54 protein-coding genes (2 of these 54 running past the window's edge) are annotated in these 56,161 nt (G+C 63.7%); 23 read left to right on the top strand and 31 right to left on the bottom strand.

Features of this window, described 5'->3' with window-relative positions:
- On the top strand, nt 1–272 hold the 3' end of the coding sequence (locus ACERI1_RS11300; RefSeq protein WP_373618265.1) for a hypothetical protein. 1,390 nt of this gene lie to the left of the window's left edge; 272 of the gene's 1,662 nt are visible here — the last part of the coding sequence; the start codon falls outside the window, past its left edge; it ends in the stop codon at nt 270–272.
- A gap of 72 nt (nt 273–344) precedes the next feature.
- Here the strand turns inward: ACERI1_RS11300 and carB are convergent, their stop codons facing one another.
- The 8 genes from carB to ACERI1_RS11260 all read right to left on the bottom strand — a co-directional run bounded on the left by carB (nt 345) and on the right by ACERI1_RS11260 (nt 9,690).
- Nucleotides 345–3,521 (bottom strand): carbamoyl-phosphate synthase large subunit, encoded by a 3,177-nt coding sequence (gene carB / locus ACERI1_RS11295; RefSeq protein WP_373618264.1) that lies wholly within the window; start codon nt 3,519–3,521, stop codon nt 345–347.
- A 252-nt stretch (nt 3,522–3,773) separates the two neighbouring features.
- Nucleotides 3,774–4,310 carry a DUF5815 family protein gene (locus tag ACERI1_RS11290; protein ID WP_373618263.1) on the bottom strand — a complete coding sequence of 179 codons (537 nt, stop codon included), beginning with the start codon at nt 4,308–4,310 and terminating at the stop codon, nt 3,774–3,776.
- A 101-nt stretch (nt 4,311–4,411) separates the two neighbouring features.
- Nucleotides 4,412–5,284 (bottom strand): ABC transporter permease subunit, encoded by an 873-nt coding sequence (locus ACERI1_RS11285; protein ID WP_373618262.1) that lies wholly within the window; start codon nt 5,282–5,284, stop codon nt 4,412–4,414.
- Nucleotides 5,281–6,198, bottom strand: a complete 918-nt coding sequence (locus ACERI1_RS11280; RefSeq protein ID WP_373618261.1) for an ATP-binding cassette domain-containing protein — start codon at nt 6,196–6,198, stop codon at nt 5,281–5,283. The genes ACERI1_RS11285 and ACERI1_RS11280 overlap by 4 nt, the downstream gene beginning before the upstream one ends.
- A 174-nt stretch (nt 6,199–6,372) precedes the next feature.
- On the bottom strand, nt 6,373–7,263 hold the full coding sequence (locus ACERI1_RS11275; RefSeq protein WP_373618260.1) for an ArsR/SmtB family transcription factor: 891 nt from the start codon (nt 7,261–7,263) through the stop codon (nt 6,373–6,375).
- A gap of 173 nt (nt 7,264–7,436) precedes the next feature.
- On the bottom strand, nt 7,437–7,847 hold the full coding sequence (locus ACERI1_RS11270) for a hypothetical protein (protein WP_373618259.1): 411 nt from the start codon (nt 7,845–7,847) through the stop codon (nt 7,437–7,439).
- A gap of 100 nt (nt 7,848–7,947) precedes the next feature.
- Nucleotides 7,948–8,196: a hypothetical protein gene (locus ACERI1_RS11265; protein WP_373618258.1), complete on the bottom strand. Its 249-nt coding sequence runs from the start codon at nt 8,194–8,196 to the stop codon at nt 7,948–7,950.
- Between the two features lie 255 nt (nt 8,197–8,451).
- The gene (locus tag ACERI1_RS11260) at nt 8,452–9,690 is read right to left on the bottom strand and encodes an NAD(P)/FAD-dependent oxidoreductase (protein ID WP_373618257.1); all 1,239 of its coding nucleotides are present in this window, start codon (nt 9,688–9,690) and stop codon (nt 8,452–8,454) included.
- Nucleotides 9,691–9,987: 297 nt separating this feature from the next.
- Between ACERI1_RS11260 and ACERI1_RS11255 the strand changes: the two genes are divergently transcribed.
- The 3 genes from ACERI1_RS11255 (at nt 9,988) to ACERI1_RS11245 (ending at nt 13,444) form a co-directional block, all read left to right on the top strand.
- Entirely contained in the window at nt 9,988–10,569 is a 582-nt protein-coding gene (locus ACERI1_RS11255; protein ID WP_373618256.1) for a DUF6149 family protein, read from the top strand.
- Between the two features lie 282 nt (nt 10,570–10,851).
- Nucleotides 10,852–12,090 (top strand): polysaccharide deacetylase family protein, encoded by a 1,239-nt coding sequence (locus ACERI1_RS11250; RefSeq protein WP_373618255.1) that lies wholly within the window; start codon nt 10,852–10,854, stop codon nt 12,088–12,090.
- A 76-nt stretch (nt 12,091–12,166) separates the two neighbouring features.
- The gene (locus ACERI1_RS11245) at nt 12,167–13,444 is read left to right on the top strand and encodes an MFS transporter (protein ID WP_373618254.1); all 1,278 of its coding nucleotides are present in this window, start codon (nt 12,167–12,169) and stop codon (nt 13,442–13,444) included.
- 61 nt (nt 13,445–13,505) lie between these two features.
- Here ACERI1_RS11245 and ACERI1_RS11240 read toward each other — a convergent pair whose 3' ends face one another.
- The gene (locus tag ACERI1_RS11240) at nt 13,506–14,828 is read right to left on the bottom strand and encodes an ABC transporter substrate-binding protein (RefSeq protein WP_373618253.1); all 1,323 of its coding nucleotides are present in this window, start codon (nt 14,826–14,828) and stop codon (nt 13,506–13,508) included.
- A 341-nt stretch (nt 14,829–15,169) separates the two neighbouring features.
- Here ACERI1_RS11240 and ACERI1_RS11235 point away from each other — a divergent pair, with 341 nt between their 5' ends.
- The 4 genes from ACERI1_RS11235 (at nt 15,170) to ACERI1_RS11220 (ending at nt 21,332) form a co-directional block, all read left to right on the top strand.
- The gene (locus ACERI1_RS11235) at nt 15,170–18,274 is read left to right on the top strand and encodes a methyl-accepting chemotaxis protein (RefSeq protein ID WP_373618252.1); all 3,105 of its coding nucleotides are present in this window, start codon (nt 15,170–15,172) and stop codon (nt 18,272–18,274) included.
- Between the two features lie 123 nt (nt 18,275–18,397).
- Complete coding sequence (locus tag ACERI1_RS11230; RefSeq protein WP_373618251.1) at nt 18,398–19,276, top strand: homoserine kinase; 879 nt, start codon at nt 18,398–18,400, stop codon at nt 19,274–19,276.
- Nucleotides 19,277–19,353: 77 nt separating this feature from the next.
- Nucleotides 19,354–19,692, top strand: coding sequence for a hypothetical protein (locus ACERI1_RS11225; RefSeq protein ID WP_373618250.1), 339 nt, complete (start codon nt 19,354–19,356; stop codon nt 19,690–19,692).
- Between the two features lie 116 nt (nt 19,693–19,808).
- On the top strand, nt 19,809–21,332 hold the full coding sequence (locus ACERI1_RS11220; protein ID WP_373618249.1) for a hypothetical protein: 1,524 nt from the start codon (nt 19,809–19,811) through the stop codon (nt 21,330–21,332).
- A gap of 93 nt (nt 21,333–21,425) precedes the next feature.
- On the opposite strand, the gene pdxS is transcribed toward ACERI1_RS11220, so the two are convergent.
- Nucleotides 21,426–22,334 carry a pyridoxal 5'-phosphate synthase lyase subunit PdxS gene (pdxS, locus tag ACERI1_RS11215; RefSeq protein WP_373618248.1) on the bottom strand — a complete coding sequence of 303 codons (909 nt, stop codon included), beginning with the start codon at nt 22,332–22,334 and terminating at the stop codon, nt 21,426–21,428.
- Nucleotides 22,335–22,458: 124 nt separating this feature from the next.
- Nucleotides 22,459–23,220, bottom strand: coding sequence for an acetoacetate decarboxylase family protein (locus ACERI1_RS11210; protein WP_373618247.1), 762 nt, complete (start codon nt 23,218–23,220; stop codon nt 22,459–22,461).
- A gap of 99 nt (nt 23,221–23,319) precedes the next feature.
- On the opposite strand from ACERI1_RS11210, the gene ACERI1_RS11205 reads away from it, so the two are divergent.
- The gene (locus ACERI1_RS11205; RefSeq protein ID WP_373618246.1) at nt 23,320–24,033 is read left to right on the top strand and encodes a DUF1405 domain-containing protein; all 714 of its coding nucleotides are present in this window, start codon (nt 23,320–23,322) and stop codon (nt 24,031–24,033) included.
- A gap of 9 nt (nt 24,034–24,042) precedes the next feature.
- Here the strand turns inward: ACERI1_RS11205 and ACERI1_RS11200 are convergent, their stop codons facing one another.
- The 3 genes from ACERI1_RS11200 to ACERI1_RS11190 all read right to left on the bottom strand — a co-directional run bounded on the left by ACERI1_RS11200 (nt 24,043) and on the right by ACERI1_RS11190 (nt 28,241).
- Nucleotides 24,043–24,408, bottom strand: coding sequence for a hypothetical protein (locus ACERI1_RS11200; RefSeq protein WP_373618245.1), 366 nt, complete (start codon nt 24,406–24,408; stop codon nt 24,043–24,045).
- A gap of 203 nt (nt 24,409–24,611) precedes the next feature.
- Entirely contained in the window at nt 24,612–27,266 is a 2,655-nt protein-coding gene (locus ACERI1_RS11195; RefSeq protein ID WP_373618550.1) for a valine--tRNA ligase, read from the bottom strand.
- 276 nt (nt 27,267–27,542) lie between these two features.
- Complete coding sequence (locus ACERI1_RS11190) at nt 27,543–28,241, bottom strand: hypothetical protein (RefSeq protein WP_373618244.1); 699 nt, start codon at nt 28,239–28,241, stop codon at nt 27,543–27,545.
- A gap of 93 nt (nt 28,242–28,334) precedes the next feature.
- On the opposite strand from ACERI1_RS11190, the gene ACERI1_RS11185 reads away from it, so the two are divergent.
- Nucleotides 28,335–30,938, top strand: a complete 2,604-nt coding sequence (locus ACERI1_RS11185; RefSeq protein ID WP_373618243.1) for an RND family transporter — start codon at nt 28,335–28,337, stop codon at nt 30,936–30,938.
- 139 nt (nt 30,939–31,077) lie between these two features.
- Nucleotides 31,078–31,323 (top strand): hypothetical protein, encoded by a 246-nt coding sequence (locus ACERI1_RS11180; protein WP_373618242.1) that lies wholly within the window; start codon nt 31,078–31,080, stop codon nt 31,321–31,323.
- Between the two features lie 39 nt (nt 31,324–31,362).
- Here the strand turns inward: ACERI1_RS11180 and ACERI1_RS11175 are convergent, their stop codons facing one another.
- Entirely contained in the window at nt 31,363–32,262 is a 900-nt protein-coding gene (locus ACERI1_RS11175; protein ID WP_373618241.1) for a DUF6293 family protein, read from the bottom strand.
- A 278-nt stretch (nt 32,263–32,540) separates the two neighbouring features.
- Between ACERI1_RS11175 and ACERI1_RS11170 the strand changes: the two genes are divergently transcribed.
- Nucleotides 32,541–34,184 (top strand): PQQ-binding-like beta-propeller repeat protein, encoded by a 1,644-nt coding sequence (locus ACERI1_RS11170; protein ID WP_373618240.1) that lies wholly within the window; start codon nt 32,541–32,543, stop codon nt 34,182–34,184.
- Between the two features lie 22 nt (nt 34,185–34,206).
- On the opposite strand, the gene ACERI1_RS11165 is transcribed toward ACERI1_RS11170, so the two are convergent.
- The 4 genes from ACERI1_RS11165 to ACERI1_RS11150 all read right to left on the bottom strand — a co-directional run bounded on the left by ACERI1_RS11165 (nt 34,207) and on the right by ACERI1_RS11150 (nt 37,007).
- Complete coding sequence (locus ACERI1_RS11165) at nt 34,207–34,434, bottom strand: hypothetical protein (protein ID WP_373618239.1); 228 nt, start codon at nt 34,432–34,434, stop codon at nt 34,207–34,209.
- 48 nt (nt 34,435–34,482) lie between these two features.
- On the bottom strand, nt 34,483–35,118 hold the full coding sequence (locus ACERI1_RS11160) for a hypothetical protein (protein WP_373618238.1): 636 nt from the start codon (nt 35,116–35,118) through the stop codon (nt 34,483–34,485).
- Nucleotides 35,119–35,250: 132 nt separating this feature from the next.
- Nucleotides 35,251–36,729: a sodium:solute symporter gene (locus ACERI1_RS11155; RefSeq protein ID WP_373618237.1), complete on the bottom strand. Its 1,479-nt coding sequence runs from the start codon at nt 36,727–36,729 to the stop codon at nt 35,251–35,253.
- Entirely contained in the window at nt 36,726–37,007 is a 282-nt protein-coding gene (locus ACERI1_RS11150) for a DUF3311 domain-containing protein (protein ID WP_373618236.1), read from the bottom strand. Before ACERI1_RS11150 ends, ACERI1_RS11155 begins: the two co-directional genes overlap by 4 nt.
- Before the next feature lie 286 nt (nt 37,008–37,293).
- Here ACERI1_RS11150 and ACERI1_RS11145 point away from each other — a divergent pair, with 286 nt between their 5' ends.
- From ACERI1_RS11145 to ACERI1_RS11135, 3 genes are all read left to right on the top strand, one after another.
- Nucleotides 37,294–38,082: an ArsR/SmtB family transcription factor gene (locus ACERI1_RS11145; RefSeq protein ID WP_373618235.1), complete on the top strand. Its 789-nt coding sequence runs from the start codon at nt 37,294–37,296 to the stop codon at nt 38,080–38,082.
- A gap of 342 nt (nt 38,083–38,424) precedes the next feature.
- Entirely contained in the window at nt 38,425–39,819 is a 1,395-nt protein-coding gene (gene dnaG / locus ACERI1_RS11140) for a DNA primase DnaG (RefSeq protein ID WP_373618234.1), read from the top strand.
- A gap of 63 nt (nt 39,820–39,882) precedes the next feature.
- Complete coding sequence (locus ACERI1_RS11135) at nt 39,883–40,068, top strand: hypothetical protein (protein ID WP_373618233.1); 186 nt, start codon at nt 39,883–39,885, stop codon at nt 40,066–40,068.
- A 293-nt stretch (nt 40,069–40,361) separates the two neighbouring features.
- On the opposite strand, the gene ACERI1_RS11130 is transcribed toward ACERI1_RS11135, so the two are convergent.
- On the bottom strand, nt 40,362–41,687 hold the full coding sequence (locus ACERI1_RS11130; RefSeq protein ID WP_373618232.1) for a TIGR00297 family protein: 1,326 nt from the start codon (nt 41,685–41,687) through the stop codon (nt 40,362–40,364).
- Nucleotides 41,688–41,845: 158 nt separating this feature from the next.
- Here ACERI1_RS11130 and ACERI1_RS11125 point away from each other — a divergent pair, with 158 nt between their 5' ends.
- Nucleotides 41,846–42,451 carry an undecaprenyl diphosphate synthase family protein gene (locus ACERI1_RS11125; RefSeq protein ID WP_373618231.1) on the top strand — a complete coding sequence of 202 codons (606 nt, stop codon included), beginning with the start codon at nt 41,846–41,848 and terminating at the stop codon, nt 42,449–42,451.
- Between the two features lies 1 nt (nt 42,452).
- On the opposite strand, the gene uppS is transcribed toward ACERI1_RS11125, so the two are convergent.
- Entirely contained in the window at nt 42,453–43,385 is a 933-nt protein-coding gene (gene uppS / locus ACERI1_RS11120) for a polyprenyl diphosphate synthase (protein ID WP_373618230.1), read from the bottom strand.
- 178 nt (nt 43,386–43,563) lie between these two features.
- Here uppS and ACERI1_RS11115 point away from each other — a divergent pair, with 178 nt between their 5' ends.
- Nucleotides 43,564–43,989 carry a DUF5778 family protein gene (locus ACERI1_RS11115; protein ID WP_373618229.1) on the top strand — a complete coding sequence of 142 codons (426 nt, stop codon included), beginning with the start codon at nt 43,564–43,566 and terminating at the stop codon, nt 43,987–43,989.
- Between the two features lie 94 nt (nt 43,990–44,083).
- Here the strand turns inward: ACERI1_RS11115 and ACERI1_RS11110 are convergent, their stop codons facing one another.
- Nucleotides 44,084–44,554 carry a hypothetical protein gene (locus tag ACERI1_RS11110; RefSeq protein ID WP_373618228.1) on the bottom strand — a complete coding sequence of 157 codons (471 nt, stop codon included), beginning with the start codon at nt 44,552–44,554 and terminating at the stop codon, nt 44,084–44,086.
- Nucleotides 44,555–44,713: 159 nt separating this feature from the next.
- On the opposite strand from ACERI1_RS11110, the gene ACERI1_RS11105 reads away from it, so the two are divergent.
- Genes ACERI1_RS11105 through hemA form a run of 3 tightly spaced genes read left to right on the top strand, consistent with a single transcriptional unit; the run spans nt 44,714 to nt 47,804 of the window.
- Nucleotides 44,714–45,796, top strand: coding sequence for an Lrp/AsnC family transcriptional regulator (locus ACERI1_RS11105; RefSeq protein WP_373618227.1), 1,083 nt, complete (start codon nt 44,714–44,716; stop codon nt 45,794–45,796).
- Between the two features lie 26 nt (nt 45,797–45,822).
- Nucleotides 45,823–46,479, top strand: coding sequence for a bifunctional precorrin-2 dehydrogenase/sirohydrochlorin ferrochelatase (locus ACERI1_RS11100; protein WP_373618226.1), 657 nt, complete (start codon nt 45,823–45,825; stop codon nt 46,477–46,479).
- Nucleotides 46,479–47,804 (top strand): glutamyl-tRNA reductase, encoded by a 1,326-nt coding sequence (gene hemA, locus ACERI1_RS11095; protein ID WP_373618549.1) that lies wholly within the window; start codon nt 46,479–46,481, stop codon nt 47,802–47,804. The genes ACERI1_RS11100 and hemA overlap by 1 nt, the downstream gene beginning before the upstream one ends.
- Before the next feature lie 125 nt (nt 47,805–47,929).
- Here hemA and ACERI1_RS11090 read toward each other — a convergent pair whose 3' ends face one another.
- From ACERI1_RS11090 to ACERI1_RS11055, 8 genes are all read right to left on the bottom strand, one after another.
- Nucleotides 47,930–48,262, bottom strand: coding sequence for a hypothetical protein (locus tag ACERI1_RS11090; protein WP_373618225.1), 333 nt, complete (start codon nt 48,260–48,262; stop codon nt 47,930–47,932).
- 252 nt (nt 48,263–48,514) lie between these two features.
- The gene (locus ACERI1_RS11085) at nt 48,515–49,150 is read right to left on the bottom strand and encodes an HAD family hydrolase (protein WP_373618224.1); all 636 of its coding nucleotides are present in this window, start codon (nt 49,148–49,150) and stop codon (nt 48,515–48,517) included.
- A 195-nt stretch (nt 49,151–49,345) separates the two neighbouring features.
- A complete protein-coding gene (locus ACERI1_RS11080; protein ID WP_373618223.1) occupies nt 49,346–50,146 on the bottom strand; it encodes a beta-ketoacyl-ACP reductase in 801 nt (266 codons plus the stop codon).
- Nucleotides 50,143–50,712 (bottom strand): HTH domain-containing protein, encoded by a 570-nt coding sequence (locus ACERI1_RS11075; protein ID WP_373618222.1) that lies wholly within the window; start codon nt 50,710–50,712, stop codon nt 50,143–50,145. The genes ACERI1_RS11080 and ACERI1_RS11075 overlap by 4 nt, the downstream gene beginning before the upstream one ends.
- On the bottom strand, nt 50,699–50,914 hold the full coding sequence (locus tag ACERI1_RS11070) for a helix-turn-helix domain-containing protein (protein ID WP_373618221.1): 216 nt from the start codon (nt 50,912–50,914) through the stop codon (nt 50,699–50,701). The genes ACERI1_RS11075 and ACERI1_RS11070 overlap by 14 nt, the downstream gene beginning before the upstream one ends.
- Nucleotides 50,915–51,185: 271 nt before the next feature.
- The gene (gene lwrS, locus ACERI1_RS11065) at nt 51,186–51,590 is read right to left on the bottom strand and encodes an LWR-salt protein (protein WP_373618220.1); all 405 of its coding nucleotides are present in this window, start codon (nt 51,588–51,590) and stop codon (nt 51,186–51,188) included.
- 103 nt (nt 51,591–51,693) lie between these two features.
- Nucleotides 51,694–51,975, bottom strand: coding sequence for a 4a-hydroxytetrahydrobiopterin dehydratase (locus ACERI1_RS11060; protein ID WP_373618219.1), 282 nt, complete (start codon nt 51,973–51,975; stop codon nt 51,694–51,696).
- Between the two features lie 104 nt (nt 51,976–52,079).
- Nucleotides 52,080–52,739, bottom strand: a complete 660-nt coding sequence (locus tag ACERI1_RS11055; RefSeq protein WP_373618547.1) for a helix-turn-helix domain-containing protein — start codon at nt 52,737–52,739, stop codon at nt 52,080–52,082.
- A gap of 262 nt (nt 52,740–53,001) precedes the next feature.
- On the opposite strand from ACERI1_RS11055, the gene ACERI1_RS11050 reads away from it, so the two are divergent.
- Complete coding sequence (locus tag ACERI1_RS11050; RefSeq protein ID WP_373618218.1) at nt 53,002–54,375, top strand: TIGR00341 family protein; 1,374 nt, start codon at nt 53,002–53,004, stop codon at nt 54,373–54,375.
- Nucleotides 54,376–54,422: 47 nt separating this feature from the next.
- Here the strand turns inward: ACERI1_RS11050 and ACERI1_RS11045 are convergent, their stop codons facing one another.
- Nucleotides 54,423–55,508, bottom strand: coding sequence for a geranylgeranyl reductase family protein (locus ACERI1_RS11045; protein ID WP_373618217.1), 1,086 nt, complete (start codon nt 55,506–55,508; stop codon nt 54,423–54,425).
- A gap of 137 nt (nt 55,509–55,645) precedes the next feature.
- On the opposite strand from ACERI1_RS11045, the gene ACERI1_RS11040 reads away from it, so the two are divergent.
- Entirely contained in the window at nt 55,646–55,975 is a 330-nt protein-coding gene (locus ACERI1_RS11040; RefSeq protein ID WP_373618216.1) for a hypothetical protein, read from the top strand.
- A gap of 63 nt (nt 55,976–56,038) precedes the next feature.
- On the top strand, nt 56,039–56,161 hold the start of the coding sequence (locus ACERI1_RS11035) for an MBL fold metallo-hydrolase (protein ID WP_373618215.1). Its footprint extends 702 nt past the window's final position; only the first 123 of its 825 coding nucleotides appear in the window; the start codon lies at nt 56,039–56,041; the stop codon falls past the right edge of the window.

Below are 56,161 nucleotides of genomic sequence, written 5' to 3'. Positions count from 1 at the left end.
AGGCAGTGATGCCGAGCAAGACGGCGTTTGCCGTCTATACGTTTGCGATCGCGCTGCCTGCCGGCTCCGCTGTCGTGTTGTATCTCGAGGCCCCCGAGTTGATCGCCGGACTGATCGCGTCGGTGTCGGCGTGGACGCCGCTGCCGTCGGTCTCGGTTTCCGCCCGCGCGATCACGATCGGTGCCTGGGCCGCCCTGATCGGCGGCCTGCTCGCCCCAGTCGTCTCCTATTTCTACGCCGTCGAGCGCTTCGAGTGGTACGACTTCGAGTAGCAGACTCCAGAACGAGTTCCGTCACAAACGCCCACCGGCGTCGAAAAACAGGCGCTCGAGCGACCGACGCGCTTACTCCGAGCTGCCCCACTCGGCGACGTCCTTCGGACGGTCGGTTACGGCAGCGACCTCAAGGTCGCCGTCGAAGCTCTCGAGGGCTTCGACGTAGGCCTCGGCACTCGCCACCGTCGACAGGTAGGGAATCTCCTCTTCGACGGCCATCTCCAGCGAGTCGCGGTCGCGGCTGACGATGAAGTCGACCTCGTTCTCGCGAATCGCCGCTGGCACGTCGTCGAACTCCTCGACGTCGAAGAACTGTTCGAACCCGTCAACGTCGAGATCGACCACGGCGGTGCCTTCGCTGACGGCGTTGTCGGCGGCCTGCTGGGCCTTCCAGAAGGCCGTGCCGAAGTCGCTCGCTGTACCCATGACCTCGCCGGTGGACTTCATCTCCGGGCCGAGACGCGGGTCCGAGCCCGGCAGGCGGTCGAACGGCAGGACGACCTCCTTGATCGAGGTGTGCTCGGGGATCTGCTCGTCCGTCTCGAGTGTCTCGAGGGTCTCGCCGGCCATGACCTTCGCGGCGAGTTTGGCGATCGGGACGCCGGTCGCCTTCGAGACGAACGGGACGGTACGCGAGGAACGCGGGTTGGCCTCCAAGACGTAGACCTCGCCGTCGCGAACGGCCAGCTGAACGTTCAGCAGCCCCTTCGTTTTGAGCGCTTCGGCGATGTCCTCGGTGACCTCGCGGACGCGCTCTAAGGTGTCCTCATCGAGCGAGCGCGGCGGGATCATACACGCGGAGTCGCCGGAGTGGACGCCGGCGGTCTCGACGTGTTCCATGATGCCGCCGATGATGATGTTGCGACCGTCCGAGACCGCGTCCACGTCGAGTTCGACCGCGTCCTCGAGGAAGTCGTCGACGAGGATCGGTTTCTCGGGGCTGACGCGGACGGCTTCCTCGATGTAGGTCTCGAGTTCGTCGTCGTTGTAGACGACATCCATCGCGCGGCCACCCAGCACGTAGGAGGGGCGGACGAGGACGGGGTAGCCAATGTCGTGGGCCAGCTCGAGGGCCTCTTCCTTCGAGAAGGCGGTGCCACCGTCGGGCTGGGCGATGCCCATCTCCTCCATCAGGAGGTTGAAGCGGTCGCGGTCCTCGGCGAGGTCCATCGCTTCGACCGAGGTCCCCATGACCTCACAGTCGAGGCCGCGGCGCTCCAGTTCATCCTCGAGCGGTTCGCCGATGTTGACCGACGTCTGGCCGCCGAACTGGACCATCACGCCGTCGGCGCCCGTGGCTTCGGCTACATCGGCGACCTCCTCTGCGGTAATTGGCTCGAAGAACAGGCCGTCGGAGGTGTCGTAGTCCGTCGAAACGGTCTCGGGGTTGTTGTTGACGACGTAGGCGTCGATGCCGAGTTCGCGCAGTGCGCGAACCGCGTGGACCGAACAGTAGTCGAACTCGACACCCTGTCCGATGCGGATCGGGCCACCGCCGACGACGATCACGCTCTCGATGTCGCGGTCGACCTCGAGTTCGCCCGAGGCTGCCTCACCCACGAGCGGGCCCTTCTCGAACTCGTTTTTGCGCGAGGAGTAGTAGTACGGCGTCTCGGCTTTGAACTCACCCGCACAGGTGTCGACCTGCTTGTAGGTGCGGCCGGGGACTTCGGTCTCGACGGTTTCGACATCCGAGCCGGCTGCCGCGGCGATGCTGGCGTTGGTGTGGCCGGTGATCGCGGCTTCGGTGAAGTCGCCTTCCTGGGCGGCGACCGTCGAGTCGGCGATGTTCGCGTAGCGTTCGGTGTACCACTCGAAAATCCCGGTCAGGTCGACGACCTCGTCGACCGTGTAGCCGCGGTCGAACGCCTCGAACATCGCGTACGGACGATCCGGCGACGGACGCTCGAGATAGTGTTCCTCGAGTTCCTCGTCGCTGACGTCGTCCCAGTCGACGTCGGGTTCGTACTCGCTCGAGCGAAGCGCCTTGAGGAGGCTCTCCTCGAAGGTGCGGCCGATGGCCATCGCCTCGCCGGTCGACTTCATCGCCGTCGTCAGCTCGAAGTCGACGTCGTCGAACTTGTCTTTGGGCCAGCGTGGGACCTTGGTGACGACGTAGTCGATCGCGGGCTCGAACGCCGCGGTCGTCTCGCCGGTGATCTCGTTTTCGATTTCGTGGAGGCGCTTGCCAAGTGCGACCTTCGCGGTCACGCGGGCGATCGGATACCCGGTCGCCTTGGAGGCCAGCGCCGACGAGCGCGAGACGCGGGGGTTGACCTCGACGACCCTATACTCTCCTCCCGGAGTGCCGTCGTCGTGCCAGGCGAACTGAATGTTACAGCCACCCTGAATGCCGAGTTCACGGATGACATCGAGCGCCGCGGTGCGCATCTCCTGGTGACCCTCGTCGGGGACGATCTGAGACGGCGTGACGACCGTCGACTCGCCGGTGTGGATGCCCATCGGGTCGATGTTCTCCATGTTGCAGATGATGATACACGAGTCGTCGGCGTCGCGCATGACCTCGTACTCGTACTCGACCCAGCCGGAGATCGACTCGGTGATGAGCACCTCGCTGTTGCGCGAGAGGCGCAGCCCCTTGCGGACGCGGCGGAGGAGTTCGTCGAACTCGTGGACGACGCCCGAGCCGGAGCCGCCCAGCGTGTACGTGGTGCGGGAAATGACCGGCAGGCCGCCGACCTCGTCGACGGCGTCCTGAACGCGCTCCTCGAGGTCCTCCTCGGTCAGCTCCGAAACCTCCTCGTCCTCGTCGAGGGAGATGGTGGTCGACTTGGGAACTGGCTGGCCGATTTTCTCCATGCGCTGGCGGAAGAGGTCGCGGTCTTCCGTCGCGTAGATCGTGTCCAGGGGAGTCCCCATGATCTCGACGTCGTGTTCCTCCAAGACGCCTTCCTCGGCGAGCTCGGCGGTGACGTTGAGCCCGGTCTGGCCGCCCAGCCCGGCGATGACGCCGTCGGGGTTCTCCTTGCGGATGATCTCCGCGATGGCGTCGGTCGTGATCGGTTCGATGTAGACCCGGTCTGCCATTTCCGGGTCAGTCATGATCGTCGCGGGGTTCGAATTGACGAGCACGACGCGAGCACCCTCCTCCTGAAGCGCCCGGCAGGCCTGTGCACCGGAGTAGTCGAACTCGGCTGCCTGCCCAATCTGGATCGGGCCGCTCCCGATCAACAGGATCGTGCGTCCGTCTCCCGTCTCGCCGTCTACGGCGGTGTCCGTACTCATTTGTCTTGTCGAATCGAAGTTCGCACATCGTAATAAGCCCCACGATACAGTACGAATCTCGAAACGGCTTTTCGAAATTCGAACTCGAGGGAACTTCAGTTCCGAAACGCACCGAGTGTCCGACCAGCGACCGGTTCTGTCGATCGGGTGTGAACCACACGCACGTAGTCGGGCGGCGATCGAGGCTCGTCACGGAGAAACAGCGGCGACACACAATCCCGTCTCGCTCGTCGCGTCGCGGCTCCGAGCCGATCAGATCGGCTGGTCGTACTCGCTCTCGAACTCGCGCTGCTTTCGATACTGATCGACGAACTCGGAGACGTCGAACTCGAGCATCTGCGACTCGAAGTCGGTGACTGCAGCGTCGTCGTCGGCGTGGCTGATCGCGTGTTCCATGAGTTCGACGACGAGTTCGACGACGATCTCGTGGAGCCGCCGCGAATCGAAGTCGGCGACCCACAGCAGGGTGTAGCCAACGGCCCCGTCGTCTGCTGCGTCGTGAACCGCGATATCTTCGGGGAACTCCTCCAAAACGACGCCCATCAGGTGGGGGGTGCCGAATTCCTCGAACTCGTCGTCGGTGTCGATCGTCTCCTGTAAGATGGCCACGAGCGACTCCGGGAAAAACCGCGAGGGCGGATGCACGTCGGTTACGACGGCATGGACGTCACCGCAGGCACAACGATACTCGCGCATGCCCAGATCGATCTCGTGGGGGTCGACGGTCTCCCCGCAGGGCAACTCGAGGTTGTCGCTGCCGTCAGAATCTGGACCGCGGGGTGGTGTCATTGCCCGGTTTTCGGATGGATAGGGGATAAGGGCGACGACTCGAGACGTCGAACGACGCAGTATCGGCGGTGTGCGCCGGGACATCGGGATCGCAGCCCAGTTCAAAGATCGGACGCGTCGAATCGGTAGTAACCGACAGCCAGTGGCACGAGCAGCCACAGGAGTAAGATGGCGATGCCGATCTCGGGATTCGTATAGAAGGGGTCAGCCGCGTCGGCTGCCGCCTGCGCACCGGCTCCTGACTGGGCCGGTTCGGCGTTCGCCGTGTCCGCAAGGTCGGGCAACAGCGCGACGACCGACGAGAAATACGCCGCGGAGGGCGACAACTGCAACAGAGGGTACAGCCAGTCGGGCATCGCCGACGGGATCGTAAACCCCTCGAGGACGTAGAGGACCCCCATCGGAATCACGTCCCAGAGCAGTTCGAAGACGACGAAGAAACCGAGCGCGAGCGTCGTCGCGCGCGATGTCGATCTCGTCGTTGCCGAGATACCGACGACGATCGTCGCGTAGACAGCCACGAACGCCAGCGTGACGAGGACGAAGACGACGAGCGCGACGGCCTCGAGATCGCCGAGCAACGCGGCACCGACGCCGAGGCCGACGACGAGCCCGGCGCCGAGGCCAAAGGCGAGGACGGCGGCCCGCCCGACGACCTTGCCCGCGAAGACCTGTCCGCGCGTGGTCGGCAGGGAGAGCAACAGCTTGATGCTCCCGAGTTCGCGCTCGCCCGCGAGGGATTTGTAGCAGACGACGATCGCCGACAGCGGGACGAACAGCCCGACGAGCCCGATCGTGAAGAAGAGTAGGCCGCCGAAGGTCGCCTCCGTCGCCGATCCCAACAGCGCGGGAGCCTCGACGTACGCGTACGTGGAGACGACCGAGAGGGTCACGAAGACGGCGACGAGTGCCCACAGTGCCCGCGACTGGACGGCGTCACGGAAATCCTTCTTCGCGACGGTAGCCCAGGTCATGACTCGATCTCCGGTCTGTCGTTCGTATAGCGGACGAACAGGTCCTCGAGCGACGATTCGACCACGGAAAAGTCCTGAACGGCGGTCACCTCATCGATGGCGTGTAAGACCGCAAATTTCGAGACACCGTCGACGGTCACTCGCAGGCGACCGTCATCGATCGCCACCGTTCCGACGCCCTCGAGGGTGCGAACGCGCTCGAGGACGCCGTCGTCGAGTGACGACACGTAGACGTACAGCGTCTCGCCGACCTCCGTCGCATCGCGGAGCCCGTCGATCGTGTCGACGGCGACGAGCTGGCCGTCGTCGATGATCGCAACACGATCGCAGACCGCCTCGACTTGCTCCATGATGTGACTCGAGAAGAAGACGGTGGTGCCGCGGTCGTTCTCCGCGCGGATGATCTCGCGCATTTCGCGGGCCCCGTTGGGATCGAGGCCGGTCGAGGGCTCGTCCAAGACGAGCAGGTCGGGGTCGCCGACCAGCGCCATGGCGAGTATCAGCCGCTGGCGCATCCCCTTCGAGTAACCGCCGGCTTTCCGATCGGCGGCGTCGGCGACCCGGACCCGTTCTAAGAGTGCGTCGGGATCCTCGTCGACGCCTTTCATCTCGATGGCGAACTCGACGTGTTGGCGGCCAGTCAGTCGGTCGTAGACGTGGTAGGCATCCGGAAGCACGCCGATCCGGCGGCGGACGGCCAGCCCCTCCGACTGGGCGTCATAGCCGAGGACGGTCGCAGTCCCGCCGGTCGGCCGGATAAAATCGAGCAGGATGTCGATCGTCGTCGACTTCCCCGCGCCGTTCGGTCCCAGAAAGCCAAAGATCTCTCCCTCTTCGACGGTGAGATCGAGCCCGTCGACAGCGACAACGTCACCGAACCGTTTGGTCAGTCCCTCGAGTTCAATCGCCGCCATGCTCGACCCTCCGAGTCGGCGTTGCGTCACACACTGTCGATGAGACGGTCTGCATATTCGCTCATACTCCGCAGACGGCATAAGTATTATCGTCTGCATTACATATTGACGACGCCCCTACTCAAATACGTTTGAGACGACCGATCAGCAGGTCCGAACCGACTCGCCGCCACGTCAGTCAACAGTGACCGCAAACGAGTCGTCCATCTGAAGGTGCATCGTCTCGCCGTCGAGTGTGAGTTCGAACGACGCTGCGAGTGGGTCGACGCTCGTGACATCGGTCGTGATCGTCTCCGTGACAACGAACTCGAAGAACTCCCAGAGCGGCGTATCGAGCAGCGAAATTCCATGCTCCCAGAAGAAGCCGATGGCCGCGGGATGAAACGCTGCCGACACCTCGAGCGGGATGGAGACGGTAAACCAGCACTCGAGACAGGTGTGCTCAAGTGCATACAACGGGTCCGCGTCCTCGTCGTGATGGTAGGTATCGGCAACGGTGTCGACAGGGCCGTGACACTCCGGGCAGACACCGCCCCGGACCAAGCGAGACGTACTCCAGATCCGATGGCTGACGCTGTCGACGATTTCGAGCGGCGACCGGTTTCGCGTTTGACTCCGTGAGAAGAGGTCGGTCAGCAGCGTCGACTCACACGAGCGACACTGGACGACGAACCGTTCTTTGTCGACCGCTGCGACGAGCGAGGGCTCCTCGCAGAACACACAGACGCCGTCCAGCTCGACGGCATCGAACGAGTGGGCGCTCTCGTACACGCCGGAGAGGACCGTCCGAACGATCTTGTCGCCGCCGTAGGTCAGCCGGTAGCCGTCCGACGTCTCCGCGATGAAGGGGCCGACGAGTTGGTCGAGGTGGTACGAGAACCGAGACGTACTGTCGATGTCGACCGCGTCGTACAGATCAGTAAAGGAGAGTGTCAGCCACTGTTCCTGTTGATCCCGTTTCGCTGTCGCCAGCGCGAGCAGGATCTCGAGGCGCGTTCGGTTGCCGAGTGCGCCGATCGCGTCAATGACGTTCTGATCGATGCGTGTCTCGTCTTCGGCGGTCATAGCTGGAACGGTCCGTTGCGGTGACGAAAGAGATTACTCCGCGAAATCGCGGCCCACCCCGCGATCGATGGTCGATCCAGTGTGGCTCGCCCGCGTACTCATAGTCTGCTGTCCCGACGTCCCGGTGGGACCGCAGAGGGTCGCGGTCCCACTGGCACTGACAGGAGTCCGTCTCAGGGCCAGTCGTCGCGAACCTGTTCGTCCTCGTCGCCCTCCTCGTCGGCGTGGGTCGCGAGGATCCAGTCGGCTGCCTCGGCAGCGTCCTCGACAGCGAGGTACTCCCAGTCGACCGCCTCGGCGAGTGCCTCGTCTTCCTCGCTGGCACCGATGTAGACGTAGCGGTCGGTGTCGAACTGGTCTTTGACGCCCTCGAGGCTCTCTTCTTTCCCGCGGGGGCCGGAGAAGAAGTCCTGTCGGACACGGTTCTTCCGCGTGAAGTTCGTCACGACGTAGGTCGGCTTCTCCGAGACGACGCCGATGTACTCGGTCCAGCCTCTGGCGTCTTCGAACACGCGCTCGGGCGAGGCGAGTGCCTTCAGCGCCTCGAGTTCGAACGCCAGCGTCATGTCGCTATCGCCGTTCATGTGCCATCGAACGCGCGCACGTGGGAAAACGACTTCGATACTGCACACTCACGACGACTCGCTGGCGCTCTCATCGCACAGAACAGTCCGCGAGCGCCGTTCAGGCGCGCTCGACGCGGAAGTAATCCGTGAAGACGATCACCTCGCCGGGCTCGAGTCCAGTCCCCGCGGCTGAAACGGACCGATCAGTCGACGCAGCCGTGTACACGGCCTCCAGCGTGTCCGAATCGAGTTGGTCGACGTGGCGAACGGTTGCATCCGGGGCGACCGATTCGACACGCTCGAGCCGGATGTCGTCACGTTCGAGTTGTACTGATCGGCGACGGGGTTCACTGGCAGCCATGTTCATTGTTACCAAATGTGTCGGTTTGACTTAATAGTTCCGGCTCAAGGGGTCGTGAGCGAGTCACTGCGGCTCGGAGTTGTCGCTGGTCGGTGTCGGTTCTACAGTAGCCACTGACAGTCAGTGCACACCTGATCGCACGACAGCTGTGCGATCTGTGTGTTAAATCGTTTCAGTTGTTACTGGAGTGGGCTGAGAGCGGTGACGCTCGAGTAGGGACAGCAAAAAACGAGTCGCCGCGACCGACCGCAGCAGCGTGGGTTACTGTTCCTGTGGCGCTGCGAGCTCGTCCAGGTCGACGGATTGCTCGAGCAAGACCTCGGCCTGGTCGGCGACATCGCGCTGTTCGCGCATCAGCTGTTTGAGCTGGCTCTGGGGCGAGAGGTCGCCGATGAGGACGCCGCCGACGACCTTGCCGTCCTTGAAGGCGATGCGTCGCCACTCGGTGTCGCTGTATTTGCGTTCGGCGTATTCGTCGCCGAGCGTCGGATGGCCAAAGGAGAGGAACGGGAAGTCGAAGTGCGTAATGGAGTAGGAAGAGACCCACTCGAACTCCTCGGCTTCCTCGTCGGCAGCCATGTTGACCGCGGCGACCCGGCCCTGCTCTTTGGCCGAGCCCCACGAGCCGTTCTGGGCCTGCTCGCCCAGCAGGACGTCGTAGAAGCGGGTGATGTCGCCAGCCGCGTAGATGTCGTCGACGTTCGTCTGCATGTACTCGTCGACGATGATGCCGTTGTCCTCCTCGAGGCCAGCGCCATCGAGGAACTCGGTATTGAAGTTCAGGCCGATCGCAGCGCCGACGAAGTCACACTCGTAGCGGTCGCCGTTGGGATCGACGGCAGCGGTGACGCGACCGTCGTCGTCAGTCTCGAAGTGATCGACGCCGCTGTCGAAGACGGGTTCGACGCCGACCTCGCGCATGCCTTCGTGCATGATCTCGGCACCCTCTCCCGAGAGCGCGTAGCGCCACCAGCGGTCGCCACGCATGAGGTAGTCGGCCTCGATTCCCTGTGCGCCACAGACGGCCGCGAAGTCGATTCCAAGCAGGCCGGCACCGACGATGACGCCGTTGTCGGCTTGTTCGGCGTGCTCGCGGATCCCACGTGCATCCTGGAACGTCCAGAAGTGGTGGATCCCGTCGGCGTCGCTGTTATCGACGGGGAGTTGTGTCGGCGTTCCGCCGGTTGCCACGAGGAGTTTGTCGTAGGGAATCTCGCCGCTGTCGTGGGTGTTGACGACCTTCGCGTCGGTGTCGACGCTCGTAACGAAGGTGTTCAACGAGAGGTCGATGTCGCGTTCGTCGTACCACTCCTCATCGTGGATCGAGATGGGCGCTTCAGGGAGCTTGCCTTTCGCGTGTTCCTTGATGAGAATCCGGTTATACAGTGGCTCCCCCTCATCGGTAATGACGGTAATCTCCGAGTCCGGGTCTTCCTCCCGGAGGGTCTCGGCAGCCGAACTACCCGAGATCCCGTCACCGATGATGACGTACTGAGTCATATCCAGACCGTTCGTAACCCGGGTTAAAGTGGATTGCTATCTCGTCTATTTTGCCGGACTCGCATTGAAGACACAACGATAGTAAACATAATCGCGTAATTGTTGACAGTATGTATCTACCATCAACTTTCAGGCAACATTCCTCGAAAGAGGGAGAGATCGGTGTCGCCTCCGTTCTTTGCTCGTCCCAGTAGAGATGAACGTGGCACTCACGCGATCGTGACACGCCACTCGAACACCCACACCCTAACAGTGTTGTCCGAACTGTTCTTTAGGCGCTGTTCCAAAGGCGAGAACATGAAGCTCCGCCAGAACGCGAAACACTTCGCCTACCAGAAGGCCCTCGAGACGCCGGGCGTCCGCTCGGTCGCCAACGCGGGGCTGGTTAAACTCCACACCAAGATCTTCACCGGGAAAGCCGACCCCGCCCACGCCGAGGACCGCCGCGAACACCTCGACGGCTTCTTCGACGCGACGATGGACACCTATCTGCGCGCGCTGCAGGACGGCTACTCCGAGGCCGAGGCCCGCGAGATTACGCACATTCAGGCCAACTTCGACTTCTACAACCACGGCTGGACCGAGATGATGGAGTTCCCCGCCGACGAACTCGAGGCCCACTACGACCGCTATCGGGAGTTCTTCGAGCGGTGGGACATCACGATCGACGAGCCCCTCGGCCAGTTCGCCCCGCCCGAAGGCGTGCCCGAGGCACCCTCGACGCCCGAGCGACTCGAGGACCCCGAGCATCCACACGCCGAAGGTGGCTTCGCTGACGACGTTTACGTCGAAACTGCTGATGGCGACCTCGTCGTCGGCGGACAGGACGAACCAGAAGACGTCGACGTCTCGCAGGTCGTCGATCGCGAAGACGACTGAGACGGGCTGCTTCGCTGAGTCCCGGCAGACCCGCATGGCGAGTCGTGGACCTGCTGAAACCCACTGACAGGAGTCCTGATAACTCTCGAGCGCACGACGAGTAACTGGCCACGGTATGGACGGTCGAACCGTGGCCGTTCTTCGAGTCGACCGCAGGTTGGAGACGCGGATCCGTGCGGTTCAGTTTGACTGTCTTCTGTGAGTGTACGGACTGCTTACGCTCTCGATCGTGACTGTACTACCGACGTAACAACGTTCTCCGTTGTCATCGCTTCTCGCTGAATGCAGCGACGTACATACCTTGTGGCAGCCGCGACGGCCCCACTAGCAGGCTGTACGTGGTCGGAATCGAGTTCGACCGGTTCGGGGAGCGGCCCCGAAAACGACCCCAACGCGGACGCAACGAACGAGCGGTCAACCCAGACATCGGAGTTGGTCGGCACTGTCGACGATTTCGAGGACCTATCAGCCTGGGAGCCAGACGGAGGGACGCTCACGGCGGCACCCGACCGGGCCGTCGTCGGGTCACAGAGCGCCCGACTCGAAATCCCGGCGGACGAACCGAGCGCCAGACTCGTGCGGTCGTTTTCGACGCCGCTCGACTGTACGACCGTCGCACCTGGTCTTGCCGTCGCGTCGACATCGCTCGTCGTCCCCTGGTTGCGACTGATCGACGTCAACGGCAACGCAGCCGATTTTCGGCGAGGGATCAAAGGCGGGTTGCCGCTCGCCCGATACAACTTCGGCGTGACGGAGCGTGCCGATGGGTTCGATCCGACCGCAGTCGAGACAGTACACCTTCTCGTCTGGACGGGAGAGGGGGTGTCGGAAACGGTCTGGTTCGACGACCTCCATTTCGTCCCGCGACCGGAGCGGGGCAAGGTGATGATCCAGTTCGATGATGCCCACGTCACTGACTACACCGAGGCGCTGCCGATCCTCGAGGACTACGGCTACCCCGCAGTCTCGTTCGTCCCGACCGGCTACGTCGACGGCGGCGAGGTCGGCGGCGATCCACGCCTGTCGACAAAGCAGGCTCGCGAACTCCACGATGCCGGCTGGTGTATCGCCAACCATACTGTCACTCATCCGGACCTGCCGACGCTCAGCGCCGCCGAGCAGGCCGCCGAGATCCGTGACGGGCAGCAGTGGCTACGCGAACGGGGATTCGAGAGAGGCTCTCACTACTTTTCCTATCCGTTCGGCGGATACAATGCGACAACGCTCGAACTCGTGGCAGCCAACCACGACCTCGCCTTTGGCGGCGGTGCACCGGCCCACGGCTACGTCTCCAATCCGCAACTCGCGCCGCGGATCGGCGAGCCAAGCACTGAGCAGGCACGAACGGCGATCGAACGCACGGCCTCGATGCGGGGGATCACCTCGCTGTTTTTCCATCGGCTCGAGGGCAAGCGCCTCGCCTCTTTCGAGACGATCGTCGAGGTAATCCACGAGTACGAGAGTGCCGGTGAGATCGATATCATCCTGCCCACGGACCTCGAGCGCGAGTTGCTACAGTAGTGGCGATCGCACAAACGAGCCACGCCGATTTCCAAGCCGCTAAGTGGACGGCAACTCGAGTTCGAGCAAGATTCGTATGGCCCTGAACGCGAACGACCGGGCGATCGCGGGCTTTACCATGGCGGGCCACGCGCTGGTCCACTGGTTCGAGACCTCGATCCCGATTTTCCTGGTCGTTTGGCTGGCCGAGTTCGACGTCGGCGTCGCGCTGTTCGGGATCGTCGTCGCGCTCGGCTACGCACCGTTCGGGCTGGGTGCGCTCCCCGGCGGAATTCTCGCCGACCGCTACGGCACCAAGCGACTCGTCTTGGTCTGTCTCGCCGGCATGAGCCTGTCGTTTCTCGTCCTCGCCGCCGCGAATTCGATCTACGCCATCGCAGTCGGCCTGATTCTGTGGGGTGTCGCCGCCAGCGTCTATCACCCTGCTGGCCTCGCGCTCATCAGTACCGGCGTCGAGGATCGCGGGACCGTCTTCGCCTGGCACGGGATCGCCGGCAACGCCGGCATCGCACTCGGCCCCTTTGTCGCTGCGACGCTGTTGATCTTCCTCGAGTGGTCCGTCGTCGCCGCAATTCTGACCGTCCCGGGCCTGCTCGCGGTCGGCTACGGTCTCAGTGCGGAGTTCGATCCGACCGCAGCGGTTGGGGACGACGCCGACGCGGGTCCCGACGAGGCGCTGTCGCTGTCGGAGGTCGTCGGCAATACGCGCACGCTGTTTGCGAGTGCTTTCGCCGTCGTCTTCGTCCTCGTCACCTTCGAAGGGCTGTACTACCGTGGCACGCTGACGTACCTGCCCGAAATCCTCCACGGGTTGGCGGCGATGGACGCGCTCGCGCTGCCGGCTGGCCTCGAGGGAATCGAACCCGCCGACTACATCTACGTCGGCTTGCTGGTCGTCGGTATGGCGGGCCAGTACGCCGGCGGCAAACTGACCGGTCGCGTGGCCCCGGCGCGCGGGCTCGCAGGGATCTTCGTCGTCCTCACGGTTCTCGCACTCGCGTTCGTGCCAGTGACCGCGATCGAGACCGGACTCGCCCCGATCGTCGTCCTCTGTGGCGTGCTGGGCTTTTTCCTGTTTGCGATCCAGCCGTTCTACCAGAACGCCGTCGCGCTCTATACGCCGCCGGACGCCCGCGGACTCTCGTATGGCTACACCTACCTCGCCGAGTTCGGCTTCGGGTCGGTGAGCATCGCGCTCGGTGGCTTCGTCCTCGGCCAGTTCTCACAGACCGCGTTTTTCGCAGTGATCGCCGGGTTCGCCGCGCTCGGCGGGCTGCTCGCGGGCGCACTGCTGGTCGGCGGTGATCGGTTCGTGGCTGCGAGCGGGTCGCTCGAGGCGAACGCTGACGACTGAGACGGGCTGCTGTAACGATGTCGAAACGAACGCTGACAGCAAAACAGGAGAGACGCGCTGTTTAGAGCCAGTCCGGCTCGACGTAGTCGCCTTCCGCCTGGTCGTCGGGCCAGATGACGTTCTGGACGCCCTCTCCGTTTTCGTCTTCGACCCACTGGAAGTACACCGGGTGGACGTAGTCTTCGCCGTATCTCACGTCGTGGGCGAACTCGTGATCTGCTCCGTAGAACTCGATCGTGCCGGTGGTGCCACTCACGGAGATGTTCTCGAGCGTGCCGACGAGTTCGTCGGAATCGAGCGTGCCGGCCTCTTCTGCCGCCTTGGCGAACACGTGAACCGCGTCGTAGCTGCTGTAGCCAGTGTAGATCGGACTGTTTCCGTTGTGGCGGTTCTGATATTCCTCGATGAACGACTTAGCCGGCTCATACTCGGCCGTCGGCGTCACGTTCGTGTAGCCAACGGCGTACTCGCAGTTCCCGTCGACCTGTTCGTAGTACGCCGGCGACTGCATCGGCATGTGAACGCCGCCGAACCCGAACGGCTGCTGGGTGCGGTTCCAGTCGACCAGCGACGTGGCGCCGGTGTGGGCGACTGCCTCGAGTACCGCGTCGGCATCCGTCGACGCGATTTCGTCGTAGGTATCGGAGAAGTCGTCCGTTTCGGGTGGGTACTGTTCCCAGAACGTCACGTCGCCGTCGAGTTCGTCCTGATAGACGTCCCACAGCGATTCGGTCCAGATGTAGTCCTCGACGAGGACGGCAAACGACTCCCAGCCCAACTCGCCGCCCATGGCGTCGAGGAAGTCGATCTGGTGCGTTGCGAGGTCGTGGCCGTTGAGCGGGCCGACCCGGAAGTGATACTTGTACTTCTCGTACTGCTGGCTGATCAGTTCGCTGGGCGTCATCGTTACGGACCCAGCGGTCAGATGGATCGTCTCCTGTTCGGCGACGTCATCGAGGATTCCCTCGAGTACCTCACTCGTGGCGACGCCGACGGTGACGTCGGCTCCCTCGTCGAGGACGAGGCGCTGGTACTGCCGACGGCCCTCGGGTTCGCTTCTGTTCGTGTCGCCGACGGCCAGTTCGACATCACGACCGAGGATGCCTCCGCCCTCGTTGAGTTCGTCGACTGCGATCTGTGCACCCCGGAGGTTCGAACGACCGGTGGTATCGCTGTTCGGGCCGGGTGCGAGAACGCCGATGGTGACCGGCTCCGCCTCGTCGCTCCCGACGATCGAGCCGTAAGTGTCGAGACAGCCTGCAAGCGAGAGGCCGGCAGCCCCACCCGCCGTCGTCTTGAGAATCTGCCGACGATCGAGCCCACGTCGTCGCCCGGCACTGCTGGCGTCCCCTGTGGTTTCTTGTTCGCGACTAGAGTCGCCCATATTGAACGACCATTTCGACCTCCATTTCTTAATGCTTGTGGAGAATGTCATACAAACATAACATTTAATCTGGCATACCAGTTAGCTCTCGGTGGCGTGTTCGATCGGATGCCTCGACCGACGTGCGTCGTCGTGGGGAGTTTCCCGACCTCTGTCTCTATTTAGATTTTAGATCGGAAGTGCGTACAATAGCGACACCTTCGACATATTATTGTAATTTTCTGAAAATTGAAGCCCTAAACTGCGCCGTTCGACATATTCGTCTCTCACCGGTCCGATTATCACCTCCGATAACAGCGGATTATAATTTATGTACCGACGAAATAACGCATCTCTTATCTATGGATTTCGCTCGACGGCTAGTGCCGGCGGCTATCCGACGGAGGTACGCGGTCAAGTTCGGGATCGCGCTACTGATACTCGGATTGTCTGTCGGATTGATCGGCTACGTCGCAACTGCGGGGATCACCAACCAGATGGAAGATCGGGTCGAGACCGACCACGCCTCCGCTGCCGCACAGGAGGCCCAGAACCTGCAGCTGTGGGACCAACAGAACGAACATACGGTCGAGATGATCACCCGGTCTGACGTCGTTGCCAGCGACGATCCGGACGCGATCGAACAACAGTTCCTCAGCTGGGAGGAACATCTCGACGCTGATACGTTCGATATCTCGTACGTCGATACCAGTACCGGGACGGTAACTGCAAGCACCAACAGGGCGCTTCGCGACGCGCCAGCGGGCGAGATCGATAATGTCCCCGCTGCTGCGTACTCGAACGCCACCCAGACCGTTCCCTGGGTCTCGGACGCCTACCTCACTGAGGATGAATACGACCGAGAAACCGCCGTCATCACTTACGTCCAACTCTCCGCGGAAAACGAGAATCGTGCGATCGTGTATACCGTCGATCTCGAGGCCTATTCGGCCAAGCTTCGAGGCGGTGACGAGATTACGACGATGCTCCTCAACGGCGACAATGAGGTGATGCTCGATAACAAAGCATACGGCGAGGGTCACGAAACACTCGGACTCGAATACGGGGCTGACACCGAACTAATCGACCGCGCACGAACCGGTGGAGCAACCACCCGACGAATCGAGAGTTCGTCTTTGAACTTCGGAACCGATGCCTACAGTTTCGGGACTGACGGTTCCGACGAATACGTCACCAGCTCTGCGCGTGTCCTCGGTACCGACTGGGTCGTCGTGACCCACGAACCAGCCGATCAGGCCCTCGGGTTCGTCACGACGATCAACCAGTACGGGATCTACGCGACGATCCTCGGCGTCCTCATGATCGGCATGGTCGGTGCCGTCCTCGGTCGCAACACGGCTGTCTCGATCGACCGACTCACCGACAAAGCCGGCCAGATGGAGGAAGGGAACCTCGACGTCGATCTCGAGACCAAACGGATCGACAACATCGGTCGCCTCTACGACGGCTTCGATTCGATGCGCGACGCACTGCGCGAGCAGATCATGGAAGCCGAAACCGCACGTGAGGAGGCCGAACGCGAGCGCAAACGAGCCGAGGAGATCAACACCCACCTCGAGGACAAAGCCGCCGAGTACTGTGCGGTCATGGGCAAGGCCGCCGATGGAGACCTCACCGCCCGCGCGACGGCTGAAAGCGACAACGAGCAGATGCAACAGATCGGGGAGGACTTCAACGAGATGCTCGACGAGATCGAGGGGACCATCGCCGAGCTCAACCGGTTCGCGACCGACGTCGCGACCGCCTCCGAGCAGGTGACCGCCTCGAGCGAGGAGGTCCGCTCCGCCTCGCAACAGGTGACCGGCTCGGTCCAGGAGATTTCGGACGGTGCGGACCGTCAGAACGAGTCGCTGCAGTCGGTCAACCAGGAGATGGGCGGCCTCTCGACGACGACCGAGGAGATCGCCGCCTCCTCGAACGAGGTGGCCGATATCGCCGAACGGACCGTCAACACTGGCCAGGAAGGGCAGGAAGCCGCCCAGACGGCGATCTCCGCCATGGATGAGATCGAAACCGAGGCCGGCGACGCCGTCGACGAGATGCGCCGCCTCGAGGAAGAGGTCCAGCAGATCGACGAGCTGATCAACACGATCTCGGAGATCGCTCGCCAGACCAACATGCTGGCGCTGAACGCCAACATCGAGGCCTCTCGCTCTGCAAGCGGCAGCGACGACGAAGGGTTCTCCGTCGTCGCAAAGGAGGTCAAGGCCCTCTCCGAAGACGTTGCGCAAGCGGCCGACGAGGCGGAGGACCGACTCGAGGCGATTCGGGAACGCACCGAACAGTCCGCCGCCGAAGTCGAGGACACGAGCGCGGACATCGAAGACGCGACCGAACAGGTCCAGGACGCCGTCGAAGCGCTCGAGGAGATCGCCGATCTCGCCCAGGAGACCAATATCGGCGTCCAGGAGATCTCCGCAGCCACCGAAGAGCAGGCTGCCTCGACCCAGGAGGTCGTTGCAATGGTCGACAACGCGGCGACGATCTCCGAGGAGACCACCGCGGAAGCCGAGAACGTCGCCGCCGCAGCCGAACAGCAGACCACCGCACTCACGGAAGTCACCAACTCCGCCTCGAGCCTCTCGGAGCAGGCCGCACAGCTCTCCGAAGCACTCGACCGGTTCGATACCGACGTCGACCACGACGAGGAAGCCCTCGAGTCGACGTTCGACGTCGACGCGGAGCTGTCGGTGTCCGACACGTCGTTCGACATCGACGAGAGCGCCGGACCCGACGACCAATCCGGCGGCATCACGCTCGAGTCGGAGCTCGAATCCACCGAGGATGCGTCGGACGCGCTCGCGTTCGGTGACGAGACGGATACCACGCTCGAATCGACCGACGACACAGCCGCGTCCGAGCAGTCACCTGCGGAGCCACTCGAGGGGAGCTCGGATGGCGACGCTCTCGAGACCGCCCCATCCGAGGACGTCCTCGACACTGCGTCCCCAGGCGCCGACGCTGACGAGATCGGTGCCGAAGAGATCCTCGGACTTGACGCTGACGAGTCCGCCGACCGTGACGGCGATACCCTCGAGTCGACCGACGCTGCCGATCCGCTCGCGGACGACGCTGACACGCAGGCTGGCACCGACGACGCAGCCGACGAGTTCGAATCGACGGCTGACTCGAGTACCGACACTGACGACGCAGCCGCCCAGCCGCTTGGACCAGTTGACGACGAGCTCGGTGAGGACAACGAGACTACTGACGAGACGGCTGCACAGCCGCTTGGACCAGTTGACGACGAGCTCGGTGAGGGCGACGCGACTGCTGACGAGACGGCTGCACAACCGCTCGAGCCTATCGACGATGACCTCGACGGTGAGGACGCGACAGACGACAGCCCCGACGGCGACGACGTGTCGACCAACGACGAGGGCGAAGACGACACGAGCGAGAGCGACGACGTGTTCACGTTTGGGACGACCGACGACGACGAGTGATCGGCTCGAGCACCGGTAGCTGACCGCCGTCGACACACGGCGCGGCCTCGTGGTGCCGTCGATCTGCGCCTCGCGCCGTCTTCGTTCGCTACCTTTTTGACTGCCGTCTTGAAAGGAATCGGCATGCTCACCGTGCGGGCACCGGCGACGAGTGCGAACCTCGGGAGTGGCTTCGACGTCTTCGGCGTTGCTCTCGGGACGCCCGCCGACGTGATTCGGGTCGAGCGCGCCCCGGAAACGACGATTACGGTTACGGGAGCCGGCAGCGAGTATATCCCGGAAGACCCAGCCAAGAACACCGTTGGCGCGGTCGCCGAGGCGCTGGACGCCCCGGCACAAATCCGGATCGACAAAGGCGTCCGGCCCTCTTCGGGGCTTGGCTCGTCGGCCGCGAGCGCGGCTGCCGCCGCCGTTGCGCTCAACGCCCTCTACGATCGCGGTCGCTCGCGGGAGGAACTCGTCCCCATCGCCGCCGAGGGCGAAGCGCTCGTCTCCGGCGAGGCACACGCCGACAACGTCGCGCCTGCGCTACTCGGCGGGTTTACCGTCGTCACCGACGATGGCGTCACGCAGGTCGACGCTTCCGTCCCCGTCGTCGCGTGCCTCCCCGAAATATCCGTGTCGACGCGCGACGCGCGCGGCGTCGTCCCCGACTCGGCCCCACTTTCGAAGGTCGTCGACACCGTCGGCAACGCCGCCACGCTCACTGTTGGAATGACCCGAGACGATCCCGACCTCGTCGGGCGGGGGATGAACGACGCCATCGTCACGCCCGAGCGCACCAAACTCATCGATGGCTACGACCGGGTTCGCGAGGCCGCCCTCGAGGCAGGTGCGACCGGCGTGACCGTAAGCGGTGCTGGGCCGGGCGTGCTGGCAGTTTGTCACCGTCGTGACCAGCGGGCGATTGCCGCGGCAATGGTCGACGCCTTCGACGCGGTCGGCGTCGAAAGCCGGGCCTACCAGACGACCGTCGGCGACGGCGCACAGCTATATCGCTGACCTGTCGGTCGTCCCTGTTTTCCGTCGCAACCGCAATCCGTTCGTGATTGCGCCGTCAATGTGATTCAACCGACGATATGGATCGAGTAGTAACCGATGGCGTCCTTGCAGTGATTGCACTGGCGACGTTCGGCGGCGGCCTCCTCGCCGCGGGCGCGCCGCTGTCGGTCCCCTCGGTTGCGCTCGGTGGTCTGGGAACGCTCTTGTTCGAGGCGATCGCGTTCCGCCACAGTGAACTCGTCCGTCAGTATTGGGAGCGACCGACCGTCCAGGTCGGAACGCTCGTGGGCGCGTTCGTGATCGTCGGTGTCGGCATTGCCGTCGCACCGTCGCGGCTGCTCTCGGCGGGGATCGGTGCGCTGGTGACGTACCTGCTGGTTCTTTCGATCGCTCTCACGGTGATCGCTCGATCCTAACCCCCGTCGACGACCCGGCTATCCGCCGTAACAAGCCCCTACTCCCCGTTAGGTCGGCTGTTACGCTGCGTATCTCGATTGATAACTATCCGTGATAGTCAGGAATCGGTGCCCGTATGCGGTGGGTGCTTGACGCGCTACGGGCCGGGGAACAGCAGGGAGACGAATCAGCGGACCGGTCGGCGCGCCCACCGACGGATCGTCAGCGGGCACAGACACACCTTCTCGGCGTCGTATTGCTCGTCGGGATCGTTGTCGCAGGAATTGCCGTCGTGTTACTGTTCGGCGCGAGCGGCCTCGAGGCCTACGAGTCTGCTGCCGAGATCGAACACGCCGAACACTCGTTGCTCGAGTTCACCCACGATACCAAGACGACTGTTGCCACTGGACGTAGTCCGTCGGACGTGTCGCTCGGCCCGTTCGATCGCGGTCACGTCGCCATGCGGGACGAGGCTGGTCGTGTCACTATTACCCGCGACACCGACTCAGGAGGGACTGAAGTGTTGTACAACGAATCGCTCGGAACGCTGGCGTACGTCAACGGTGACACAGAAGTCGCCTATCAGGGCGGTGGTGTCTGGCGAACTGACGGTGTTGGGTCCACGACGGTCTCCGAACCCGGGATCGAGTATCGGAACGGAACGCTTACGTTCCCAATCGTGCGCCTCGACGGCAGTCGGGTCAGGGGGAATGCCGTCGATGGAACCGTCCGACGAGCGGCTACCCCGGAGCAGGTTGATCTCGACGGTCGGTCGAACCGAACACGGGCGGGCGTCGCGGTTCGGATTGCCATCGAGAGCGCGTACTGCAATGCGTGGGAACGGGAACTCACAGACTCGCTCGAGGGGAGCGTGACTGAGAGTTGTGAAGAGGGCAAGCCACAGCGCGTTCAAATCCAGCTGCTCACTCCGGAGAACGGCAGAAGCCTCGGCGGTGCCGTTATCGGCGAAACAGTCACGGCCAACCCCAGCGGAAACTCGGAGAAACACCTCATCGACGGGGACGTAAGAGCCGGCACCATCACCATCGACGACTCGATGGTCAACGGTACGATCTCTCACGAAAACTACGACTACCCGTCGGCAGACGAAGAAGTCGATCGTGCGCTCGAGGCATGCGACGAGTTCGGGACATTAAACGAAACTGTAACCCGGTCCGGGGTACACTGCGTCAAGGAAATTAACAACAGTCACCACTTCGATACGTCTACTGGAGATATAGACATCGTGGTCCGGGATTCGTTCGATCCGCCGTCCGGAAACGGCAACCTCAGTGTTACGGGCAGTAACGACCTCACGATCTACGCCGACACTGGCTTCGACGTTCAGGGAAACGCCGTGATTGGAAACCCCTCCAACGCCTCGCAGACACGACTGGTCTTCTCCTCAGACTCTGCCGTGCAGACGGCAAGCGGAACGCCGGAGATCAACGCGCTACTCTACGCACCGGAGTCGACCGTGACGCTCAACGGAAATCCGACGATCGTCGGAACCGTCGTTGGCGACGAGGTCAAACTCGGGAGCGCCGCCGTCGAGATTCAGGGTGATGGCAGTCTCACGACCCTCGAGTACATCCCCGGCGCTGGACCACGCGTTCCGTACGCGACGGTCACCGCATACGAGGCCGAACTCGGCGACTAAGGTCGTTGGTGCCACGCTGTTGCCTCACGGCATGCAAGCGAAAACAGCGGTAAGACGTCGCGTTCGAACGATCCGTCGTTCTCGGACGCCGAGTTAGACGCCGCGACCCTGCAGTTTCTCTTCCTCGGGCAGGTCGACGTTCGCGTCGCCTTTCATGCTCTTGCCGAGGTTCTTCGAGATCTCCGCGAGCGCCTCGGGGTCGTCCCAGTTGTTCGTTGCCTCGACGATCGCTTCGGCCATCTCCGGCGGGTTCTCCGCGCCGAAGATCCCGCTGCCCACGAAGATGCCGTCACACTCGTGGTGCATCATCAGCGCGGCGTCGGCTGGCGTCGCGATGCCACCTGCAGCGAAGTTCACGACCGGCAGCCGGCCCATCTCGGCAGTCTCGTGGACCAGGTCTGCGGGTGCCTCGATCTCGCGAGCGTAGGCCTCGCGTTCCTCGTGGCTCATGCCCTCGAGTTTGCGGATTGCGCCTTTGATCGTCCGCTGGTGGTGGACGGCCTGGTTGACGTCGCCGGTGCCGGCCTCGCCTTTGGTACGGATCATCGCCGCGCCCTCGTCGATCCGGCGCAGGGCTTCGCCGAGGTTGCGCGCGCCACAGACAAAGGGCGCGGTAAAGTCGCGCTTGTCGATGTGATAGGCGTCGTCCGCGGGCGTGAGGACCTCGCTTTCGTCGATCATGTCCACGCCGACGGCTTCCAGGATCTGGGCCTCCTTCGTGTGGCCGATCCGGGATTTGCCCATGACGGGGATCGAAACGGAGTTGACGATCTCCTCGACGTCTGCGGGGTCTGCCATCCGGGCGACGCCGCCGCGTTTGCGAATGTCCGCGGGGACGGCTTCCAGCGCCATCACGGCGACTGCGCCGGCTTCTTCGGCGATACGGGCCTGTTCGGGGTCGACGACGTCCATGATGACGCCGCCTTTCTGCATCCGTGCGAAACCGCGCTTGACGAGATCGGTTCCGCGTCGCAGTTCCTCGAGATCAGTGTTCTCGGCCATACTGCGCGGTTAGGAGCCACCGCACTTACGCGTGTTCTTTGGTGCCTGTCTGGCCGCAGCGTCCGAAATCGGCTACGAGATGCCCGCAGGAGCCAGTATCGCCCTCGTGATTCATCAAGTAGTATCACTCGGTCATCCTCTCACCCTCGAGTAGGCGCGCCCGAACGCGCGAGCCGTACAGCCGAGCGAGCGGTCGTCGCCACAGTCCCAGTTCCCGTGTCAGGTCCGGTGGAACCTCGAGGGTCGTGCCGACGGACGGGCCGATTCCGATCGCCGCGTCGCCCTGAATCTGGACCGGCGTCCGCAGAAGCGTCCCCGCTTTCGTCGTGTAGCTCGCCAGCGTCCAGTCGCGGTCTCGCACGCTGGCTTGCGGGCGAGAAACCTCAAGCCGGACGGTCTCACGGTTACCGTACCGCCCACCGGAGACGACGGCACGGACCCCGTTCGGTCCGTCAGTCACCGTCACGGCGGTTCGTTCCTTGGGGTACCCCCAGAGCTCGCGGCCAAGCGCGACCGCGGGCTCGGTCGTCACCGGCAGCCAGTGGACGTAGCCGCCGATCTCGCCATCTGCGAGCTGTGCGAGTGGAACGTTCGTTCGGCTTCCGTAGACCGCCGGGATGATGACTGCGAACTCGTCGTAGGGCTCGAGCCCCGTCGCGTCTCGCTCGCTGCGACCCACTCGGTGATACTGAATCCCGACGAGTGCGACACAGCCGATTCCGGGGGCGATCGCAAGCGACGAGAGTCCGTCCGGCAGGATCGCCTCGAGGCGACTCCGGCGGGCGGGAACGACGACGCCACCCATCGCGAGCGATAGCTCGAGTGGGAGGGTAACCGCGTGGCCGGTCGACAGCCGTGTTCGAGACCGTTGTTCGGCAGTGGTCATAGCCGACGGTACGAGCGGGGCGGTCGTAGTGATAGGGGTCACGACTGCAGGCAGCGATAACCGCTACTGTTTTGCAGGTCCCGTCCGTCGCGCTGGACAATGACTGTGCCGACCTCGAGTGGTCAGCTATCCGACCGCGAGCGCGACGACGGCGAGTCGCTCCCGTCGTATCTCACGCCGGTACCGACGACGCTCGAGGACCTGGGACTGCGGTTCGCGTGGCTTATCGTGGCGATCAACCTCGTGGGGACGGCCTTTGGCTTCTGGTACTACTCGGGGCAGTTCGCCGAAACGACGGCAGTGCTGTGGCCGTGGGTGCCCGACAGCCCGCTCGCGACGCTGTTTATCGCGCTGGCGATCGCTTGCTGGAAGCTGGGCCGCGAACAGCCATGGCTCACTGCACTCGCCTTTTTCGGGAACATCGTCCTCGGCCTGTGGACGCCCTACACGCTGCTTGCGTTCGCCGAGTCCTACACGTATCTCTCCCCGCTGATGTACAACTTCCTGTTCTGGAGCCACCTCGGGATGGTCGTGCAGGCGCTGGTCCTCTACCGGATCAGTGATTTTCCTGTCTGGGCCGTCGCCGTCGCCGCCGGCTGGTACTGGAGTAACCTGATCGTCGACTACTTCGTCCCTGTCGTCGGCGAACCCCACCACACGATCATCCCGGTCGCGCGTGACGCGGGCATGTTCCTCGAGGCCGACGCGCTGGGTGTCATCGCTGCTGGCGAGGTTTCGCTCGTGCTGCTCGCGCTGTTTCTCGCGCTCACGATCCGGGTGAAAAAGTGCGAGGCGGTCCGGAATCGGCCCTAACCGCTTGGGTCACTCCGCCAGCGACAGGTCGTCGTCGGTCGCAAGCTCGAGGTACGGATCCAGCGAGCGGGCCACAGCCTGCCGCTCGACTGTCCCGTCCTCGGCGTCGTATCGGAGGACTCCCGCATCGAGGAGTTCCCGGAGGTGGTTGTGGTGGAACTCGACGGTGAGCCGGTCGATCCGTTCGGGCGCCTGCTCGCCGCCACGGTGGGCGAGCCAGTCGATGAGTTCCTCGAGACTGACCGCTCCAACTTTCTGCGAGAGGTAGGACAGCGCGTACCGTCGATGGTCCTCGCATAACAGCTCGAAGATGACGGTCGGAGAGAGGCGGTCGTCAGTGTCCGTGCGGGTCGCGTTCGATGTATCTGTCTTCATGGTGCTCTGTACTCGGCTTACGCGGCGCGGCCAACCCGTCGGCTCGTCTCGACTTCAGCAGAGCACGACTCGAGATTGCCCGAGATAGTTATAGCCTTTCTGCTGGTGGGACGGAATTCAGACACCAACGAGATACAGTAAACGACCGTTCAGAAAGCGACCACGATGCGGACCGGATTCGTCTGCCAGTGGTGGCGACCGACTTACTCGAGGATGACGACCGCCGATTCGGTCTCGATCATCTCGCCCTCGCCGGAGTAGGTGCGCTCGAGTTCGACCTCGAATAAGTCGTCCTCGAGTTCTTCGCCGGCGACGCGCAGGACGTTTTCGTCGTCGTCGATCTCGTAGTCGCCGCTCTCGATGCCGGCGTCGATCTCGCCGACCTTCGAGCCGAACTTCGGCCCGAGCGTCGAGTAATCGAGATCGATTTTGGCGACCTCGGTCGTGATCTCCGGTTGCTCTTCGAGCACGGTGAGCTTCTGGACGTGCATCACGTTCTGGATGGCATCCTCGAAGCCCTCGACGGGGCCGTAGACCGACACCGACTCGAGGTCGGCGTTCAGCGGCAACTGGTTCTCGCTCTTGTAGCGACGCAGCGCGGAGATGACCTCCATGGCGGTCTCGCCGGCCTCTAAGTCGGCCTCGTGGCCCTGCGGTTCGGGCCAGTCGCGGACATGGATGCTGCTCGTCTCGAGGGCCGCGTCGTCGGCAACGTAGATCGCCTGCCAGATCTCCTCGGTCACGTGGGGCAGGAACGGCGCCCACAGCTCGAGGAAGGTTCGGTGTGCGGTTCGCAGCGCGTACTGCGTCGAGGGGTTGTCCTCGCGGGTCTTGGCGATCTCGAGGTAGTCGTCACAGAAGGTGTTCCAGAAGAACGTCCGCAGGCGGTCGCGGGCTTTCGCGAACTCGTAAGCCTCGAGATGGGCCGTCAGATCCTCGATGGCATCGTCGAGTTCTGCGAGCAGCCAGCGGTCGATGGCCTCGAGGTCGGCGGGCTCGTCGGGATCAGCGGGCGCGAGCGTGTCGACGAGCTTCGAGGCGTTCCAGAGCTTGCGCAGGAGTTTTTCGCCCGCCGTCAGATCCTTCTCCTGATACGGGAAGTCGTCGCCGACGGCGGCGCTGGCGGCCCAGAACCGGACGGCGTCGACGGGGTACTCCGCGAGCACCGCGTCGGGTTCGACGACGTTGCCACGCGACTTGGACATCTTCTCGCGGTTCTCGTCCAGAACGTGGCCGTTGATCATCGTCGCGTCGAAGGGCACCTCGCCAGTGTGCTCGTAGCACTTGACGATGGTGTGGAACAGCCAGAACGAGATGATGTCGTGGCCCTGCGGACGCAGGTCGAACGGGTAGAGTTCCGGGTTGTCCATCGTGAACTCCTCTGCCTCTGCATCCCAGTCCCAGCCGGCGTTGATCAGCGGGGTCAGCGAGGAGGTCGCCCACGTGTCGAAGACGTCCTCTTCGGGCTCGAACGCGTCGTGGCCACACTCCGGACACGCGTCGACCGGCGGCTCGTCCGAGAGCGGATCGACCGGCAGGTCCTCGCGCTCGGCCATGATTGGGTGGTCGCAGTCTTCACAGTACCAGACCGGGAACGGGATGCCCGAGTCGCGCTGGCGGGAGATCAGCCAGTCCCACTCGAGGCCCTCGATCCAGTGCTGGTAGCGAGTGAACATCTTCTCGGGGTACCAATCCATCTCCTGGCCGGCCTCGAGATACTCGTCTTTGTGATCTAAGATTTCGACGTACCACTGCTTGGAGACGCGGAACTCGACGGGCGTGTCACAGCGTTCGTGGACCTGCACGGCGTGGGTGATCGCCCAGCGGTCGCGTAGGGAGCCTTCGTCGTCTAGGTCCTCGACGATGGCCTCGCGGGCTTCCTCGGTGGACATGCCCTCGTAGTCGCCGGCGAGGTCGGTCATCGTCGCGGACTCGTCGATGGCCACGCGCAGCGGCAGGTCGTGGGCCTGGTACCACTCGATGTCGTTCTGGTCACCGAAGGTACAGCACATCACGACGCCGCTGCCTTTCTCCATGTCGACGCGCTCGTCTTCGATGATCGGCACTTCGTGGCCGAAGATCGGAATGCGAGCGGTTTCGTCGACGAGATCCTGATTCTCCTCGTCGTCGGGGTGGACGAACACCGAGACACATGCCGGCAGGAGTTCCGGACGGGTCGTCGAGATGACGAACTCATCGCGGGGAGCGTCCTCGCCGACGAGTTCGAATGCGATGTCGTTGAAGTGTGACCCCTTCTCCATGTCCTCCATCTCGACTTGCGAGATGGCTGTCTCACAGTCGGGACACCAGATCGCGGGCGCTTTCTTGCGGTACTCTCGCCCTTTCTCGTAGAGATCGAGGAACGAAAGCTGCGAGATGCGCTGGACGCGCGGCTCGATCGTCTTGTAGGTGTTGTTCCAGTCGATCGAGGTGCCGAGTGCCTGCATCTTCTCGGTGAACTCGGCCTCGTAGTCCTGACAGACCTCCCGACAGAGATTCTGGAACTCGCGGCGCTCGTAGTCCTGGTGGCGAATGTCCAGTTCCTTTTCGGTCAGCCGTTCGCTTGCGATCCCGTTGTCGTCGTAGCCAAAGGGAAAAAGCACGTCGCCGTCTGCCATCCGCTGAAACCGGGCGGCGAAGTCCTGGAGCGTCGAGCCATAGAGGTGGCCCATGTGCAGGCTGCCCGAGACCGTCGGTGGTGGCGTATCGATCGCATACACCGTGTTCGGGTCCTGCTTTTCGTCGCCATCGTAGGCGTAGACATCCGCGTCGACCCAGCGCTGTTGCCAGCGCGATTCGACGGCTTCGGGGTCGTAGCCACCCTCGAGGCTCGGCTCGTCCTGTTCGGCCGTGTCCATGCTCATGCTCTCACCGCCCGCCGTGGGCGTCGTCGGTGCGTCGTCGGAAACTGTGGTTGGCGCTCGTCCATATGAGTCGTTGCTCGGTGAATGCTGATCGGCGACAATACATCCGTCGAAACGGGGTGGGGAATGCGGGGCTATGGAGCCCCTACGAAAACGGTGCCACGCGGGCCGTCGAACGGGCGGACGGGTGCCGCGATGCACTGGTTCATACGTGCCTCTTGCCCCGTCAACGGTGTTAGGTGTTTCGTCGCCCGGGTTCGGCCATCGCTATCAGGTGCCGTCCGCGTTCGCATCAGGCTCCGACTGGCAGGCGGTCGGGTGCTCGTCAGCGTCCGCCTCGAGGACGAGCTCCGCTCTCGAGTCGGTCACGTGCCGCAATTCACCTTCGAGATACGCTGCCAGCCGCTCGAGAAAGCCGTCCGTGAGCTGGTCGGCGTCCGCGCCAACGACCGTGATTCGGTCGAGGCCGGTCGCGTCGTAGTCGCCTTGCATGACGACCGAAAACAGTTCCCGCGGGGTGACCGGCTCGCCGGCCTCGAGTCGCGAGACGACACCCGACAGTGAGGACTCGACCGTCGTCTCGACGTCGAACGTGAGATCGACCGAGACGCTCACGTCGTGATCGGTCGCCGCGAGGTACTCCTCGGAGCTTCGGACAGCGGGCTCGAGAACGTCCTCGAAGCCGACGCCGTGGGTCTCGAGGCCGAGATAGGTGAAGGCGATCATCGCCCGAAGTCCGTCGAGGAACTTCTCGTCGGTCGCCGTCCGCTCGAACACCTGCCGGCGGTCTTTCTCCGGAAGCGTATGCAACAGCAGATCGAAATCGAGTGCCGCTGCGTGGATCCGTTGACGGATTCGTGCCTCCGCGTTTCGTTTCGACTGTTCGTGGCTCATCTCGCGTTCGCCGAGCAAGTAAGCGCGGTCTGCGGGAGTGAGCACGCCGCGTTCACGATCGATATCGGTGTTCATAATCGGAAATCGATTATAGCGTATCGGTTTCCATCCGAAACGCTATGAAGGCCCCGATCCGAGAGGCGACTAGTGATCGAGCGTGAGTGACACATGAGCGGTTCTATCGCGACCCGATACGCGGAGACGATCACGGCACATAGTCGCCTCGTGATCGTCCTCGTCGTGCTTCTCACCGGCGTCGTTGCAGCCGGCGCGGCGATGGGGTCGCCCGAAGCAGGGGAAATCGGCCAGTTCGAGACTGACTCCGCAGAGACTGCCGCACTCGAGGAGATCGAAGCGACCTACGGTACTGACGACGCGATCGTCTCACAGCTCGTCGTCCGCGACGAGGGCGGCGACGTGCTCACGCGTGACTCGTTGCTCGAGGGCCTGTATCTCCAACGGGACGTCCGCGACGACGCCGATCTGAACGCGACGCTCGGGGAGCGTGGATTCGTCGGCCTCGAGAACGTCGTCGCGACGGCTGCCGTCTACGAAGACCGGGCGGCTGCTGCCGACGGGCCGCCGGATACCAGTGCACCCACGCTCGACGAACAGATTGCAGCCCTCGAATCGCGCTCGGACGCGGAGGTCGAGGCGCTGCTGGCCGACGTGCTCGACCCCGACGCCGACCGAGGCGGGCAGGGTCCACAGGAGCAGGGTGCTGACCCCTACGAGTTCCTCCCGAGCGACTACGAACCGGGCGCGACCGATGCCGACGCGCGCATTACGTTCCTGTTCCAGGTCGACGAGAGCGGCCCAAACGAGGACCCACAGGCTGCCTACGATGCACAGGTCGAAATCGACGAGCGCGTCGATGATCGGTTCGCCGACGCGTTCCTCTTCGGGCAGGGCGTCACTGACGAGGCGTCGGCGAACGCCGTCGGCGATAGCTTCGCGATCATCACCCCCGTCGCGCTCGTCCTCATCCTCGTCGTTCTCGGCGTTACCTATCGCGACGTCGTCGACGTCGTGCTCGGGTTCGTCGGGATCGCCGTCGTGATGGCGTGGGTCGCCGGCATTCTCGGCTGGCTCGAGATACCGACGAGTCAACTCCTCATCGCCGTTCCCTTCCTGCTGATCGGACTGGGGATCGACTACTCGCTGCACGTCGTCATGCGCTATCGGGAGGCGAGAGCGGGTTCCAACGAGCACGCGGCGACCGAAGACGTACCCCAGCGCGCAAACGGCGGCTCGTACGGGCCACGCGGCGGGATGCGTGTCGGACTCGCGAGCGTCGTCCTCGCGCTCGCTGCGGCGACGGTGTCGACCGCCGTCGGCTTCCTTTCAAATGTCATCAGCCCGCTGCCGGCGATTCAGGACTTCGCCGTGTTGAGCGCCGGCGGCATCGTCGCAACGTTCGTCGCCTTCGCAGCACTCGTCCCGGCGCTCAAGGTCGAACTCGACGACGTTCTCGAGGGCCGCTTCGGTCGTGACCGAGCGCTCCCGCCGTTCGGGATGGGGACCGGGGTCGTCAACCGCGTGCTGTCGGGGCTTGTCGGGCTGGTCCAGCGGGCACCGACCGTGGTCGTCCTCGTCGCCCTCGTCCTCGCCGCTGGCGGGGCCTACGGCGCGACCGACATCGATACGGAGTTCAACCGGGCCGATTTCCTCCCCGAAGACGCGCCGGAGTGGGCGAAATCGCTGCCTGGCCCCCTCGCTCCGGACACGTACACGATCAGTGACGAGGCGGCCTACCTCGGCGAGCACTTCGCTGGACGCGGCGAGGGCAGCCAAACGCAGGTACTGATACGCGGAGCCGTGACCGATCCGGAGACGCTCGCAGCGATCGAGCGCGCGAGCACTGCGGTCGACGACGAGGGCACGATCGTCGTCCGAGCGGACGGACGGGCCGCAATCGAGGGCCCGCCGTCGGTCATCCACGAGCTAGCAGCTACTAACGAAACCGTCGCAGCCGCCCTCGAGCAGCGAGATACTGACGGCGACGGGCTGCCCGACGAGGACGTCGCCGGCTTCTACGACGTGCTCTTCGATGTCGCGCCGGAGCGTGCTGGGGAGGTCCTCTACCGAACCGACAGCGGAGAGTACGAGTCGGCCCGCCTGCTCGTGACCGTTCAGGGTGACGCCGCCGCCCAGCCCGTCGCTGACGGCACGCGAGCGCTGGCGACCGCCATCGAAGCGAACGGCCCCGCGAGTACGATCGCGACGGGCGGACCTGTCACGACCGCGGTGATCCAGGATGCGCTGCTCGAGACGCTGGTTCAAGCGTTCGCCGTCACGCTGGTGGTCATTTTCGGCTTCCTGACGCTGCTCTACTGGGCTCGTCACGGAACGCTCACGCTCGGGACGGTCACGCTCGCACCCGTCGTTGCCGCGCTCGCGTGGCTGCTCGGTGCGATGGCGGCCCTCGGCTTGCCCTTTAACAGCGAGACGGCGGTCATCACGAGCCTCGCGATCGGTCTGGGGGTCGACTACAGCATCCACGTCGGGGAGCGGTTCGTTGCCGAACGCAACGAGCGGGATTCACTCGATGAGGCCCTTGCAGCGACGATCACCGGCACCGGCGGCGCCTTACTCGGCAGTGCGGCGACGACAGCGGCTGGCTTCGGTGTCCTCGCGCTGGCGCTTGCGCCACCCCTCCAGCGGTTCGGGCTGGTCACGGGTCTAAGTATCATCTTCGCGTTCGTCGCCTGTCTCACTGTCTTGCCCTGCCTGCTCGTGCTTCGGGAACGACTGCTCGAGCGAGTCGCTTGAGCCGACCATCCCCGTGACCGTCGCGGCGGGCGCTCCTCACTCCGGGGATGACTTCGGAATCAGAAGCGCCGAAGTAGCGTGAGTGGCTAGGTTCGAGTATGATGACCGACGGCGACCGACTCGAGGGGGCCGATCGACTGTGAGTTTCCTGTCACGGCTGCGGGCGCGCGTTCGTTCCCGGTTCGATGACTGGCGCTGGTGGTACGCGCTGCGCGTCGGCAGTGCGCCGAACTGTGCCGTCTGCGGGAACGAGGCGGCGTGGATCGCCACGTCGGAGAACGAACCGCGCTGCTTTCAGCACATCCCGGCAGAGGGGGAGGAGGCGATCCGCGATGTCCGGCCCGAGGATTGTTTTACCGACTGGGACGAGCCCACAAGCGAATAGCGTAGTCGGTTTGCGACACGACACCGGTGTAAACACCCGTCAGGCGTCAGAGTCGGAGTGGGCTCGTACCCACAGTTCGCCGATCCGGGAGAGTCTGGTCCGATAGGACTTGCCGTGTTCCTCGCGTTCGATGTATCCTTTGCCGCCGGGACCCAGCCGATCGACGTTGTAGATGACTTTCGACCGGAAGCTGTCGGTGTACTCCTCGTTGAGCTCGCGCGCCAGCGATTCGGCGAGCTCCGAGACGGAGTCGAACTCGCCGCCTTCGCCGAGTTTGTACAGGATCAGTTCCTCGAAGGGCTTGACGTTCGAGAAGGAGGCGACCGGCAACTCGACGATGTGCTTGCCGTCGATTTCCTTTGCGCCGATAGTCGTCCCCCGCTCGTCGAACTCGGCCAATAGATCGCGCGCGCTCTCGAGGCGGTCCGCGATCCGATCGTCTTCGATCCCGTCGCCGTCCTCGCGGAGGTCCTCGAGTAAGGCGATCTGTTCGCGCAGTTCCTCGGCGAGTTCGGTCTCTAAGTACTTCTCGGGGGCGGTATAGTAGGTATGAATCCCTTCGCGGTCTTCCTCGCGTTCGACCATCAGCGAGTGGGCAGCGTTGGCGAAGGCAAAGCTGACGGTCCGGGGCATCGCAGCGACGTTGACCCAGACCTCGTTGCCGGCATCGAGTTCCGCTGTAATGAGTTCGTAGGCCTGCTCGAAGGCCTCGTCGTAGTCGTAGACGTCCTCTAAGACGAACCGCTCGGTTTCGGCTCCCAGCAGGTTCCGAAAGTCCGTCTCGAGTTTCTTCGAGAGGTGTCGAGAGTATTCGACGTTGGCCTCGCTGCCGACGGCCCCCTCGAGCAAAATGACGCTGTCGACGTCGATCTGATCGCGCACGAGCGGCGCGATCAGCCGGTCGTAGTCGAACCCGACCGGGACGATGTGGGTTTGCATATGCGGTACGGAGGGGCTGTGGTTATAAAAACCACCAGAATCTACGCCGTTCGATGTCTCATCGTCAGGGTCACTGGTTGGACGCAGTCTGAATGTGAATTAGCCGATTATTCGGCTATTATATCACTCCCATCACCCGTTTCAAACACAACAGTACTGGAATTACTGATACTGACAGTCGAGACCTTCGACTCTGATTCCCTCTCTGAGGCTATGGGTTGCGATGAAATTGTCCCTAACAACCCTATAGCGATAGGGTCAGCCACACCGCTTCGAGTATGAACGATTGGCAGCGACGGTCATTCCTCGCTAGTAGTGCAGCGCTCGCGGCCGGTGGGATTTTCGCCACTTCAGCGAGTGGAGAAGAACGGGATGCCGAGCCGTCGAATCCGGTCACCGATTCAACGGGCTGGTCGTCGTATCGAGGGAACGCAGCGAACACGGCATCCGTCGAGACGGCTGCGAGCTCGGAACTAGACACGTTCGCCTGGAAGTACGAGGAAACCGGTGACCTCGCTGCCGCCAACGGAAGGGCGTACCTGAGAACTGACGACGGAGCAGTGCACGCCCTCGATGCAGGAACGGGGGACCTCGAGTGGAAACGGGAGGATCTCAACGTCGACGGAACGCCCGCGGTTGCCAACGAGACGGTCTACGTCACCGGAGAGCGGTTGGTCGCGCTCGACGGCACAGCCGGCGAGGTGGTCTGGGAAGTCGAGTTCGACAGTAGCGAGTCGGTGACGCAGCCGACAGTCGCACACGAGACGGTTTATGTCGTTGCCAATGGATCGCTCTACGCGATCGACGCACACGATGGGTCGGTGAACTGGAAGTACGATTCAATCGAAATAGCTGCTTACCAGGGAATGGCAATGGACTCGGAACTAGAAGAACGGTCGTTCGATTCGATATCCGCCGCCGTCGCAAACGAAACCGTATACGCCCATACCTCACCGGAGGCGCTCGTCGCACTCGAGGCAACGACAGGAATCAAGCTCTGGACCGCAGATTTTCCCAAAGGTGGGGGTGGAGAACCGATCGTTGCGACGGAGGAGACGATCTATGTGAAGAATCTCGAAATAGGACACCGTGTGACGGTCTCCGTGACCGAGTACGAAGGTGATGCCGAACGACTCCTCGGTCACGACGGCGAGGTGCCGACACGAACGACTGGGGACGCCCCGTTCGCAACGTCGAACGAGGTGCGGCTCTCCCGCCCACGGATAAGCGAGCCGCTCGGTGCCTGGGACTACGAACGCGGCGAGTACCGCTGGAAATACGATGTGTTCTCGGGGATCTTCGCCTTCCGCGCCCCGGTTATCGCTGGAGAGACGGCCATCGTCTCCTACCATCCACCCTCGGCGGCCGAAACCGACGAGGCGAAGAAGTTCTTCGAGGAGTTCGGGAGTGAACCAGCGATTCTCGGGCTCGATCTGACGGACGGATCAAAGAAGTGGGTGATCCCGTACGAAGGCGCTGGAGACGTCAGCGTCCACCGAAATAGCTACGAGCCCCCCTACGTCGTCAGTGACGATGCACTCTATCTCACCACCAGCGATGGACTGTTCGCCATTCGTTCGTCCCAAGATGAGACCACCCACGAGTCCCGCGACGGCGAATCGAGCGGTGACACAGAAGACGGCGAGACCGAGACGGACGATCGGGAACGCACTGGCGACGATTCGGACCAGAACGAACCCAGCATAGAAACTGAGCCGGATACCGGTTCAACCGACACCGAAAGCGTTGGCGACGCTCAGCCCAGTCAGGACGACGTCAACGAAACAAACGAGAGTGATGTCAACAGTGATGCCAACGCCGATGACGTTCCCGGCTTCACCGGTGGTGCGAGCGTCGTCGGCGGTACGCTCGGTCTCGAGTGGCTTCGTCGTCGAGCACCCAGGGACGAAACGGACGAGTAAGTGAGGAATCGTCGTTGCCGCGCTACTCGATGAGCGGCATGACGATACCGAACACGAACGGCGAGGCGAAGCCGATCGCGAAGCCGATGATCGTCAGCGCGAAAAACAGCGTGTTCTCCCACTGGGGAAGCGATCCGAACATCGCGTGGCCGACGAGCTCGCTGCCCGTCCCGACGACGAACAGGGCGAGCCCGAGGAGGAAGCCGGTCTTTGCCAGCTCCGGGTAGTCGTGGCCGCTATAGTGTGCCATAGCGACGCATCGATGGTCGGCCACCTAATCGTTTCGACAGCAGCGCGGTCAGTCCTCCGTCGCCTCGAGTTTGAGGCCCCGAAACAGGTCGACGATCGCCTCCCGGTCGCGGGCCGGATTGATATCGAGGGCGGCCTCGAGAGTGGCTGGTTCGTCGGGCGCCTCGAGGGGCACCAGCCCGCCGGCCATGACGTACGTGTCGGCGGCAGGCCAGATAGCGACGTGGGCTTCGGCGTCGATCGTTGCAGCCTCATCGTCGCCGTCGTCGTTGTCAGCTGCCGCGTCGTCGATCGGATAGGCAGCCTCGAAAACGGTGAGATGGCCGACGGTGCCGTCCGGGCGGTCGATATGTTCGCTTGCGCGTTCGTCGCCGACGAGGATCCCGTCGTCTTCGATCGTCTCGACGAACCCGTTGCGTGCTTTCGGGGCGGCCATTCCGAGCGCATCGCTCGGAGAGAGTCCCATCGTCGACAGCGGTGGGTCGAGTTCCAGTTCGATGAGAAACAGCGATCGGGCCGGAATGGACCCATCTGTGTGGAGTTGCTCGAGTGCGTCGGCGGTCGGCTGGTGTTCGAAGACGGTCGTCTCGGCGGTGATCGTCATGAGCGCGAGCCGTCGGTTCTCGGTCTGCGTGCCGAGTTGGCGCCAGTCGTCGGCGACCGCAGGTGGGAGATCGATCGTCATGGTCGCCGGCTATGCAATCGGGACCGTTCAGGGTGGCGATTCGACTCGGTCATACGGACTCCTCTCAGTCAGTGCCGGCGCACCCGCGACCCGTCCTGCGGGTGCGCCGGTAACCAGTGATAGCAGACCGTATCAGTCGGCACCGAGGCCGTCGAAGTAGATCGCGCGTTGTTCGTCGGCTGCCGGCGAGGTGACCAGCGAGACGGCGATGGTGATGAGGAGGCCAAGCCCCATCCCGACGAGGCCGGCCGACCAGCCCGCGTAGGACCCCGGCACAGCGGCGACGAAGAGACTCGCCATGTAAAAGCCCTGGCTCGCGAGGATGCCGGCGGTGATCCCGGCGCGCGTAACCTTGCGCCAGTAGAGGGCAAGCAACACCGGTAGTGCGAGCTGGGCGAAGCCGCTGAAGGCGGCGTTGCCGAGGTCGAACAGCGTCGCCGGCTGAAACAGACTGGCGAAGAAGGCGGCAGTCGCAAAGACCACGACGCCGCCGCGGGCCAGCAGCCCTTCTCGGCTGTCGGAGAGAGTTCGGTCGACGAACGGTCGATAGAGATCCCGCGTGAAATACGACGACCCCGATAGCAACATCGAGTCCGAGGAGGACATCATCGCGGCCATCGCCCCGGCGATGACCAGCGCGGCGAACCAGGTCGGGGTGTACGCATCGAGGATCAGTGGCAGGACGTTCGCTCCCTCGGGAATCGAGACCTCGAGGCCGGCGGCCCACGCCCCGAGCATGAACGAGGGGACGAACAGCAGCACACAGAGGATCGGCCAGAGGGCAAAGGAGCGCTTGAGCACGGCCTTCGAGCCCGCGGCGAAGAAGCGCTGGTTGACCTGCGGGAACATCGCGACGCCGAAGCCGATCGTGATCGCTGTCGAGAGAATCCACTGGGGCGTGTAGTATCCGCTGCCAAGCGAGAGGTAGCCGGCGGTGTCGGGCGTTGACGCGAGTGCTGCGGTCGCTGCGCCGGGGCCGCCGACGGCTGCGAGCACCCACAGCAGCGCGACCCAGGTGGTCACGAGCATGAACGCACCCTGGAGCGTGTCGGTCCAGGCGACCCCGCGCATGCCGGCGGCGACGACGTAGAGGATCATGAACACCGTGATCAGGCCCGCACCCAGTTCGTAGGACACTACGCCGTCGGTGAGCGCCTCGAGTGCCGTACCAGCGCCGACCTGCTGGAGCATGACGTAGGGGAACAGCCAGAGCAGGCTGACGCCGGCGACGAGCCCGCGGAGCCACCGTGATCCGAAGCGGTCGCCGAGCATCTCGCCGAGGGTGACGTAGCCGTACTGCTGGCCGAGCAACCACTGCTTGTAGCCGATCACGTACCAGAGGATGGCGAAGATGATGCCGTCCATCAGCCCCATGACGAGGATCCACTCGGGCCCCTGTGCGTAGGCGATGTTCGGGCCGGCGAAGAAGGTAAACGCCGACAGCAGCGTCGCGAACGTCGTAAACAGCAACACGACTGTGCCGAGCGTGCGACTCGCGAGATAGAAGTCCTCGGCGGTGCGGTCGGTCAGGCGATAGGCGACCAGCCCGACCGCGAGCGCAAGCAGGAGGTAGCCGACGATGATCGCCAATTGTAGTGTGACCGCCCTCATGGCGACTCACCGCCGGTTCGTGGCTCTCGAGCCCGACCGGGACCGCCCAGTCGCTCGCCACCGTCATCGTCGCCCGCCGATTCGATGCCGATCCCCCAGGCACGCTGGGCGAAGAGCCAGAAGATGATCGACGCCACGCCCATCCAGCCGACGTGCCACCAGAGCCACACTGGCAGCCCGGCGACGACGGTCGCCGATCCCCACAGGAACCACGGCACCGTGAGTCCGGCGAGGACGACCGCGACCGCGATCCAGAATCCCAGTTCGTTCCGGTGCATATGTGATCGTCCCGCTCGATATGGGTAGTTCTTTCTGTTCGAACTCCGCTATCGAAGAGATTTGTTCATCGATACGCCGTCGTCGGCTCGCCGATTCGAGAAATCGGTGATCGAAACGAGTCACACTGATCGCACAGTTTGCGGCTCTCGCTCACGGTGCTCGCTCCGACCCACGCTCCAGTCGTATGATCAGGGACCGTGACGATCAGTTGCGACGATAGCTACAATCGATATTTCATCGAGGAAAAAACGTATATGGGTCTGCCAGTGAGTACGAATCGATTGTATGGCCCGGCTGTTCCCCTTTCGCTCCGAGACGACGACCGAGGAGGGCCAGCCTCGCGTCGTCGATCTCGAGGGTGAGGACGCCGATGCGGTCTTCAGCGCCCTCTCCTCGACGACGGCTCGGCAAATCTACGCACGCCTCGACGAGGAACCCGGAACGCCGAGTGACATCGCCGACGCGATCGATTCCTCCATCCAGAACGTCCGGTATCACTTAGAAAACCTCGAGGACGCCGGGCTCGTCGCGGTCGTCGACACCTGGTACTCCTCGCGGGGCAACGAGATGAGCGTCTATGCGACGACGGACGGGCCGCTGATCGTCACCAGCGACGAGTCGCGGGCAGCGAAACTCAAAGCGGCACTCTCGCGGTTTCTCGGCGGGATCGGCGCGCTCGCAGGGGGGAGTTTGCTGGTGCAGTACACACTGACACGCTGGCTCGCGCCGACTGGAGCGACCGGCGAGTCACAATCGGGTGACCCGGATGGCGGGGGCCAGTCGACAGGCTCGGACCACGATACGAGCACCTCGACCGATGGCGGCGACATCGGAATTACCGACGTGAACGGAAGCGACGGATCCAGTAACGGGGCGAGTTCGGATGCGGCGAGCGCGTCGGATTCGGCACTGGACGCCGGCAGCGAAGCGGCGAAAAACGCGAGCGACGGCGGGGACGCGGTGGCGGAGGCGGTGTTTGCAACTGTCCCGCCTGGCCTCCTCTTCTTCCTCGGCGGGCTCGTCGTGTTGCTCGCGGTCGTGCTGTACTGGTACTGGTATCGACCGGCGTACTGATACGGACTCCTGTCAGTCAGTGCCGGTGGGACCGCAGGACGGTCGCGGTCCCACCGGGACATCGGTACAAGAGACCGTATGAGCGAATGGCGCCACACATCCTCCGACAGACCCGATTCACCGACCGTCTCCAACTGGCCGGCAGCGTCGGCGAGAGGAAGATACCGTGTCGCGCTCCATGACTGGTGGCCATCAGTAACACCGAACTGATGACAGTCCACTCGCCCGCACACGGTATCCAGAGGTCAACAGCTATTTGCCCCCCACGAACCAAATCATATATAAACCGGTCTCTGGACGCGATTCCCGCGTCACCGCGCCCCTCCCGGGGACAGATCTCCAATGGAAGATACGTCGAAATACCTCATTCACGCGGACGTTACGGCTGACGGGGTCGTCGAGCGGAGCGACGTCGTCGGCGCAATCTTCGGGCAGACCGAAGGGCTGCTCGGCGACGAACTCGACCTCCGCGACCTCCGGCAGTCTGGCAAAGTCGGTCGTATCGATGTCGAAATCTCGAGCACTGGCGGTCAGTCCCACGGTCAAGTCACTATCGCGACGGGCCTCGATAAGGTCGAAACCGCCACGCTTGCGGCCTCGCTCGAGACGATCACGCGCGTCGGTCCCTGCCGAGCCGATCTCGAGGTCCGCAAGATCGAGGACGTGCGCGCTGCGAAACGCAAGGAAGTGGTCGATCGCGCGAAGGAACTCCTCCGAACGGGCTTCGACGACTCGATTATGTCCTCCGACGAGATCTTAGCGGAGGTCCGCCAGCACGTCCGCGTCGAGGATATCACCGAGTACGAGGGCCTGCCCGCCGGCCCACGGGTCACCGACAGTGACGCCATCATCGTCGTCGAAGGCCGAGCCGACGTCCTCACCCTACTCAAGTACGGCATCAAAAACGCCATCGCGGTCGAAGGGACGAGCGTCCCCGACGCCGTGGCCGAACTCACCCGTCATCGTACGGTTACGGCCTTCCTCGACGGCGACCGCGGCGGCGACCTCATCCTCGAGGAGCTCGCCCAGGTCGGTGACATCGATTACGTCGCGTTCGCTCCCGCCGACAGCTCCGTCGAGGAACTCGACCATCACGAAGTGTTCGCTGCCCTCCGGAACAAGGTCCCCTACGAGACAGTTGCGGAGTTAAACGAGCCTCGAGAAGCCGTCGCCGCCACCGACGGCAGCACGACGCCGGCACCGCCACCGACCGGCGACACGACCGCGCCACCGACGACGGAGTCCGACCGGACAGATACCCACGACTCAGCCACAGAGCCGGACGCAGCCACCGACGCACGTGACGAGGCCAGGGCGACAGCGGCGAGTCAGCCACAGCCGGACACCGCCGACGTGGTGGCCGGTTCGGAACCGGCACAGTCCGACGACGCGACCGCTGCCGAATCAGACGCTGACCGCGGCCCTGAAACGATCTACGGACACGCGACCGAGATCGTACGGGCGAACTCCGATCGTGTTCGGTTTCTCGACGCCGACGCCACGCCGATCGACGAAGCCGACGCGAGCGACGCCTACGAGGCACTCGACGCGCTCGAGGCGGTGCCGACGACGATCGTCCTCGACGAAATCCTCGATCAGCGCCTGCTCGATCTGGCAGCCGACCGTGGCGTCGACCGGATCATCGCACGCTCGCTCGGACAGTTCACGAAACGACCGACCGACGTTCGGGTCCACGCGATCGACGATGTCGCCGAGCAGCGCCCGGACGGGGAATGACAGCAGGGTTCACCGTTCGCCTGGTCCGAGCCGTTCATATGCTGTCGGTCCTGAGCGACGACTATGACGCCCCCAGCATATGTCGCAGTCGCACTCCTCGGCGCCTGGGTCTGGATGATGTTCTGGGCGACAACAACCGACAACACGCCGGACTCACAGTCCGCAACTCGGGTCGATCCTGTCGACGATCGATTCGGCTCCTCCGAGACGACACCCTCGGAGACTACGTTCCACACTGCAGACGACTGAGACGGGCTGCTGTCACGACTTCCCGGTGCATCCGCCGCCAGTCCTGCGGTCTCACCGGCACTGACTGACAGGAGTCCGTATGAAACGGGCTGTTGTCACTGTCCCGGCGCATCCAGCACCATGTGTGATACGCGCTGAGACGAGAGTCGATCACAGCCGCCCTGCTGGACTCTCCTATGTTTTGCTCCGTCCAGACGCAGCGCCACCGTCGCTGACGAGGGGCCGTTATACCGGTCGCCGACTCTCAGAAACGATACTGTCGCGTCTCCGTCTCTGGGCGATCGATGTCGCCGTCAGCCGAAGACGGCACCGGTCAACACCAGCAGGGCACTGACGAGCGCACCCGACAGCGTCGCGAGGAAATTCACGCCCTGATTGCCGAGTACCGATCCCTCGAGCGTCGCGCCGAGCAGGCTATCGACGGTCATTCCGGCGATCCCTGCGGCAAGGATGATCGCCGCGCCGGCGGCACCCACTTCGGGGAACAGCCCGGTAGCGATGGCGGCGACGATGGCTGCGCCGGCGATACCGGCGAGTTCACCCTGCCAGGTGACGCCGCCGTCAGTGCCGGGAGCGACCGGCTGGAGGGTCGTGATCAGTCGCGGTCGGTCGAAGACGCTCCCGATCTCGCTCGAGAGAGTGTCGCTCATCGCGGTGGCGATCGAGCCGGTAAAGGCGAATAAGAAGAGCTCGGGTTCGTGGGGGAGCAAGCCGGCGTCGCTGGCGGCATAGCCGAGGACGGCGACGAGTGCGACCGCGGCGTTGCCGAGGACGTTGCCGCTTCCACGGGCGCCGTTGTTGTCCTCGGCGACGCCGAGTTCCGTCTTTTCCTCGTAGCGGAACTTCGTCGAGAGGCCGCCGATGGCGAAAAAGGAGACGAGGACGGCAAACCAGCCGTAGCCGCCGAGGACGGTCGTCAGCAAGACGAGCAAGACGCCGGTGAGCATCCCCGCAATGGAAGCGGTCTCGAGGGCATAGGACGTATAGCCGAGTACGACGGTGACTGCAAGCGCGATGAGGAGTTCCGTCGGGCCGATGGTCGGCTCGAGTTCCGCAAGCAGCCACAGCAAGAGCCCGACCGAGAGGACGACGATGGGGTCGTCGGAGCGCAACAGAACGTCACGCAACAGCGCGGCGAGAAACGCACCGCTGGCCGCCAGAAAGACCATGAGCGGCAGCGCCGAGACGACGGCCTCGCCCGCCAGCGAGCGAGTGATGGCCTGGCCGGCGACGGCTGCGGCGGCTGCCGTCAGACAGAAGCCGACGACGCGGACGACGGGGCTGTCGGTTCGCAGCCTGATGAGTTGCTCGCCGAGGTTGCCGTAGCCGACGAGCAGGATCGTTCCGACGAAGATGGCGACCGGCATCGATGCGGCGGTCGCCATGAGTCCGAGCGCGACTGCCGCGAGGACGAACGTGATGAGTCCGTAGAGCCGCGAATCCTCGTAATCGCCCGGGTAGGCAAGTAGGTCGAACAGCGGGCCGTCGGTGATAACGTAGGCACCCAACAGGACGGCGCCGGCGATCGCAGCTCCGACGCGCGGGCTAGCGAGCGGAACGACAAGCGACAGCGTACAGAGGGCTGCGAACACGCCAGCTTGCCGAACGGGTGCCGTCACGATATCGGTCCCTTTCTGTGGCGATTACTTCAAGGTTCGTGAACCTGCTCCGGATCGGTTTTTGCCGTCCTTAGCGTCTCTTTCGCCAGATCAGAGCTGTCGGTTCGCTGTCCGCCGAAACCCGTAACCCGTATGATACCAGCAACGAAAGCACGGGTGTGGGACTGTACGAACGGTATCTGGCCTTTCGAATCCGCCGCCACGACGGCGACCCGCCGGATCACATCGCGCTCGTGATCACCGAGCGCGATCTGTTAGAGCGAGGTGCCTACGAGACGCTCACCGATTTCTTCGAGTGGGCCGTCGAATACGCCTCGCAGGTGACCGTCTACGTCAGCGTCCTCGACGCGGCGGCGGTGCCGGCTTTGCAACGTGAACTCGAGCGGATCGACGCACCGCGGCCCGTCGCCGTCCGCGGACCCGACGACAAGGCACGCGCCGATGCGCCGATCCGGATCGGGATCGGCCTCGGCGGAAAACACGAGTTCACCAGCGCCGTCCGAACCCTCGCCGAGCGCGTCGACGCAGGCAGCCTCGAGCCCGACGAGATCGATGACGAGGATGTCGAAGACCATCTCGTCTTTCCCTCCGAGCCGGATCTGGTGATCAAAACCGGCGCAGAGCGCCTCTCGGATTTTATGATCTGGCAGTCGGTCTATTCGGAGCTGTACTTTACCGACGTCAACTGGCGGGACTTTCGCAAACGGGACTTCCTGCGGGCAGTGCGCGAGTACTGTAATCGGTCGCGGCGGTTCGGCCGCTGATCTAGTCTGCGATCTGGCTGCTCGAGTCGCCAGTCTCGAACTCGCCGGCGTCGGGCCGTTCGCTCGAGGGCAGCGAGTCGCGGAACCGGTCGACGATCGCGCGCGCTTCGGCGAGTTCTGGTTCGCTGACGGCCCCGAGTAAGGCCAGCGCACGCCGGGCACGAGTGCGCCGCCAGGACTCCTGGCGGTGTTCATAGGTTCGGATCCCCCGAAGGAAGTCCGTCTTCGAGAACTCCGGCCAGTAGGGCGTACAGAAGAAAACCGCGGCCTCGTTGCCGTTGGCGTGCCAGGGGAGAAAATTCGACGTGCGCTCGTCGCCGCCGGTTCGGATGATCAGGTCGACGTCACGCACCGGGCGGTCGTAGAGTCGCTGTTCGATGTCCCCGACGTCGATCTCGTCGGGCGAGAGTTCGCCCGCATCGACGGCTTCGGCGACGCCGCGGACGGCCTCGAGGAGCTCTGCACGACCGCCGTAGGCCAGCGCGATGTTGAGGACGAACTCGTCGTAGTCGTTGGTTCGGTCCTCGGCGTAGGCGACGGCCTCACGAACCCGCTTGGGGAGCCGGTCGACATCGCCGAGGGCGCGGATGTGGACGTCGTTGTCGTGGACGCGGTCGGCGTCGGCGAACTCGCGGAGTTTCGATTCGAGGAGGTCGAACAACGCCTCTCGCTCGTCGGGCGGGCGCTCGAAGTTCTCCGTCGAGAACGCATACAGCGTCAACTCCTCGACGCCGATATCCTGACACCACTCGAGGACGCGTTCGGTCGTCTTCGCACCGGCGCGGTGGCCCTCGTGGGCGTCGCCGCCTCGCTTTCGGGCATACCGTCGATTGCCGTCTTGGATCACCGCAACGTGGGTTGGCGCGCCGGATATCTCACGTGAAAGCAGCCGTTCGTAGGCCGCATCGACGCGTCCGCGGAGCCACCGCTTCATTATCCGTGGAAAAGTCACCGGTGCCTATGTGTCTTGTGTGTTGCTCGTTGTCAATCCAGCAGACACGATTCGCCCTCGGATTCGAGCGTCGAGGGGCAGAAAAACGCCCGTCGAATAACGGCTCTTACTGCCATCGGAACCGTGACGGCTATCAGTCCGGCGCTGCTCGAGTGAGCTAATGGCAGACTCGAACTCCAACGTTCTCGACGAGGATCTCTATCAGCGGACCAAAGCGCTGCTCGAGCCCGGCGAGATCGAACTCAACGGCGCGATCGTCCACACCGACTACGACGGCCAAGACGACGTCCAGATGATGCAGGCGACGATCGACGTCGGCGACATTATCGCCGAGCACGCAGGCCACGACCCGAAAGACTGCTACGTCTACTCGGGCAACGACGACACCGACTTCTCCTCGAACCAGCATCAGGGACTGACCCTCGAAGACGAGGAGTTCGTCTGGGAGTGTCAGCAACTGCTGCGCGAGGGTAGCTTCGACATCGTCATCTACTACGAGGCTAGCGCCGACCACGAGGCGATCCTCGAGGACATCCGTGACCTGGGCTTCGACGTGACCGGCGTCGAAGGCGATCGGACGGACTGAGACGGTCTGCTGTCCCGATATACCGGTGGGACCGCAGGACGGTCGCGGTCCCACCGGCACTGACTGACAGGAGTCCGTCTGAGACGGGTGCCCGTCACTGTCCGTAATCGTACGACAACGAGACGGTTTCCGTGGCGTCTTCTGACCGGAGTTTGCCGTCCATCGTGAGCTGGAAACTCTTGCTTCGCAGTGCATCGACCGCTGCCGATCTGCTATCGACGTATTCGATGATGAGCTCCAGCGTCGTCTTCGCCGTTTCTCCCGGCTCGAGCGTGTTCAGTGTCGGCTCTGCTGTGACGACCAAATAGCCGTTAATCGCGACATCGAATTCACCCGACGGGGACGGAATTTCCACGTCCGCCGGGTTTGTGAACTCGAGAATAACGGGAAGTGTGGCGCTTTGGACACCGAGATCTGGCTGTCGAACGTCGAAGATCGAAATCTCGAGTTGGTCGATCGGCGGCTTCGACGACTCGGTTCCCGTGGTCCCTGATCCCCCAGTACAGCCTGCGAGTGTCGCGATCGCAGCCAGCGATGCCCCACTGACCAGTTGACGGCGTTTCATACCAGAAACTCTTACTTTCTTACAATAAAGGTTAGGTGTCGTATAGCACGGGTAGAGATAGTAGAGTCGACGCTGGTACGACAGGTAACGAATCAGCCAGAGTGAGCGCGTTGTCACCGTTCCAATCCGCTTATACTCCGCGGGCCGTGAGTATCATCTATGACCACGGACGTCGATCTCACGGAGCGCGAACGGGCGGTCGTCAACGCCTTTCAGGGCGGCTTTCCTGTCGTGGAACGACCGTTCGAGCCTGCTGCGGCTGCCATGCGCGAGAACGGGATCGACATCGACGCGGCGGGGCTGCTCGAGACGATTCGTGACTTGGATGATCGCGGCGTCCTCTCGCGGTTCGGCCCGCTCGTCAACGCCCAGGAGATCGGCGGCGCGGCGACGCTGGTCGCCATGCACGCCCCCGAAGACCACTTCGACGAGGTCGTCGAGGCCGTCAACGCCCACCGCGAGGTAGCTCACAACTACGAGCGCGAGCATCCACACCTGAACGTCTGGTTCGTCGTCAGCGTCGCCGACGAGGACCGCGTCGAGGAGGTGTTAGCCGAGATCGAAGCTGAGACGGGCCAGGAGACGTACAACCTGCCGAAACAACGCGAGTTCCGCGTCGAAGCCAAGTTCTACGTCGACGGCCCACTCGACGGCGACGGGGACATCGCGGCAGCCGGGATCGACCTATCCGAGCGCGGCCCCGACGTCGAACCGACCGACGACGCGACGTTGTCGCCAGCCGAACGCGACCTCGTCCTCGAGATCCAAGGCGGCGTCCCGCTGACCGAAACACCGTATGCGGACGTGGCTGACGCGATCGGCCAGGAGGCCGACTGGGTGCTCGAGACCATCAAACGATTCGAGCGTGAGGGCAAGATCCGCCGGATCGGCGTCGTGCCCAACCACTACGCGCTGGGCTATACGGAAAACGGGATGACGGTCTGGAACGTCCCCGACGAGGTCGTCCCCGAGGTCGGCCCCGAAGTCGCTGCGCTGCCGTTCGTCACGCACTGTTATCGGCGACCGCGTCACGAGGGCGTTTGGCCGTACAACTTCTTCGCGATGACCCACGGCCGCAGCGAGGACGAAAGCCAGCAGCGTATCGAACAGGTCCGCGAGACCATGAGCGAGTACTGGGACGTCTCCGAGGACGACTGGGACTCCCTGTTTTCGACACAGATCTTGAAGAAAACCGGGATTCGACTGGACGAACGCGCCGACGCGAACACCAGAGCGCAGTAACGCCCTGCGGTAGCAACGTTTCCTCCATGATTCCACTCTTACACGACTTCACCGACACGACGGTGCTCGTCTTCGGCGGCGGCCACGTGGGTGCACGGAAAGCCCGGCGGTTCGACCGTGAAGCGCACGTGATCGTCGTCAGTCCGACCTTTGCCGACCGGGAGTTCGGCGGAGCCGAACTCGTGCGGGCCGCACCCGACCCGGACGAGATTCCGGGTTGGCTCGAGCGGACGACTCCCGCACTGGTCGTCGCCGCGACGGACGACGACACGATCAACGATGCCATCGCCGACGCGGCCCGCGAACGGGGCACGCTCGTCAATCGTGCGGACCGGTCGGGAGAGCGCGACTCCGGTAGCGTCGTCGTTCCCGCGACCGTCCGCGAGGATCCCGTCGTCGTCTCGGTCGCGACCGGCGGGCAAGCACCCGCACTGAGCAAGTATCTCCGCCAGGAACTCGAGGAAACGCTTTCCGGAGCCGGCGAGATGGCGCAGGTCTGTGCGGAGGTGCGCGAAGAACTCAAATCCCGGGACGTGGCGGTCGACCGACGGCAGCAGATCGTCACCGACGTCGTTAATTCTCCAGATGTTTGGACAGCTTTACGTACAGGTACTTCCAACAGTCCCCAAGTGATCGAGGACGTGCTCGCCGAGAATCTGTCTACTGGGGGTGATCGGTCGTGATCTCGACCGGCGTCGTCACCGCAGCGCGTGTCACACACCGGTGTGGGACCGTCGACCAGCTCGCCGCTGCCAGCCCCGAGAGTCAGACGACCGCTGTGACGGAGTTGTTGACTGTGCCCGACATCGAAGAGGCGTACGTTCTGTCGACGTGTAACCGCGTCGAGGCATACGTCGTCGGACCGGACCACGTCGTCGGCCGAGCCGCTCTCTCTGAGTTTTTCGCTGGCGTCGAGGACGACGCCGTCGTCACGACCGACCACAACGAGAGCTTACGCCATCTCCTGCGTGTCGCCGCTGGCCTCGAGTCGGTAATCATCGGCGAAGACCAGATTATCGGGCAGGTTCGGACCGCCTACGAGGACGCCCGCGACGCCGGCGGGATCGGCTCGATGCTCGAGGCCGCCGTCACGAAGGCGATCCACGTCGGCGAACGCGCCCGGACCGAGACCGCGATCAACGAGGGCGTCGTCTCGCTTGGCTCGGCTGCGACGCGACGGGCCGCCCGCGAGATCGATCTCGAGGGGGCGACTGCGCTGGTCGTCGGCGCTGGCGAGATGGGACAGCTCGCCGCTCGGAGTCTCACGGCCGCTGGCATCGACGAACTCGTCGTCGCTAACCGGACCGTCTCACGCGCAACCCCTCTCGTCAGCGATGTCGACGACGAAACCGACACCACGGTCGTCTCGCTCGAGGACCTAGAGCGGGTCGCAACCCGCGCGGATGTCGTCGTCGCGGCGACCGGCAGCGACGAGCCAGTCGTTGAACCCCACCATCTCGAGGGGAAGGAGGATTCACAGGTGATCGTCGATCTCGGCCAGCCCCGCGACGTCGCGCCGGAGACCGACGCGTTACCTGCGGTGCAGGTGTTCGATCTGGACGACCTCGAGTCGATCACCGCCGAGACACACGATCAACGAGCCGACGCCGCCGAGGAGGTCGAGACGATGATCGACCACGAGTTCGAGTTGCTCATCGAGCAGTACAAGCGCGCCCGCGCCGACGAGGCCATCGCTGCGATGTACGAGTCCGCCGAACGGATCAAAGAACAGGAGGTCGAAACGGCGCTCTCACGGTTAGGCGACGAGGTGTCCGCAGAGCAACGCGAGATCGTCGAGGCGATGGCCGACTCGCTGGTCAACCAGTTGCTCGCACCGCCGACCAAGAGCCTGCGCGAGGCAGCCGCAGAGGACGACTGGAGTACTATCCACACCGCACTCCAGCTCTTTAACCCGGAGTTCGGCGCGACTGATGGACCGATCGCACCGCCTTCGATGACAGCCACGGTAAACAGCGACGCGAGCATCGGCGCGACCGACGACGACTGATTCGACGCGGTGGCCGCGCTGCTCGCACTCGAGACGTATTGTGACGAATTCTCGACCAGTTGACCGAGAGCGCGGCGTCACTCGGCAGCCGATATCATCGTTTTCGGCTGCCGAACAGGGACGCGTTAGCGCTGCGGTGCGCCGTATTCGACGTGAACCGTCGGGACGCTCGCCGAGTCGGGCGCCTGGTCGCCGTTCCAGTCGACGAGTCGGACGTTTGCCATCTCGCCGGAAAAGCGAAAGCGCTGGACGCCGACATCGATCGATCCCTCGGCGACACCGCCCGAAACGACGGTTCCTTCGGCCACCGGATCGGTCGCTAGCATCTCGAGGTCGCCGTCGACGGCGACTTCGTAGTTCGAGGGGACGCCACGACCGACGATCGTCACGAGGTTCGGCAGCTGCGTGTCGGTTGATTTCGAGTCAGTTCCGTTTTGTACCGGCGTATCGCGTGCCATGCTCCGATAACCCGGGTATCTCATCATAAGCTTTCCTGTCGAGAAAATGGTAACAATCCGTGAATACGAACACGCGTTATATGACGCGTCACGGGCGGGTGAACGGCAGTTCCGGCACAATCGCAAGACGGTCGTGGGTGTGCCAGGACACGGTTACCGCCGACCGTCCTCATGACGATTGCTGTGAGTCTTTCTCACCGCAACTGCCGACCACTGTGCGATTGCGTCGGAACACAGTCGCAGTCGCCTGTCTCAGTAAAGGTCGTCGAACGACTGGACGCGATAGTCGCCGAGGACACACCGACCACGGCGCTCGTGGCCGACCCGTTCGACGTGGATCGCGTCGAGCCCGGCGTTCCAGGCCGCGCCGACGTCGTTTGCGCCGTCGCCTGCGAGCACGCCCTGATGGCCGTTGTGGGCAACGCCAAGTTCGGTCATGACGCGCTTGACGGGACCGGGATCGGGTTTCCAGCCTGTCTCCTCGGTACAGCACAGTTGCGCATCGAACCAATCGCGGATTCCGACGTGATCCAACACGGGTTCACAGAGGAATTCCTGACAGTGGGTAACCAGCCCCACTGGTGCGTCGAGGTCGGCGACAAACGCAGCGTCGTCGTGGAGGTACGTCTGTTCGGCCCGCACCAGCGGATCCTCCTCTTCGTGGAACGCGTCCCAGAACTCGCGGGAGTCGACGCCCCACTCCTCGAGCTGGCGGTCCCGGGAGCCGGTCAACCCGTTCCAGAGGATGTCGGCTTCTCGGTCGGTGAACGTACGGCCCAGCCGGTCGCCGACCCGGTCGAACACCTCCCGCGTGTACGACCACTCGACATCGACGAGGGTGCCATCGAGGTCGAGTAGCCAGAAGTCATAGTCCGGTTCAGCGGCCATTCGGACACAACTGTACGGGAGTCTCGAGTAAATGCTTGTCGGCGTCAGGTTGACCGATGGCCGAGCAGTCGCCTGACTTGCCGACGGCGAACGGGCCGGCTGTTTCACACGCGACGGATTACGTGGTAGAGACACTCTGGCAACAAACGGTCGCCGCTCGCAGGGTCGGCGTCTCGGTCGGTCCGATCGGACGAATTAGAGGTCGATGCCGCCGTTGACGTCGATAACTTCGCCGGTGATGTATCCTGCCTCTTCGCTGGCGAGATACCGGACGAGCCCGGCGATATCGCTCGCGTCGGCGAATCGGTCCAGCGGGATATCCTCGCGGATCTCCGCTTGCACGTCGTCCGGGATTGCCTCGACCATCTCGGTCCGCGTAAAGCCGGGGGCGATACAGTTGGCGGTCGACCCTGACGGTGCCAACTCGAGTGCAAGCGAGCGAATAAAGCCAAAGAGGCCGCTTTTCGCCGCCGCGTAGTTCGCCTGTCCGACGTTCCCTTGCTTTCCGACGACACTCGAGATGGCGATGAGACGACCGTCATCAGCGGTTTGAATGTCGTCGTAGAAGGCGTGCGTACAGTTGAACGCCCCGTTGAGCGAGACGTCGATCGCGCGGTGCCACTCCTCGGGAGTCATGTCGGCAAAGAGCCGGTCCTGCGTAATCCCGGCGTTGTTGACGAGGACGTCGATCTCGCCGAGTTCGTCGTGGACACCCTCACGCATGACGGCGACATCGTCACGGTCGGTGACGTCGGCCTGAACCGGATACCCCTCACCGTCGCCGTCGGTGGCAGAAATCGTCTCGGCGACCTCGTGGGCGGCCGCGTCCGACGAGCGATAGTTGACGACGACGGTCGCACCGTAGCGCCCGAGTTCGCACGCGATGCTGCGTCCGATTCCTCGCGACGCGCCGGTCACCAGACACGTACGGTCCGAAAGTGGCTGCCGGGACGGCAGTTCCAAGCCGCTCGTCTGCTCGAGCATTTGTGCCGTCATCGTGATCCCTCCAGCAGGGCCCGCTGATCCGTTTGAGTCCCGTTCGGGGATGTCTCCGACGCATGCCGTTCGACAGTCGTGAGCCACCCGTCGACGGTATAGGTCCGCTTGCCGTCGTCTTGATCGGATTTCGTGCATGGAACGACGCCTTGTACAGTCTCGTCAGCGTTGCCAGCGTCGTCGGCATCGTAGAAGGCAAGCGCCACCAGCGGGACCCGAATCGTCTCGCTCGGGTCATCGATCCCAAACGGTGAGAGGTCGATCTGCTGTCGACAGAAGCCCGGCTCGAGCGAATAGCCGTGCTCGGTCGCCCACTCGTCGAACTCGGCGACGAGTTCCTCCCGCGTCGGCTGGTCTGTCTCGCCGATCGCATGTTCAGCCGGCCACTGGGAGACCTGCACGTCGGCGATGGCGTCGGTTTCCGCGAGCGTCTGCAGCCGCTCGAGCAGCGCGGTGAGCCGTTCGGAAACCGCAGCTGGCACGCTCGAGCGAACGTAACAGTCGACCCGAACGTCACCCTCCAGCTCGGCTTCGAGAGCCGGGACGGCAGTGTTATTGGCAGACATAGCACTCCCCCGTTCGCTGAATGAGATCTTGCGCGGCGAGCGATTCGAGAACGGCAAAGAGTGTGAGCTTGGGCAGCCCGAGCAACTGCTCGAGATCGGCTGCTTTCGCCTCACCGGTGACCAAAAGCGAGAGATAGACGAGTTTCGCCTGTGGTGATGTGAGCTGGTCTGGAACTGCAAGTTGGTGTTCGCCCGTGGACATCATCGAAGACGCCCACAAGCAGTTATATAAAAGTAGATAGAAGCGTGTTACCAACACCCATTATAATCAACCATGTGTGATTTATTCTCAAGTAATATTGGTGGGTGGTCGTCTGTGGCCGTGTCGAGCGGAGCCACAAGCGGCGCTTTCTGCGCCGTTGATGCGTTCTGTGTCGCTATCTCAAATCCAATGAGCAGGTGACAGGATTCACGACAGTGTAACCGGACGGGACCCGATAGAATCGCACACCCGTTGCCAACAGCAGCCCGTATTAGTCCTGCTCGTCGTCCGTATCAGTTACTCGAATGCTCGAGCCGAGATATTTCGAGATGACCTCCGAGACGGTGTCGGCCTTGAACGGCTCGAGATCGGTCGCGATTTCCGCTTTTAGGGCGTCGAAATACGCCTGATCGGTCTGGAGTTCCTGAAACTCGACCGCGTGGACGGTTCGTTCGGGGACACCGAGCCACTCTGCGGCGAGGTGGCGAGCGTAGTCCTCGTCGCCGACCTCACCACGCCACAGCGTGTCTCGGAAAAACAGCCAGCCCTCGGTGCCTGGCTCCGGCGCTTCGCGAAAGAGCGTGACCGTCGTCTCGGCACTGCTGGGCGCTATGGAGACGTCTTCGCGAGCGGGCTCGAGACGAACTCGGACACGGAAGGCGTAGCGGGCGTCCATTGTTGTGGGTAGCGGTCCGTTTCAGACGGACTCCCGTCAATCAGTGCCGGTGGGACCGCGACAGTCCTGCGGTCCCACCGACAAACAGTGACAGCAGCCCGTATCAGTCGTTGTGCTCGGACTCGATCAGTTCCGCCATTTCGATGTCGTCGTCGGTGATGCCGCCTGCCTCGTGGGAGGTCAGCCGGATCTCGACGCCGGAGTAGCGGATGATAATCTCGGGGTGGTGAAACTGTGCTTCGGCGATCTCGCCGACCATCTGGGCGAAGTTGACGCCGCGGAGGTAGTCGTCGAACTCGTAGACCCGGACGATTTCGTCGTCCTCGCGCTCCCATTCCTCGGGGAGTTGGTCGTCGATCTCCGCATCTGAAAGTAGATCAGCCATATGGGGCCGAACGCAAGCCACCCAAATAATGATTGTCCCGTGTTCCCATTCGGTCGTCAGCTCGCGATTCGCGCCCGTCACGACCGATCGGCAGCCGACCGACATCAGTTGGGTCGTGATTCCTCGCCAGCGGGCTGGAGTTCGGCATCGACCAGCGTCTCGTAGGCGCGGCGGAACCGCTCGGACAGCGCCTGATGTGAGATACCCAGTTCGCCGGCCAGTTCCTCCATCGACACACCGCGGGGAATCTCGAAGTAGCCGTGCTCGAGGGCAACCTCGAGGGCCTCTTGCTGTTCGGGCGTCAGTCGCGTCTCGTGGCCGTCGGCATCGGTCACGTCCGTGATCCGCTGGAGATCGGCGTTGATCCCCCGCTCGACCAGCCGATCGTAGGTGTCACAAAGCTGATCACGGGTTCGGTAGCGAACCGTCACCTGCCACCAGCCGTCGCTGGCGCGTGCCTCGAGGAGTGAGCCGCCGTCTGCTAGCACCTCGTCCCAGAGGCGATTCGATCCCGTCTCGTCGGCAAAGGTCACGTCGTACAGCAGCCGCGAGTCCGTTTCGACCAGTAACTCGGCGAGCTCGACCGAGGGATCGGCTGCGAACGCAGCATCGACCGTCTCACGATCGACACCGGTCACCCACAGCGATGGCCGCGTTTTCGATACCGAAGACTCGAGTTCGAACGTCGCCTCCGGTGCGCGCTCGAACGTGGTCGCAAGCGCTGTCTCCGTCGCCGCAAGCCGGAGGTCAGCTATCGTCGACATCATACGTCGTACACCACCATCGCGTAAAAATCGCTGTTGCGGTGAGCCTGACTGTCGGGTGCGGTGATAGTCCAGTACCGATCGGGTCGCCAAGCAATCGCCCGAGTGAGACCACCGCTCGATACGGACTCCGATCAGTCAGTGCCGGTGGGCCCGCGACCGCCCTGCGGTCGGACCGGGGACATCGTGACAACAGACCGTATGAGAGGCACCCGTCCACTGCTGCCCATGGTACTATCGGGTGGTCGAGTGTGGCCCCCGTATGCGGTATCTGGAAATTACGGTTCCGGAGGGGAAACGACGGGCCGTTCTCGATATCCTCGAGGACGAAGGGGTCGATTACGTCGTCAGCGACGAAACCAGCGGTCGGGAGTACACCGCTGTCGTCCGATTTCCGATCCCGACACAGGCCGTCGAGCCGCTCCTCGACCGGCTCAAGCGAACCGGTGTCGGCGACGAGTCCCGTGTCGTCGTGATCGACGCCGAGACGGTCCTCTCGGAGGGGTTCGCGACGCTGCAGGAACGGTACAGCTACGGCGGACAGACCAGTGCGCGCACCTCGAGACAGGTTCTGCGGACGAAAGCCGACGAACTCACGCCCCCGTTTCCGATCTACGCCGCGATGCTATTGATCAGTGCTGTCGTCGCGACTGCTGGCCTGCTAGCCGATTCGCCGGCAGTCGTGATCGGTGCGATGGTCATCGCGCCGCTGCTCGGCCCCGCGCTCGCGGCCAATATCGGCATCGTCACCGGCGACGATCGGCTCACATCGACCGGCTTTCGCTACCAGCTCGTCGGTGTCGCGCTGGTAGTCGCCGCCTCGATCGCGCTCGCAGTGCTTGCCCGACTGGCCGGCCTCGAGCCCGCGGGGGTCGACATCGTCGTCGCTACGGAACTCGAGGAGCGGGTCGCGCCGAACCTGTTTTCGCTGGCGGTCGCGCTGGGTGCCGGGATCGCCGGCATCCTGAGTCTCACCCGGGGCTTTTCCGAAGCCATCGTCGGCGTCATGATCGCCGCAGCACTCATTCCGCCCTCCGCTGCGGTCGGGATCACGGTCGCCTGGGGGATGTCGGGCGCGGCGACCGGTGCTGCCGTCCTCGTGATCGTCAACCTCCTGTCGGTCAATCTGGCCGCACTGGCGACGCTGTGGGTCGCCGGCTACCGCCCACAGGGGCTGTTCGAGGTCTCACCTACACGAACCCCGACCTACACCTACGCGGCGATCTTCGGGGTCGGGTTGCTGGTGCTAGCTGTGCCACTCGCCAGCGTCACCCTGCTCGACTTTCATACGACCGAACTCGAGTCGGCCACCGAAGCGGAGGTCGAGGATGTTCTCACGGACCCCCGATACGAGGAATTCGAGATCGAAGACATCGTGATCGAACTCGACGGCAACTATCCGATTCAGTCGGTCGACAGGGTCATCGTCACGGTCTCGAGTCAGAACCCAGGTCCGGAACCGGGACTCGCCGACCACCTCTACAGGGAGATCAGTCCCCACACTGACGATCCGATCGTCGTCGAGGTCCAGTACGTCGTCGCCGAACAGCGGGGGCGTACCGAGCAGGGAGACACTGCCAACGGGCAGGAAACCGACGTTCAGGATGGGCCGCTTCGGGTTTCGCGTGACATCTGAATACGGCCCCGTCTCGAGGGCCGTGAGCCTGACAGCGGGCCACCCGCTCAGCGTCCGGGGAGCACCGCCTTGAGGTGGTCGAGCGAGAGCAGCGACGTCGGCCGGTCCATGTGGACGCCGATCTCACCCGATAGCGCCCCCAATCCGAGCCGCTGGACCGGCTCGGGCAGCGAGTAGGCACGCCGAATCCAGTGACCGAGTTGCTGTTCGCGCTCGAGATCCTCGCGCCAGGCGCGTTCGTAGGCCGCGAGCGTAGTCGGTTGGTCGGGGTCGATCTCACGGGCGGCGTGGTCGGCGCTGGTCATGCCGTAGAGAATGCCGCCGCCGGTGAAGGGCTTGGTCTGGGCGGCCGCGTCGCCGATCAGGAAGGCACGCCGGGAGGTCACCCGGTCCGGTGGGCCGATTGGGATCGCGCCCGAACACCGATGGGAGACATCGACCTCGTAGCCGTCGATCAGGTCCTCGAAGTGTTTGGTCACCTGTACGCCCGGCGGGGCTGCCAGTCCGTACTCGACACCGGCCTCGCCGCGAGGAATCCGCCACGCGAAAAACGTCGGCGGCGTCAGATGCACGTCGACGAAATCCTGGTGGTCGTCCTCCTCCGAAAAGGCGAGCACGCCGTGGAGGAACTCGTCGGGCTGGGGAAGGCCGAGTTCGTCCCGCACTCGCGAGCGCGGCCCGTCACAGCCGGCGACCAGCTTCGCCTCGAACTCGACGACGCCGTCGGGGCCGTTCGCGACGATCTCGACGCGATCGTGGTGTTCGGTGACGCTGGTGACGGTATGGTCCTCACGGACGTCCGCACCCGCCTCCCGAGCGACGTCAGCGAGGTGGCGATCCAGCCCGACGCGGTCGATAACGTTCGAGGCGACCTCCTGTTTGTAAAACGGGTAGGCGTCACTTCGGGGGCCACCGACGTGAAAGCGTGCGCCGTAGATTTTGTTTTGAAACAGCGCCTCCCGAGCGCCTGCCCCCGTGAACTCCCAGATATCGGTACTCACGTGGCCCGAACAGGCCAGTGGCTCGCCAATTTGTCCTTTCTCGAGGGCGAGCACGTCGTAGCCGTCCTCGGCAGCCCGGCGGGCAAACCGCGCGCCCGGCGGCCCCACGCCAACGACGACGAAATCGTACATATCCGCCACGTTTCCGGCGCAGCCTAAATAGCTTCTCGAGATGGCCGTGACATCGTCCGTGCGGCTTACCCAGGTCCGACCCCGTGCGCCGTCCGGTAACAGTATACCCTTTATGCGACGGGTTCCTATCAGGGGGTATGAGCGATGGAGCGCCACAGGACGACGCTGCGGCGGCGTTCACCAGCCGGGCCGAGGCGGCCCACGGCGAGTCGATCCGGCAGCTCGTCGCGTTCGGGGATGCCGTCCGCGGCGACGACCGCGGCGTCCACACCGAGGTCGAGATACTGGTCGTGCTCGAGGACGACGATCCGGAAACCGAACGCGCCCTCGAGGCCGAAGCCGAGACCGTCGGGATAGAGCACGGCGTCGTCATCTCGGTGTACGTGTTGCCCGCCGAGCGGATCGACGCGAACGCGGACCACCCATTCGTCCGGACGGCGCTCGAGGAAGGGCGAGCGTATGTGTAGGGCCGTTGCCACCATTCCGGCACCGCGTCGGTCTCGAGCGAGTCGTGGAGGGACGAGCGACCGATGCGAGTGACGCTGCTAGGAACCGGCGATACGACCGGCACGCCGACCGTCGGCTGTGACTGTGACACCTGCACAGCGGCACGCGAACGCGACCTCGAGCGCACGCGGTTCTCGGTCCACATC

The organism is Natrinema sp. HArc-T2 (assembly GCF_041821085.1).
GTDB lineage: Archaea > Halobacteriota > Halobacteria > Halobacteriales > Natrialbaceae > Natrinema.
The sequence above is the reverse complement of the archived record's forward strand: the minus strand, read 5'-3'. Positions and strand labels throughout refer to the sequence as shown.

Excerpts from the sequence above, each read along its gene's own strand:
- carB (WP_373618264.1), bottom strand. The coding sequence starts at position 3,521 with ATGAGTACGGACACCGCCGTAGACGGCGAGACGGGAGACGGACGCACG.
- ACERI1_RS11290 (WP_373618263.1), bottom strand. The coding sequence starts at position 4,310 with ATGACACCACCCCGCGGTCCAGATTCTGACGGCAGCGACAACCTCGAG.
- ACERI1_RS11285 (WP_373618262.1), bottom strand. The coding sequence starts at position 5,284 with ATGACCTGGGCTACCGTCGCGAAGAAGGATTTCCGTGACGCCGTCCAG.
- ACERI1_RS11280 (WP_373618261.1), bottom strand. The coding sequence starts at position 6,198 with ATGGCGGCGATTGAACTCGAGGGACTGACCAAACGGTTCGGTGACGTT.
- ACERI1_RS11275 (WP_373618260.1), bottom strand. The coding sequence starts at position 7,263 with ATGACCGCCGAAGACGAGACACGCATCGATCAGAACGTCATTGACGCG.
- ACERI1_RS11270 (WP_373618259.1), bottom strand. The coding sequence starts at position 7,847 with ATGAACGGCGATAGCGACATGACGCTGGCGTTCGAACTCGAGGCGCTG.
- ACERI1_RS11265 (WP_373618258.1), bottom strand. The coding sequence starts at position 8,196 with ATGAACATGGCTGCCAGTGAACCCCGTCGCCGATCAGTACAACTCGAA.
- ACERI1_RS11260 (WP_373618257.1), bottom strand. The coding sequence starts at position 9,690 with ATGACTCAGTACGTCATCATCGGTGACGGGATCTCGGGTAGTTCGGCT.
- ACERI1_RS11255 (WP_373618256.1), top strand. The coding sequence starts at position 9,988 with ATGAAGCTCCGCCAGAACGCGAAACACTTCGCCTACCAGAAGGCCCTC.
- ACERI1_RS11250 (WP_373618255.1), top strand. The coding sequence starts at position 10,852 with ATGCAGCGACGTACATACCTTGTGGCAGCCGCGACGGCCCCACTAGCA.
- ACERI1_RS11245 (WP_373618254.1), top strand. The coding sequence starts at position 12,167 with ATGGCCCTGAACGCGAACGACCGGGCGATCGCGGGCTTTACCATGGCG.
- ACERI1_RS11240 (WP_373618253.1), bottom strand. The coding sequence starts at position 14,828 with ATGGGCGACTCTAGTCGCGAACAAGAAACCACAGGGGACGCCAGCAGT.
- ACERI1_RS11235 (WP_373618252.1), top strand. The coding sequence starts at position 15,170 with ATGGATTTCGCTCGACGGCTAGTGCCGGCGGCTATCCGACGGAGGTAC.
- ACERI1_RS11230 (WP_373618251.1), top strand. The coding sequence starts at position 18,398 with ATGCTCACCGTGCGGGCACCGGCGACGAGTGCGAACCTCGGGAGTGGC.
- ACERI1_RS11225 (WP_373618250.1), top strand. The coding sequence starts at position 19,354 with ATGGATCGAGTAGTAACCGATGGCGTCCTTGCAGTGATTGCACTGGCG.
- ACERI1_RS11220 (WP_373618249.1), top strand. The coding sequence starts at position 19,809 with ATGCGGTGGGTGCTTGACGCGCTACGGGCCGGGGAACAGCAGGGAGAC.
- pdxS (WP_373618248.1), bottom strand. The coding sequence starts at position 22,334 with ATGGCCGAGAACACTGATCTCGAGGAACTGCGACGCGGAACCGATCTC.
- ACERI1_RS11210 (WP_373618247.1), bottom strand. The coding sequence starts at position 23,220 with ATGACCACTGCCGAACAACGGTCTCGAACACGGCTGTCGACCGGCCAC.
- ACERI1_RS11205 (WP_373618246.1), top strand. The coding sequence starts at position 23,320 with ATGACTGTGCCGACCTCGAGTGGTCAGCTATCCGACCGCGAGCGCGAC.
- ACERI1_RS11200 (WP_373618245.1), bottom strand. The coding sequence starts at position 24,408 with ATGAAGACAGATACATCGAACGCGACCCGCACGGACACTGACGACCGC.
- ACERI1_RS11195 (WP_373618550.1), bottom strand. The coding sequence starts at position 27,266 with ATGGACACGGCCGAACAGGACGAGCCGAGCCTCGAGGGTGGCTACGAC.
- ACERI1_RS11190 (WP_373618244.1), bottom strand. The coding sequence starts at position 28,241 with ATGAACACCGATATCGATCGTGAACGCGGCGTGCTCACTCCCGCAGAC.
- ACERI1_RS11185 (WP_373618243.1), top strand. The coding sequence starts at position 28,335 with ATGAGCGGTTCTATCGCGACCCGATACGCGGAGACGATCACGGCACAT.
- ACERI1_RS11175 (WP_373618241.1), bottom strand. The coding sequence starts at position 32,262 with ATGCAAACCCACATCGTCCCGGTCGGGTTCGACTACGACCGGCTGATC.
- ACERI1_RS11170 (WP_373618240.1), top strand. The coding sequence starts at position 32,541 with ATGAACGATTGGCAGCGACGGTCATTCCTCGCTAGTAGTGCAGCGCTC.
- ACERI1_RS11165 (WP_373618239.1), bottom strand. The coding sequence starts at position 34,434 with ATGGCACACTATAGCGGCCACGACTACCCGGAGCTGGCAAAGACCGGC.
- ACERI1_RS11160 (WP_373618238.1), bottom strand. The coding sequence starts at position 35,118 with ATGACGATCGATCTCCCACCTGCGGTCGCCGACGACTGGCGCCAACTC.
- ACERI1_RS11155 (WP_373618237.1), bottom strand. The coding sequence starts at position 36,729 with ATGAGGGCGGTCACACTACAATTGGCGATCATCGTCGGCTACCTCCTG.
- ACERI1_RS11150 (WP_373618236.1), bottom strand. The coding sequence starts at position 37,007 with ATGCACCGGAACGAACTGGGATTCTGGATCGCGGTCGCGGTCGTCCTC.
- ACERI1_RS11145 (WP_373618235.1), top strand. The coding sequence starts at position 37,294 with ATGGCCCGGCTGTTCCCCTTTCGCTCCGAGACGACGACCGAGGAGGGC.
- dnaG (WP_373618234.1), top strand. The coding sequence starts at position 38,425 with ATGGAAGATACGTCGAAATACCTCATTCACGCGGACGTTACGGCTGAC.
- ACERI1_RS11135 (WP_373618233.1), top strand. The coding sequence starts at position 39,883 with ATGACGCCCCCAGCATATGTCGCAGTCGCACTCCTCGGCGCCTGGGTC.
- uppS (WP_373618230.1), bottom strand. The coding sequence starts at position 43,385 with ATGAAGCGGTGGCTCCGCGGACGCGTCGATGCGGCCTACGAACGGCTG.
- ACERI1_RS11115 (WP_373618229.1), top strand. The coding sequence starts at position 43,564 with ATGGCAGACTCGAACTCCAACGTTCTCGACGAGGATCTCTATCAGCGG.
- ACERI1_RS11110 (WP_373618228.1), bottom strand. The coding sequence starts at position 44,554 with ATGAAACGCCGTCAACTGGTCAGTGGGGCATCGCTGGCTGCGATCGCG.
- ACERI1_RS11105 (WP_373618227.1), top strand. The coding sequence starts at position 44,714 with ATGACCACGGACGTCGATCTCACGGAGCGCGAACGGGCGGTCGTCAAC.
- ACERI1_RS11100 (WP_373618226.1), top strand. The coding sequence starts at position 45,823 with ATGATTCCACTCTTACACGACTTCACCGACACGACGGTGCTCGTCTTC.
- ACERI1_RS11090 (WP_373618225.1), bottom strand. The coding sequence starts at position 48,262 with ATGGCACGCGATACGCCGGTACAAAACGGAACTGACTCGAAATCAACC.
- ACERI1_RS11085 (WP_373618224.1), bottom strand. The coding sequence starts at position 49,150 with ATGGCCGCTGAACCGGACTATGACTTCTGGCTACTCGACCTCGATGGC.
- ACERI1_RS11080 (WP_373618223.1), bottom strand. The coding sequence starts at position 50,146 with ATGACGGCACAAATGCTCGAGCAGACGAGCGGCTTGGAACTGCCGTCC.
- ACERI1_RS11075 (WP_373618222.1), bottom strand. The coding sequence starts at position 50,712 with ATGTCTGCCAATAACACTGCCGTCCCGGCTCTCGAAGCCGAGCTGGAG.
- ACERI1_RS11070 (WP_373618221.1), bottom strand. The coding sequence starts at position 50,914 with ATGTCCACGGGCGAACACCAACTTGCAGTTCCAGACCAGCTCACATCA.
- lwrS (WP_373618220.1), bottom strand. The coding sequence starts at position 51,590 with ATGGACGCCCGCTACGCCTTCCGTGTCCGAGTTCGTCTCGAGCCCGCT.
- ACERI1_RS11060 (WP_373618219.1), bottom strand. The coding sequence starts at position 51,975 with ATGGCTGATCTACTTTCAGATGCGGAGATCGACGACCAACTCCCCGAG.
- ACERI1_RS11055 (WP_373618547.1), bottom strand. The coding sequence starts at position 52,739 with ATGTCGACGATAGCTGACCTCCGGCTTGCGGCGACGGAGACAGCGCTT.
- ACERI1_RS11050 (WP_373618218.1), top strand. The coding sequence starts at position 53,002 with ATGCGGTATCTGGAAATTACGGTTCCGGAGGGGAAACGACGGGCCGTT.
- ACERI1_RS11045 (WP_373618217.1), bottom strand. The coding sequence starts at position 55,508 with ATGTACGATTTCGTCGTCGTTGGCGTGGGGCCGCCGGGCGCGCGGTTT.
- ACERI1_RS11040 (WP_373618216.1), top strand. The coding sequence starts at position 55,646 with ATGAGCGATGGAGCGCCACAGGACGACGCTGCGGCGGCGTTCACCAGC.